This window comes from Micromonospora echinospora (assembly GCF_900091495.1).
Lineage (GTDB): Bacteria > Actinomycetota > Actinomycetes > Mycobacteriales > Micromonosporaceae > Micromonospora > Micromonospora echinospora.
In genome coordinates this window covers 4,251,014-4,308,393 of record NZ_LT607413.1, presented here as the reverse complement: position 1 = coordinate 4,308,393, position 57,380 = coordinate 4,251,014, and the positions used below count along the sequence as shown (strand labels likewise).

General features: G+C 73.8%; 51 protein-coding genes and 1 pseudogene (2 of these 52 running past the window's edge). 26 read left to right on the top strand and 26 right to left on the bottom strand.

Going from position 1 to position 57,380, the window contains the following annotated elements:
• The 8 genes from GA0070618_RS19425 to mraZ form a co-directional block, all read right to left on the bottom strand.
• Window positions 1-908, bottom strand: the 5' portion of a protein-coding gene (locus GA0070618_RS19425; RefSeq protein WP_088985673.1) for an FtsW/RodA/SpoVE family cell cycle protein. The gene continues 502 nt to the left of window position 1, outside the view; only the first 908 of its 1,410 coding nucleotides appear in the window; the start codon lies at window positions 906-908; its stop codon lies off the left edge, out of view.
• 262 nt (window positions 909-1,170) lie between these two features.
• Entirely contained in the window at window positions 1,171-2,295 is a 1,125-nt protein-coding gene (gene mraY, locus GA0070618_RS19420) for a phospho-N-acetylmuramoyl-pentapeptide-transferase (RefSeq protein ID WP_088982898.1), read from the bottom strand.
• The gene (locus GA0070618_RS19415; RefSeq protein ID WP_088982897.1) at window positions 2,292-3,689 is read right to left on the bottom strand and encodes a UDP-N-acetylmuramoyl-tripeptide--D-alanyl-D-alanine ligase; all 1,398 of its coding nucleotides are present in this window, start codon (window positions 3,687-3,689) and stop codon (window positions 2,292-2,294) included. Before GA0070618_RS19415 ends, mraY begins: the two co-directional genes overlap by 4 nt.
• A complete protein-coding gene (locus tag GA0070618_RS19410) occupies window positions 3,686-5,269 on the bottom strand; it encodes a UDP-N-acetylmuramoyl-L-alanyl-D-glutamate--2,6-diaminopimelate ligase (protein WP_088982896.1) in 1,584 nt (527 codons plus the stop codon). Before GA0070618_RS19410 ends, GA0070618_RS19415 begins: the two co-directional genes overlap by 4 nt.
• 79 nt (window positions 5,270-5,348) lie before the next feature.
• Entirely contained in the window at window positions 5,349-7,631 is a 2,283-nt protein-coding gene (locus tag GA0070618_RS19405; RefSeq protein ID WP_088982895.1) for a peptidoglycan D,D-transpeptidase FtsI family protein, read from the bottom strand.
• A 3-nt stretch (window positions 7,632-7,634) separates the two neighbouring features.
• The gene (gene ftsL, locus GA0070618_RS19400; protein ID WP_088982894.1) at window positions 7,635-8,243 is read right to left on the bottom strand and encodes a cell division protein FtsL; all 609 of its coding nucleotides are present in this window, start codon (window positions 8,241-8,243) and stop codon (window positions 7,635-7,637) included.
• Window positions 8,240-9,352: a 16S rRNA (cytosine(1402)-N(4))-methyltransferase RsmH gene (gene rsmH, locus GA0070618_RS19395; protein ID WP_088985672.1), complete on the bottom strand. Its 1,113-nt coding sequence runs from the start codon at window positions 9,350-9,352 to the stop codon at window positions 8,240-8,242. The genes ftsL and rsmH overlap by 4 nt, the downstream gene beginning before the upstream one ends.
• A 207-nt stretch (window positions 9,353-9,559) precedes the next feature.
• The gene (gene mraZ, locus GA0070618_RS19390; protein ID WP_088982893.1) at window positions 9,560-9,991 is read right to left on the bottom strand and encodes a division/cell wall cluster transcriptional repressor MraZ; all 432 of its coding nucleotides are present in this window, start codon (window positions 9,989-9,991) and stop codon (window positions 9,560-9,562) included.
• Window positions 9,992-10,410: 419 nt separating this feature from the next.
• Between mraZ and GA0070618_RS19385 the strand changes: the two genes are divergently transcribed.
• The 3 genes from GA0070618_RS19385 to GA0070618_RS19375 are packed head-to-tail and all read left to right on the top strand — an operon-like array spanning window position 10,411 to window position 13,068.
• Entirely contained in the window at window positions 10,411-11,658 is a 1,248-nt protein-coding gene (locus GA0070618_RS19385) for a MurT ligase domain-containing protein (protein ID WP_088985671.1), read from the top strand.
• Window positions 11,648-12,367 carry a type 1 glutamine amidotransferase gene (locus GA0070618_RS19380; RefSeq protein WP_088982892.1) on the top strand — a complete coding sequence of 240 codons (720 nt, stop codon included), beginning with the start codon at window positions 11,648-11,650 and terminating at the stop codon, window positions 12,365-12,367. The genes GA0070618_RS19385 and GA0070618_RS19380 overlap by 11 nt, the downstream gene beginning before the upstream one ends.
• On the top strand, window positions 12,364-13,068 hold the full coding sequence (locus GA0070618_RS19375) for a TVP38/TMEM64 family protein (protein ID WP_088982891.1): 705 nt from the start codon (window positions 12,364-12,366) through the stop codon (window positions 13,066-13,068). Before GA0070618_RS19380 ends, GA0070618_RS19375 begins: the two co-directional genes overlap by 4 nt.
• Before the next feature lie 116 nt (window positions 13,069-13,184).
• On the opposite strand, the gene GA0070618_RS19370 is transcribed toward GA0070618_RS19375, so the two are convergent.
• A complete protein-coding gene (locus tag GA0070618_RS19370; RefSeq protein WP_088982890.1) occupies window positions 13,185-13,946 on the bottom strand; it encodes a FadR/GntR family transcriptional regulator in 762 nt (253 codons plus the stop codon).
• A 167-nt stretch (window positions 13,947-14,113) separates the two neighbouring features.
• Between GA0070618_RS19370 and GA0070618_RS19365 the strand changes: the two genes are divergently transcribed.
• The 8 genes from GA0070618_RS19365 (at window position 14,114) to GA0070618_RS19330 (ending at window position 21,803) form a co-directional block, all read left to right on the top strand.
• A complete protein-coding gene (locus GA0070618_RS19365) occupies window positions 14,114-15,400 on the top strand; it encodes an ABC transporter substrate-binding protein (RefSeq protein WP_231931373.1) in 1,287 nt (428 codons plus the stop codon).
• Between the two features lie 78 nt (window positions 15,401-15,478).
• Window positions 15,479-16,429, top strand: a complete 951-nt coding sequence (locus GA0070618_RS19360) for a carbohydrate ABC transporter permease (protein WP_170107777.1) — start codon at window positions 15,479-15,481, stop codon at window positions 16,427-16,429.
• Window positions 16,426-17,241 carry a carbohydrate ABC transporter permease gene (locus tag GA0070618_RS19355; protein ID WP_088982887.1) on the top strand — a complete coding sequence of 272 codons (816 nt, stop codon included), beginning with the start codon at window positions 16,426-16,428 and terminating at the stop codon, window positions 17,239-17,241. The genes GA0070618_RS19360 and GA0070618_RS19355 overlap by 4 nt, the downstream gene beginning before the upstream one ends.
• Window positions 17,242-17,248: 7 nt before the next feature.
• Entirely contained in the window at window positions 17,249-18,397 is a 1,149-nt protein-coding gene (gene dgoD, locus GA0070618_RS19350; RefSeq protein WP_088982886.1) for a galactonate dehydratase, read from the top strand.
• Between the two features lie 4 nt (window positions 18,398-18,401).
• Window positions 18,402-19,040, top strand: coding sequence for a bifunctional 4-hydroxy-2-oxoglutarate aldolase/2-dehydro-3-deoxy-phosphogluconate aldolase (locus GA0070618_RS19345; protein WP_088982885.1), 639 nt, complete (start codon window positions 18,402-18,404; stop codon window positions 19,038-19,040).
• Complete coding sequence (locus GA0070618_RS19340; protein WP_088982884.1) at window positions 19,037-19,990, top strand: sugar kinase; 954 nt, start codon at window positions 19,037-19,039, stop codon at window positions 19,988-19,990. The genes GA0070618_RS19345 and GA0070618_RS19340 overlap by 4 nt, the downstream gene beginning before the upstream one ends.
• A gap of 36 nt (window positions 19,991-20,026) precedes the next feature.
• Window positions 20,027-21,256: a D-mannonate dehydratase ManD gene (gene manD / locus GA0070618_RS19335; protein WP_088982883.1), complete on the top strand. Its 1,230-nt coding sequence runs from the start codon at window positions 20,027-20,029 to the stop codon at window positions 21,254-21,256.
• Complete coding sequence (locus tag GA0070618_RS19330) at window positions 21,246-21,803, top strand: gluconokinase (RefSeq protein WP_088982882.1); 558 nt, start codon at window positions 21,246-21,248, stop codon at window positions 21,801-21,803. The genes manD and GA0070618_RS19330 overlap by 11 nt, the downstream gene beginning before the upstream one ends.
• Before the next feature lie 60 nt (window positions 21,804-21,863).
• On the opposite strand, the gene GA0070618_RS33545 is transcribed toward GA0070618_RS19330, so the two are convergent.
• Entirely contained in the window at window positions 21,864-22,178 is a 315-nt protein-coding gene (locus tag GA0070618_RS33545; protein WP_143740194.1) for a hypothetical protein, read from the bottom strand.
• Window positions 22,179-22,351: 173 nt separating this feature from the next.
• Window positions 22,352-25,201 (bottom strand): leucine--tRNA ligase, encoded by a 2,850-nt coding sequence (leuS, locus tag GA0070618_RS19320; RefSeq protein ID WP_088982880.1) that lies wholly within the window; start codon window positions 25,199-25,201, stop codon window positions 22,352-22,354.
• A 645-nt stretch (window positions 25,202-25,846) separates the two neighbouring features.
• On the opposite strand from leuS, the gene GA0070618_RS19315 reads away from it, so the two are divergent.
• From GA0070618_RS19315 to GA0070618_RS19305, 3 genes are read left to right on the top strand one after another with little or no spacing between them, the layout of a single operon-like run.
• Entirely contained in the window at window positions 25,847-26,803 is a 957-nt protein-coding gene (locus GA0070618_RS19315; RefSeq protein WP_231931921.1) for an AAA family ATPase, read from the top strand.
• Window positions 26,804-26,805: 2 nt separating this feature from the next.
• Entirely contained in the window at window positions 26,806-28,104 is a 1,299-nt protein-coding gene (locus GA0070618_RS19310; RefSeq protein WP_088985670.1) for a DUF58 domain-containing protein, read from the top strand.
• Window positions 28,105-28,114: 10 nt separating this feature from the next.
• Window positions 28,115-30,595: a transglutaminase TgpA family protein gene (locus GA0070618_RS19305; RefSeq protein ID WP_088982879.1), complete on the top strand. Its 2,481-nt coding sequence runs from the start codon at window positions 28,115-28,117 to the stop codon at window positions 30,593-30,595.
• A gap of 467 nt (window positions 30,596-31,062) precedes the next feature.
• On the opposite strand, the gene GA0070618_RS19300 is transcribed toward GA0070618_RS19305, so the two are convergent.
• The 5 genes from GA0070618_RS19300 to GA0070618_RS19280 all read right to left on the bottom strand — a co-directional run bounded on the left by GA0070618_RS19300 (window position 31,063) and on the right by GA0070618_RS19280 (window position 35,205).
• Complete coding sequence (locus GA0070618_RS19300; RefSeq protein WP_088982878.1) at window positions 31,063-31,461, bottom strand: DUF3040 domain-containing protein; 399 nt, start codon at window positions 31,459-31,461, stop codon at window positions 31,063-31,065.
• A gap of 115 nt (window positions 31,462-31,576) precedes the next feature.
• Window positions 31,577-32,836 (bottom strand): DNA polymerase IV, encoded by a 1,260-nt coding sequence (locus tag GA0070618_RS19295; RefSeq protein WP_088982877.1) that lies wholly within the window; start codon window positions 32,834-32,836, stop codon window positions 31,577-31,579.
• A 30-nt stretch (window positions 32,837-32,866) separates the two neighbouring features.
• Complete coding sequence (locus tag GA0070618_RS19290; RefSeq protein ID WP_088982876.1) at window positions 32,867-34,042, bottom strand: alkaline phosphatase family protein; 1,176 nt, start codon at window positions 34,040-34,042, stop codon at window positions 32,867-32,869.
• On the bottom strand, window positions 34,039-34,821 hold the full coding sequence (locus GA0070618_RS19285; protein ID WP_172900309.1) for a methyltransferase domain-containing protein: 783 nt from the start codon (window positions 34,819-34,821) through the stop codon (window positions 34,039-34,041). Before GA0070618_RS19285 ends, GA0070618_RS19290 begins: the two co-directional genes overlap by 4 nt.
• Before the next feature lie 204 nt (window positions 34,822-35,025).
• Complete coding sequence (locus GA0070618_RS19280; protein WP_088982875.1) at window positions 35,026-35,205, bottom strand: hypothetical protein; 180 nt, start codon at window positions 35,203-35,205, stop codon at window positions 35,026-35,028.
• Between the two features lie 171 nt (window positions 35,206-35,376).
• Between GA0070618_RS19280 and GA0070618_RS19275 the strand changes: the two genes are divergently transcribed.
• Window positions 35,377-36,096 (top strand): sulfite exporter TauE/SafE family protein, encoded by a 720-nt coding sequence (locus GA0070618_RS19275; RefSeq protein WP_157748963.1) that lies wholly within the window; start codon window positions 35,377-35,379, stop codon window positions 36,094-36,096.
• A gap of 20 nt (window positions 36,097-36,116) precedes the next feature.
• Here the strand turns inward: GA0070618_RS19275 and GA0070618_RS19270 are convergent, their stop codons facing one another.
• Entirely contained in the window at window positions 36,117-36,332 is a 216-nt protein-coding gene (locus GA0070618_RS19270; RefSeq protein WP_231931372.1) for a helix-turn-helix transcriptional regulator, read from the bottom strand.
• A gap of 479 nt (window positions 36,333-36,811) precedes the next feature.
• Between GA0070618_RS19270 and GA0070618_RS19255 the strand changes: the two genes are divergently transcribed.
• A complete protein-coding gene (locus tag GA0070618_RS19255) occupies window positions 36,812-37,093 on the top strand; it encodes a hypothetical protein (RefSeq protein ID WP_170107776.1) in 282 nt (93 codons plus the stop codon).
• 36 nt (window positions 37,094-37,129) lie between these two features.
• Here GA0070618_RS19255 and GA0070618_RS19250 read toward each other — a convergent pair whose 3' ends face one another.
• From GA0070618_RS19250 to GA0070618_RS19235, 4 genes are all read right to left on the bottom strand, one after another.
• Window positions 37,130-40,492 (bottom strand): error-prone DNA polymerase, encoded by a 3,363-nt coding sequence (locus GA0070618_RS19250; RefSeq protein WP_088985666.1) that lies wholly within the window; start codon window positions 40,490-40,492, stop codon window positions 37,130-37,132.
• Between the two features lie 105 nt (window positions 40,493-40,597).
• Window positions 40,598-42,400, bottom strand: a complete 1,803-nt coding sequence (locus tag GA0070618_RS19245; protein WP_088982871.1) for a DNA polymerase Y family protein — start codon at window positions 42,398-42,400, stop codon at window positions 40,598-40,600.
• 26 nt (window positions 42,401-42,426) lie between these two features.
• A complete protein-coding gene (locus tag GA0070618_RS19240; RefSeq protein WP_088982870.1) occupies window positions 42,427-43,167 on the bottom strand; it encodes a hypothetical protein in 741 nt (246 codons plus the stop codon).
• 90 nt (window positions 43,168-43,257) lie between these two features.
• The gene (locus GA0070618_RS19235; protein WP_088985665.1) at window positions 43,258-43,701 is read right to left on the bottom strand and encodes an SAV_6107 family HEPN domain-containing protein; all 444 of its coding nucleotides are present in this window, start codon (window positions 43,699-43,701) and stop codon (window positions 43,258-43,260) included.
• Window positions 43,702-44,124: 423 nt separating this feature from the next.
• On the opposite strand from GA0070618_RS19235, the gene GA0070618_RS19230 reads away from it, so the two are divergent.
• The 7 genes and pseudogenes from GA0070618_RS19230 (at window position 44,125) to GA0070618_RS19200 (ending at window position 50,439) form a co-directional block, all read left to right on the top strand.
• The gene (locus GA0070618_RS19230) at window positions 44,125-45,141 is read left to right on the top strand and encodes an EamA family transporter (protein WP_088982869.1); all 1,017 of its coding nucleotides are present in this window, start codon (window positions 44,125-44,127) and stop codon (window positions 45,139-45,141) included.
• Window positions 45,142-45,329: 188 nt separating this feature from the next.
• Window positions 45,330-45,518, top strand: a complete 189-nt coding sequence (locus GA0070618_RS19225) for a YbaK/EbsC family protein (protein WP_414467526.1) — start codon at window positions 45,330-45,332, stop codon at window positions 45,516-45,518.
• A complete protein-coding gene (locus tag GA0070618_RS19220) occupies window positions 45,515-46,255 on the top strand; it encodes a monooxygenase (RefSeq protein WP_088982868.1) in 741 nt (246 codons plus the stop codon). Before GA0070618_RS19225 ends, GA0070618_RS19220 begins: the two co-directional genes overlap by 4 nt.
• A pseudogene (locus GA0070618_RS19215) lies at window positions 46,252-46,812 on the top strand (GNAT family N-acetyltransferase); the annotation flags it as partial. The gene GA0070618_RS19220 and the pseudogene GA0070618_RS19215, both read left to right, overlap by 4 nt.
• Window positions 46,813-46,999: 187 nt before the next feature.
• Complete coding sequence (locus tag GA0070618_RS19210; protein ID WP_231931920.1) at window positions 47,000-47,785, top strand: carotenoid biosynthesis protein; 786 nt, start codon at window positions 47,000-47,002, stop codon at window positions 47,783-47,785.
• Window positions 47,782-48,921 carry a glycosyltransferase family 2 protein gene (locus GA0070618_RS19205; RefSeq protein WP_088982865.1) on the top strand — a complete coding sequence of 380 codons (1,140 nt, stop codon included), beginning with the start codon at window positions 47,782-47,784 and terminating at the stop codon, window positions 48,919-48,921. The genes GA0070618_RS19210 and GA0070618_RS19205 overlap by 4 nt, the downstream gene beginning before the upstream one ends.
• 9 nt (window positions 48,922-48,930) lie before the next feature.
• The gene (locus tag GA0070618_RS19200) at window positions 48,931-50,439 is read left to right on the top strand and encodes a phytoene desaturase family protein (RefSeq protein WP_088982864.1); all 1,509 of its coding nucleotides are present in this window, start codon (window positions 48,931-48,933) and stop codon (window positions 50,437-50,439) included.
• A 38-nt stretch (window positions 50,440-50,477) separates the two neighbouring features.
• Here GA0070618_RS19200 and GA0070618_RS19195 read toward each other — a convergent pair whose 3' ends face one another.
• A complete protein-coding gene (locus GA0070618_RS19195; protein WP_088982863.1) occupies window positions 50,478-51,191 on the bottom strand; it encodes a CDP-alcohol phosphatidyltransferase family protein in 714 nt (237 codons plus the stop codon).
• 173 nt (window positions 51,192-51,364) lie between these two features.
• Window positions 51,365-52,282 carry a methylenetetrahydrofolate reductase [NAD(P)H] gene (gene metF / locus GA0070618_RS19190; RefSeq protein WP_088982862.1) on the bottom strand — a complete coding sequence of 306 codons (918 nt, stop codon included), beginning with the start codon at window positions 52,280-52,282 and terminating at the stop codon, window positions 51,365-51,367.
• A gap of 303 nt (window positions 52,283-52,585) precedes the next feature.
• On the opposite strand from metF, the gene GA0070618_RS19185 reads away from it, so the two are divergent.
• Both GA0070618_RS19185 and GA0070618_RS19180 read left to right on the top strand, forming a co-directional pair.
• The gene (locus tag GA0070618_RS19185) at window positions 52,586-53,953 is read left to right on the top strand and encodes a helix-turn-helix domain-containing protein (protein ID WP_231931371.1); all 1,368 of its coding nucleotides are present in this window, start codon (window positions 52,586-52,588) and stop codon (window positions 53,951-53,953) included.
• On the top strand, window positions 53,950-55,032 hold the full coding sequence (locus GA0070618_RS19180) for a polyprenyl synthetase family protein (protein ID WP_088982861.1): 1,083 nt from the start codon (window positions 53,950-53,952) through the stop codon (window positions 55,030-55,032). Before GA0070618_RS19185 ends, GA0070618_RS19180 begins: the two co-directional genes overlap by 4 nt.
• Window positions 55,033-55,080: 48 nt before the next feature.
• Here the strand turns inward: GA0070618_RS19180 and GA0070618_RS19175 are convergent, their stop codons facing one another.
• Genes GA0070618_RS19175 through GA0070618_RS19165 form a run of 3 tightly spaced genes read right to left on the bottom strand, consistent with a single transcriptional unit; the run spans window position 55,081 to window position 56,253 of the window.
• Window positions 55,081-55,443, bottom strand: a complete 363-nt coding sequence (locus tag GA0070618_RS19175) for a lycopene cyclase domain-containing protein (protein WP_088982860.1) — start codon at window positions 55,441-55,443, stop codon at window positions 55,081-55,083.
• Entirely contained in the window at window positions 55,440-55,871 is a 432-nt protein-coding gene (locus GA0070618_RS19170) for a lycopene cyclase domain-containing protein (protein WP_088982859.1), read from the bottom strand. The genes GA0070618_RS19175 and GA0070618_RS19170 overlap by 4 nt, the downstream gene beginning before the upstream one ends.
• A gap of 1 nt (window position 55,872) precedes the next feature.
• The gene (locus GA0070618_RS19165; RefSeq protein WP_088985664.1) at window positions 55,873-56,253 is read right to left on the bottom strand and encodes an Rv2175c family DNA-binding protein; all 381 of its coding nucleotides are present in this window, start codon (window positions 56,251-56,253) and stop codon (window positions 55,873-55,875) included.
• Window positions 56,254-56,406: 153 nt separating this feature from the next.
• Between GA0070618_RS19165 and pknB the strand changes: the two genes are divergently transcribed.
• Window positions 56,407-57,380 carry the 5' portion of a Stk1 family PASTA domain-containing Ser/Thr kinase gene (gene pknB / locus GA0070618_RS19160; protein ID WP_088982858.1) on the top strand. It continues 1,033 nt past the right edge of the window, so only the first 974 of its 2,007 coding nucleotides appear in the window; the start codon lies at window positions 56,407-56,409; the stop codon falls past the right edge of the window.

The following is a 57,380-nucleotide window of genomic DNA, read 5'->3' as shown; positions in this document are numbered from 1 at the left end:
CCGAGCTCCTCGGCGATGACCGCGAAGATGAAGTCGTTGTTGGCGGCGGGCAGCCAGTCCCACTTGGTCCGGCTCTGGCCGAGCCCGGTTCCGAACCAGCCGCCCAGGTCGATCGCGTAGCGGGCCTGGTCGGCCTGATAGCAAGGGTCGCCGCACTCGTCTGGGGGAGGCCGGTTGATGAAGTAGGTGAGCCGGGCGAGGCGGTAGTTCGCCTCGCCCCTGGCGCCGGAACCGGCGCCGAGCGAGGCGACCGCCACCAGCAGGCCCACCCCGACCAGGCCGACCACGGAGAGCACGGCGAAGACCCGCTTGCGCACCCCGGCCGCCCAGAGCAGGCCGATCACCAGGGCCAGCAGGCAGAGCATGGTGCCCAGGTCGTTGTAGCCGACCAGCACGAAGAGCAGCCCGACCACCGGGAAGAGCGGGGTCGCCAACTCCTTCCACCAGCCCAGCTTGACGCCCTTGCGTGCGACGACGTCGGCGCCCCAGAGCACCATGGCGAACTTGGCCAGCTCGGAGGGTTGCAACCCGATCGGTCCCAGGTAGAGCCAGAGCAGCTCCGCCTCGAACGGGCCGATCTTCGGGTCGGTCTTGAACAGCCGGCCGTACACCAGCAGCAGGTTGAGCAGCACCAGCAACGCCACCGACAGCCCGAGCACCGGCCCGCCGAGCACCCGGAAGGTGCGGGCCGGCAGCCGTTGGCAGGCCCAGAAGGCGACGATGCCGATCACCGCGAAGATCGCCTGCTTGGTGAGCGCGGCGAAGGCGTTCCCCTCCTCGGCGTACGCCTTCACGCTGGTCGCGGAGAAGACCATGGTCAACCCGATGACCAGCAGCAGGCCGGCGCTGGAGATCAGCAGGTAGTAGGAGGCCAGCGGCCGGGCGAGCAGGCCGCGCAACGCCGCCAGCCCACCGGCGGCGTCCAGGCCGCGCAGCGGCGCGGGCGGGTCGGCGGTACGCCCTGCGGCGGCTCCCCGCGGCTGCCCGTCGACCGTCCTGGTGTTCCCTCGGTCCTCCCCCACCCGCCCATCATCGCCGCTGCCACCGCCCGCTTCGCGCGGAACCCCCGACTCTCGGCGTGTCGGCTTGCCGCCCGAGGTGGTAGCAGGGGTCCCCTGTTACCGCTTTTTGCGTAACAGGGGACCCCTGCTACCAACCACCCGACGGGCGTCAGCCGACGTTGGCGAGGAACTCGCTGTAGAAGAGGCCGAGCGCGATGGCCACCCCGATCCCGGCGATGATCCAGAAACGGACCACGATGTTGACCTCGCTCCAGCCGGCCAACTCGAAGTGGTGCTGGAGCGGGGACATCCGGAACACCCGCTTGCCGGTGGTCTTGAAGGAGATGATCTGGATGACCACCGACATGGTGATGATCACGAACAGCCCACCGATGATCGGCAGCAGCAGCACGGTACGGGTGGACATCGCCATGCCGGCGATCAGCCCGCCCAGGCCGAGCGCCCCGGTGTCACCCATGAAGATCCGGGCCGGTGAGGTGTTCCACCAGAGGAAGCCGACACAGGCGCCGGCCGCCGCGCCCGCGATCAGCGCGATCTCCAGCGGGTCCCGGACGGTGTAGCAGTAGTCCTCGGTGTAGTTCGGGTCGGCGCACCAGTGCCGGTACTGCCAGAACGCGATCAGCGCGTACGCGGCGAGCACCATCACCGACGCGCCGGTGGCCAGACCGTCCAGACCGTCGGTGAGGTTGACGCCGTTGGTCGCCGCCATCACCACGAAGATGAAGATGACCACCGAGGCGACCTTGCCGACCTCCAGCGCCGGGATGTCCCGGATGAAGCTCAGGGTGGTGCTGCCGACGGTCTCGACGTTGGTGATCGCGCCGCTCGCGTCGGTCATGCTGCTGGGGAAGTAGAGCGCCACCACCCCGAAGACCGCGCCCACCAGGATCTGGCCGATCAGCTTTGCCCGCGCGCTGATGCCGCCGCTGTTGCGCTTGCGGACCTTGACGAAGTCGTCGACGAAGCCGACCGCGCCGGAGAAGACCATCAGCCCCAGCAGCACCAGCGCGGTGATGGTCGGTTCGACCTGGGCGATCTGCTGGTCCGGCAGGGTGGTCAGGGCGAGGTGCCCGGCGACGTACGCAATGACCGTGGCGATGATGAACACCACCCCGCCCATGGTGGGGGTGCCCTTCTTGCCCTGGTTGCTGGCGAGCCCGATGGATCGGATCGGCTGTCCCGCCTTGAGCCGGGTGAACACCTTGATCGCGATCGGGGTGGTGAGGAGCGAGACGAGGAAGGCCACCCCGATGGCCACGATGACGGCCCTCATGCGGCGTCCCCACCCCCGGTGTCGACGCGCAGCGCGTCGGCCACCTCCCAGGTGCGGTACCGGGAGCCCTTGACCAGGACCACGTCCCCTGGCCGTAGCTCACTGCGCAGCACCTCGACGGCCGCTGCCTGATCGGTGAGCAGCACCGATTCTCCTCCCCAGTTTCCTACCGCTGTCGCGCCTGCTTGGATCGGTGCCGCCGCCGCGTCCACCACGAGCAGCCGGTCGACACCCAGTTCGGCCGCGAGCCGGCCGACCTCCCGGTGCCCGTCGACCTCGAACGGGCCCAGTTCGGCCATGTAGCCGAGCACCGCGATCGTCCGCCCGTCCCGCCGCATGCCGGCCAGCGCGCGCAGCGCGACCGCCATCGACGCCGGGTTGGCGTTGTACGAGTCGTCGATCACCGTCACCCCGTCGGGGCGGTCGAAAACGTCCATCCGCCGGGTCGACACCAGCCCCAGCCCGCCGAGCGCCTCGGCCAGGTCGGTCAGGGGCATGCCCAGTTCCCGGGCCACCGCGGCGGCGGCCAGCGAGTTGGAGACCTGGTGGCGGCCGGTCAGCCCGAGCCGCACCGGCACACTGCCCTCCGGCGTGACCAGGGTGTACGAGGGGCGCCCGCGCTCGTCCAGCGTCACGTCGGTGGCCCGTACGTCGGCGTCGACCGCCTCGCCGTAGCGGACCACCCGCGCCCGGGTGCGGTCGGCCATCGCCGCGACCAACGGGTCGTCGGCGTTGAGCACGGCGAGCCCGTCGACCGGCAGCGCCTCGACCAGTTCCCCCTTGGCCAGGGCGATGGTCTCCCGGGAGCCGAACTCCCCGATGTGCGCCACCCCGACGTTGAGCACCACCGAGATCCGGGGCGGCACCACGTCGCAGAGGTAGCGGACATGTCCCAGGCCTCGCGCGCCCTTCTCCAGCACCAGGAACCGGGTCTCCGGTCCGGCCTGCAACGCCGTGTACGGGTGGCCCAGCTCGTTGTTGAACGACCCGGGCGGGGCCACCGTCGGGCCGAGCCGGACGGTGAGCTGGGCGATCAGGTCCTTGGTGGTGGTCTTGCCGGAGGAACCGGTGATGCCGATGACGGTCAGCCCCGGCAGCCGGTCCACCACGGCACGGGCGAGCCGGCCCATCGCGGCGAGCGCGTCGGCGACCAGCACCATCGGCACGCCGGGCACCTCCCGGGTGCCGAGGACGGCGACCGCGCCGCCGGCCACCGCGCGGGCCGCGTAGTCGTGCCCGTCGACCTTCTCCCCGTCGAAGGCGACGAAGAGTCCGCCGGGGCGGACCTTGCGGGAGTCGAACTCGACCGGGCCGCGCACCCTGGCGGTCGGGTCGGCGCCGACCAGCCGTCCGTCGACGGCGGTGGCGAGTTCGGCCAGCGTCAGCGCTATCACGACTGCTCCACCCGGTTTCCGAAGCGGGCGCGCAGCGCGTCCGCCAGTTCCGTCCGGTCGTCGAACGGCAACACCTCGTCGCCGATTTCCTGGCCGCGTTCGTGGCCCTTGCCGAGCACGGCCACCACGTCGCCCGGACCGGCTGTCCGGACCGCCTCGTCGATGGCGGCACGGCGGCCGGCCACGTCGCGAACGGTCACCGGCCGGGCGTCGGGCGCGGCGGCCGCAGTCTCGGCACCGGCCCGGACCTCGGCCCGGATCGCCGCCGGGTCCTCGGTGCGGGGGTTGTCGTCGGTCACCAGGACCACGTCGGCCCCCTGCGCGGCGGCTGCCCCCATCACCGGGCGCTTGCCCCGGTCCCGGTCCCCGCCGGCCCCGATGACGCAGATCAGCCGGCCGCCGTCGACGGTCAGCTCCCGCAGGGCGGCCAGGGCCGCGACGATCGCGTCCGGCTTGTGCGCGTAGTCGACCACGCCCTTAACCGGGCCGGGCGCCCGGACCAGCTCCAGCCGCCCCGGCACACCCGGGCAGTCGGCCACCCCGGCGGCGGCGGTACGCGGGTCCACCCCGACCGCCACCAGGCTGGCGATGGCGAGCAGGGCGTTGGCGACGTTGTGCCGGCCGGGCAGCGCCACCCCGGCGGCGACGATCAGCCCGTCCGGGCCGTGGGCGGTGAACCGCTGGGCGTAGCCGGCGTCGTCGACGTCCGAGGCCCACCAGGTGGCGGTCGGGTCGCCGGCGGCCGAGTAGCTGACCGTCGCCGGCGTGAACAGTGGACGCAGCGCCGGGTCGTCGAGGTTGAGCACCTCGGTCGCGCAGCGGCCGTCGAAGAGGCGGGCCTTCGCGGCGAAGTAGTCGGCGGTGTCGGTGTGGAAGTCCAGGTGGTCGGAGCCGAAGTTGGTGTACCCGCCGACGGCGAACCGGACGCCGCCGACCCGCCCCATGGCCAGCGCGTGGCTGGACACCTCCATGACCACCGCGGTCACCCCCCGTTCCCGGGCGGCGGCGAGCATGGCGTGCAGGTCGGTGGCTTCCGGGGTGGTCCGCACGCTGTCCACCACCAGGTCGCCGAGGCGGGTCTCGACGGTGCCGATCAGGCCGGTGGTGTGCCCGGCGGCGCGCAGCCCGGACTCGACCAGGTAGGCGGTGGAGGTCTTGCCGGCGGTGCCGGTCACCCCGATGACGGTGAGCCCCTCGGTCGGGTCGCCGTAGACGGCGGAGGCGAGCGGGCCGAGCGCGTCCCGTGGATCGGCGACGACCAACGCCGGCAGCCCGGCAGCGGCCACCGCCGCCCGCCCGGCCTCGTCGGTCAGCGCGGCCACCGCGCCGGCCGCCGCCGCGGCGGCGGCGAACTCCGCGCCGTGCCGGCGGGCACCGGGCAGTGCGGCGTACAGGTCGCCGGGGCGAACCTCCTGGCTGGCGTGGGTCACCCCGGTCACCGGCACGTCCGCGGCCTGCGCCGGCGGCTCGACACCGAGTCGCGCGGCGAGCGCGCCGAGCCGGATTCCGATCACGGTACGGGGGCGTGGATTGCCGGGCACGGCGTCAGACCCTACCCGGTCGGTCGGCGGGGGCCGCACAGCCGCCCCGGTGGTTCGTCCCCACTCACCGATGATGTCCCGGTCTGCCTGGTCAGCGCGGATAGACGGTGAACTCCGGTCACTTCTCCCCGGTCGGCGGCACCTTGTAGTGACGCAGGGTGAACCCCATCATGTCGCGGAAGGCGGGACCGGCGATCGCGCCGCCCCCACCGCCCGGGGTGTGCGCGAAGACCGCGATCACGTAGCGCGGGTTCTCCGCCGGGGCCATCCCGATGAACGAGGCCACCTCGCCGGGCTGCTTCTTCCCGTCCACCAGCCGCCAGCCGGTGCCAGTCTTGCCGGCGACCCGGTAGCCGGGAACGGCCGCGGTGACGCCGGTGGCGCCCTCCTCGGTGGTCACCGCCTCCAGGATGGCGCGCAGGGCCTTGGCGTTCTCCGGGCTGAGCACCGACCGGGTGACCGGCGGTTTGGTGGGGGTGCGCTTCCCGTTCGGGTCGATGGTCTCCTTGACCAGGCGGGGCTGGACCCAGGTGCCGTTGTTGGCGATCGCCGCGTACACGGCGGCCATCTGCAACGGGGTGGCGTCCACGCTGTGCCCGATCGGCACCGAGCCGGCCGACGAGCCGCTCCACTCCGACGGTGGCAGCAGCTGGCCGGGTGCCTCGCCGGGCATACCCACCCCCGTCGGCTTCCCCAGCCCGAACCGCTGCTGGTACTCGTACAGCTTCTCCTTGCCGAGCTGGTCGGCGATCTTGATCGTGCCGACGTTCGAGGAGTACGCCATCATCTCGGGCAGGCTCATCGTCCGGCCGTTCGCCTTGTGCGTGTCGGAGAACCAGGTGTCGCCCTTGAGGATCGAGTTCTCCACCGGGAAGGTCGTGTCGGGCGTGATCACCCCCTCCTGGAGCGCCGCGCCGAAGGTGATCGCCTTGTGCACCGAGCCGGGGTCGACCACGAAGCTGGTGGCGGCGTCCTCCCGGTCGGTGGGCTTGCTCTTGTCCGGGTCGGCGGCGTTGTAGGTGGGGTGGCTGGCCTGGGCCAGGATCTCGCCGGACGGGATCTCGATGACGACCGCCGCGCCGGTGCTGCCGTTGACCTTCGCCATCCGGTCGCTGAGGATCTCCTGGTAGCGGTACTGGAGGTCCCGGTCGACGGTGAGCGCGAGGGAGCTGCCCGGCTTCGCCTCGGTGGTCTCGCTGTAGCCACCGGGGATCGGCGCGCTCAGGTCGCCCGCGCCGGTCTCGAAGACCCGCTTGCCGTCCTCACCGGCGAGCAGGTCGTCGTAGCGGGCCTCCAGCCCCTCCAGCCCGACCATGTCCTGGCTGGTGAAACCGATCAGGTTCGCCGCCAGGTCGTCCCCGGGCACCTCGCGGCGCTCGTCCCGGTGCGCGCCGATACCGTGAAGCTTCAGCTCCAGGATCTTCCTGGCGGTGTCGATCTCGACGCCCCGCGCGAGGTACTCGAACTCGGACTCCCGGCCGTCCTCGCGCACGCGCGGGGCCATCCGCTCGGCCAGGTCGGAGACCGGGATGCCGAGCAGCGGGGAGAGCGCCTTGGCGGTGGCCGGGATGTCCTTCACCCGTGTCGGGTCGGCGAAGACGTACCGGGCCTCGACGCTGTGCGCCAGCGGGTTGCCGTCCCGGTCGTAGATCGCCCCGCGCGCGGCCGGCAGTTCCACCGTGCTCAGCCGGTCGGCGACGCCGCCGCCGGCGTATGCCGGAGCCTCCACGGCCTGGAGCGCGACCAGGCGGATGCCGATGACGGCGAAGAGGGTGAGGGTGAGGACGGTGCCGAGCCGCAGCCGGCGGCGCGGGTCGGCGAGCAACGGCGGACGGCGCGGCTTGCGCACGGGCCGCCGCCCGGCGGTCGCCGGTCGCGGAGAACGACGACGGGGCGGCGTGGGCTCATCGTCCTGCGCGCCCCCGCCTCGCGCCGCCCCCCGCGAGCCGGCCCGGGTGCCGGAAGGGTCGACGGTGCGGATCACGGTGGCCCGGGTGGCCGGCGCGGCCCGACGGCCGGTACGCCCGGCCCCGGTCCGGCCCCCGTCGAGCACCTGGAGGGCCGGGCGGAACGGGTCGGCGGAACGGGTGCCACGCGGGTCGCGACGCTGGTCGCCGCCGGTGGTGCGACGGGCGGCGGCGGTGCGTTCCTCGCGCTCGCTGCGGCCCGGCAGCCCCGACTGGCGGCTGGCGCGGTCGTCCCGGCCGGTCCCCCGCGCGGTGCCGGTGCGCTCGTCGTGGCTCTCCCGGACGGTACGGCCCCGAGGCGTGTACGACCGCGCGCCGGAGATCCCGCCCACGCCCGGCTCACGCGGCTCGCCACCCCGGTCACCGGCGGCACGCGACGAACCGCGCCGGGAGCCTGTGGCGTCCCGGCGCGGTTCCTCTGGTCTGGGGGCCACAGGTCAGTCTCCCGTGCCCTGCTGGCTCGTGATGGCCGGCCGGCCGCCCGCCGGGCGGGGCACGCCGATCACTTCCCCGTCCGGCAGCTGGATGAAGGCCGGGTCGTCCGACTCGACCAGGCCCAGCTTCCGGGCGTTGGCGGTCAGGTTGCCCGGCGCCTCGTGCTCGGCGATCTGCTTCTCCAGCTGCTGCTGGTCGACGTCGAGCTTGGCCTGCTGCTGCTGGAGCTTCTCCAGCCGGAAGGCGTTCTCGTTGATCTTGGTGTTGACCAGCAGGATGCCGAGCACCCCGCCGACCACCAGGACCAGGACCAGGGCGACGAACGGCGCCCGCGGCACGGAGACCGGCGGCGGCGGCGCGACCCGCAGGCGCGGCGCGGTCGGCCGGGTGGCGCTGCTGCTCCGCGGCGCCGGTTGCAGCGCGGCGCTGCCCTGGGTCGGGAACTCGCGCGCCCCCCGGGCGCGGTTCTCGCCCTGGCGCCGGGCACGGTCCGGTCCGGTCACGCCGGTGCCCACCGACGCGGTGCGCGCCGCCACGGTCCGGCCCCCCGACCGCGGTGTACGCTGCCCCGCGCCGGAAGAGTCCCGGCGGTCGCGCTTGTTGACGTTCATGATCCCTCCCCCTCTTCGTCGTCCGTCGTCGTGCCGTCGTCCGGGGCCACCCGCAGGTCCACTGTGGAACCCTTGGGCAACCCCACCCCCTGGTGCATCGCCCTGACCCGCCGGCGGTACCGTTCGCGTTCGGCACCGCCTGGGCGTTCCGCGTCGGGGTCGATCCGCTCCGCGGCACGCAGTCGCACCGACGCGGCCCGTGGGTTCGCCGTGACCTCCGTCTCCCCGGGCAGCTCGGCGCCCCGGCTGAGCAGCCGGAACGTCGGGCCGGTGCCGGGCAGTTCGACCGGGAGGTCGACCGGACCCTGACGTCGGGTCCGCTCGGCGAGCGCCGCCTTGGTGAGCCGGTCCTCCAGTGACTGGTAGGACAGGACCACCATGCGGCCACCCACGGTCAGTGCGTCGAGCGCGGCCGGCAGCGCCGTCTCCAGCGCTGCCAGTTCCTTGTTTACCTCGATCCGTAAAGCCTGAAACGTTCTCTTTGCCGGGTGACCGCCGGTTCGTCGGGCCGGTGCCGGGATGGCCTCCTGGACCAGTTCCGCCAGCCGGGCCGTCGAGGTGATCCGCGCCCGCTGCCGTTCCCGGATGATCGCCGAGGCGATCCGGCCGGCGAAGCGCTCCTCGCCGTAGGTCCGCAGGACGCGGGCCAGGTCCGGATGGGAGTAGGTGTTGACCACCTCCTCCGCCGTCGTCCCCCGGGTCTGGTCCATCCGCATGTCCAGCGGGGCGTCCCGCGCGTAGGCGAACCCACGGTCGGGTTCGTCCAGTTGCAGCGAGGAGACCCCGAGGTCGAAGAGGATGCCGTCGACGGCCGGGACACCCAGCCGGTCGAGCACCTCGGGCAGTTCGTCGTAGACGGCGTGCACCAGGTGGACCCGGTCGGCGAACCGGGCCAACCGGGCCCGGGCGTGCGCCAGGGCCTCGGTGTCCCGGTCCAGACCGATCAGGGTGGTCCGGGGATGCGCCTCGAGTACCGCCTCGGCGTGCCCGGCCAGCCCCAGGGTGGCATCGACGTGGACCGTCGACCCGGGCCGGTCCAGCGCGGGGGCCAGTAGCTCGAGACACCGCTCGAGCAGTACCGGCACGTGCGTGCCGCGTAGCTCCCCCATGTCGACCCCCACTGGTACCGGACCTTCTCTCTCGTGTTGTCTGCGTCGTCGTCACGACACCCCGTCGTACCGCCAGATCCCCATCCGCTCCCGCCCGCTCCCCGACCGCGGCTCGAGGAGACCGGATCGTGCCCCTGGCACCGGGGAAGGGGTGCCAGGAACGCGAAGCGGCTGGAGATCTCGCAGTACGTCGGGCGTCGTCACGCCCTACAGACCGCCGGGCAACACCCCCTCGGAGATGTCGGAGAAGCCCTCCTCGCTCTCCGCGAGGTAGGTTTCCCAGGCGGCCCGGTCCCAGATCTCCACCCGGGTGTGCGCGCCGATCACCGCGAGGTCGCGGTCGAGACCGGCGTACTCCCTCAGGTGGGCGGGGACGGTGACCCGGCCCTGCTTGTCGGGAACCTCGTCGTGTGCGCTGGCGAAGAAGACCCGGCTGTACGCCCGCGCGGCCTTGTGCGTCATCGGTTGCTGACGCAACTGGTCGGCGATGCGCTGGAACTCGGGCGTCGGGAAGACGTAGAGACAGCGTTCCTGCCCTTTGGTGATCACGACACCCCCCGCCAGCCCGTCCCGGAACCTCGCCGGGAGAATCAACCGGCCTTTGTCGTCCAGGCGTGGAGTGTGGGTGCCGAGGAACACGGCCCAACCCCCTCGCCCTTCGGCGGCGTTCGCGGCGCCGCTGACCCCCCGGGCCGGTGGGCCCTCCCGGCCTCACCATTGCGCTCCACTCTACTCCACTTCCCTCCACCTGCAACCGGAAACGACCCTTCGGCGCGCCGCGCCGAAAGACAAAACCGCACGTCAGAAGGGGTGGAGCGGAGTGGAGGGCCGGAACGTCTTCCAGCCGGCGTCCGTTTTCCGACATAGATCGACTCCATCCGGCGGACCAAGATCCACCCGGCCGGCGCACCGACCGCCCCCGGCCGGCGGGTGCCGCGCGTCCGCCCGGCTGCCCGGTCGCCCCGGCGGGTGGAACCCCCCGCCCGAACGGTTCGCCGTCGGCGGCGATCTGACGGAGCGAGCGGTCCGGTAACCTCGCTGCCGTGACGGACGCGAAGATGCCCCTGCGGGCAAAGGTGGCCAGCTCCGTGTCGCGTACGGCCGCGGCACTGTCGCGGGCCGCCGGCCGTGGGGACGGCTCGGTGATCGGCGGTTGGATCGGCCTGAAGATCGACCCGGACCTGCTGGCCCACCTCTCGGCGGGCCGGGCGATCGCCCTGATCTCCGGCACCAACGGCAAGACCACCACCACCCGGCTCACCACCGCGGCGGTCGGCGTGCTCGGCACCGTCGCCACCAACTCCTTCGGGGCGAACATGCCCACCGGCCACACCTCCGCGCTGGCCAAGGCCGGCAGCACCCCCTACGCGGTGCTCGAGGTGGACGAGCACTACCTGGCCCAGGTCATGGAGGCCACCGAGCCACACGTGGTGGCTTTGCTCAACCTCTCCCGCGACCAGCTCGACCGGGCCAAGGAGGTCGCCATGATGGCGCAGCTCTGGCGGGCCGCGCTGGTCCGCCACCCGGAGCTGCGCGTGGTGGCGAACGCCGACGACCCGATGGTGGTCTGGGCGGCCACCCCGCCGGCCAGCCACGACCAGCGGCTCACCCCGCCCAGCGTGGTCTGGTTCAGCGCCGGCCAGCGGTGGCACGACGACTCCTGGGTCTGCCCCGAGTGCGGCTCGTCCATCCAGCGCTCCGGCGAGCAGTGGTGGTGCACCGGCTGCCCGCTGCGCCGCCCCCAGCCGCACTGGGTGGTCGAGGACGACGGCGTGGTCGACCCGACCGGCGCGTGGCACAAGGTCTTCCTCCAACTGCCCGGCCGGGTCAACCTGGGCAACGCGGCCACCGCGCTCGCCGTCGCCGCCGAGTTCGGCGTCCGTCCGGTCGACGCGGTCTCCCGGCTCTCCGGGGTCGCCTCGGTCGCCGGCCGGTACGCGCAGGTCGACCGGGACGGGCGCAACATCCGGTTGCTGCTGGCGAAGAACCCGGCGAGCTGGCTGGAGGCCTTCGACATGGCCGACCACGCCCCGACACTGCTCTCCATCAACGCCCGCGACCCCGACGGCCTGGACACCTCCTGGCTCTTCGACGTCGACTTCGCCCCGCTGCGCGGCCGGCAGGTGCTGATCACCGGCGACCGGGCCTTCGACCTGGCCGTCCGGCTCGACGTCAACGACGTGCCGTTCCAGCACGTCCGGTCGTTCGACGAGGCGGTCCGCGGCGTCCCGCCGGGCCGCCTGGAGGTCATCGCCAATTACACCGCGTTCCAGGACATCCGAGCGGAGTTGGACCGTGTCAACTGAGAGCCTGCGCATCGTCTGGGTCTATCCCGACCTGCTCTCCACCTACGGCGACCGGGGGAACGTGCTGATCCTGGCCCGCCGCGCGCAGCAGCGCGGGATGCCGGTCGAGGTGCTGGAGGTCCGCTCCGACCAGCGGCTGCCCACCGCCGCCGACATCTACCTTATCGGCGGTGGCGAGGACGGCCCGCAGGCGCTCGGCGCGCAGCGGCTGCTCGCCGACGGCGGGCTGCACCAGGCGGTCGCCCAGGGTTCGGTGGTCTTCGGCGTCTGCGCCGGCTACCAGTTGCTCGGCACCTCGTTCTTCGCCAAGGGCACCCGCTGCCAGGGGCTCGGCCTGCTCGACCTGGAGTCCGACCGGGGTCCGTCGCGGGCCGTCGGCGAGCTCGCCGGGGACATCGACCCCCGGCTGGGCCTGCCTCCGCTCAGCGGCTTCGAGAACCACGGCGGACGTACCCACCTGGGGCCGGGCGTCGCGCCGCTGGCCCGGGTCACCGCCGGGGTGGGCAACGACGGCCAGACCGAGGGGGCCTGGCGGGGCAAACTGCTCGGCACCTACTCCCACGGTCCGGCGCTGGCCCGCAACCCGGCCCTGGCCGACCTGTTGCTGCGGTGGGCCACCGGGGCGCACCAGCTTCCCCCGCTCAACGACACCTGGCCCGACCGGTTGCGCGCCGAGCGCCAGGCCGCGGTGGCCGCCGCCCGGCCATGATCCCGGCGGCCCGGCGGCTGCTCGCGCAGCGGTCGGCCGTCCGTTTCGCGGCCCTGCTGCTCCTGCTGGGGTGCCTCGCGCTGCTGCTGGTGCTGGTGCCCCGGCCGGCGCTGGCCGAACTGCCGGCGCAGGCCGACCGCCTCGGCCGGGCCGCCCCGGTGGCCGCCGTCGTCGGCGGCGCGTTGCTGCTGGTCGCGCTGGTGCCCCGCACCTTCGTCACGCTGGCCTCGGGGGCGCTCTTCGGCGCCCTCGAAGGGGCCGTCTACGCCCTCGGCGCCGCGCTGCTCGCGGCGGCGCTCGGCTTCGCGGTCGGCCGGGCCCTCGGGCGGGAGTTCGTCGCCGAACGGGTGCGGGGCCGGCTCGCCCGGTTGGACCGCTGGTTCGCCCGGCAGAGCGTGCTCGGCGTGATGACCGTACGGCTGCTGCCGATCTCCGGGTTCGGACTGGTCAGCTACGGCTACGGCACCACCGGCGCGCGGCTGCTGCCGTTCCTGGTCGGCAGCGTGCTCGCCTCGACCCCCACCGCCTTCGGCTACGCGGCGCTCGGCGCGGCGGTCAGCACCCCCGACGAGGTGAACTGGCTGACCGTCGCGCCCGCCGGACTGGGCCTGGTCGCCACCGTCGTACTCGGTCACACGTGGTGGCGGGCGGAACGACGCCGCCGTCGCGCCACCAGCGGGACGGTCGACCCGTCGGGGTGAGTGGCTCCGGCGTCACGATGGTCGGCTGGCCGGCTCCCGGTCTTCCGGACGGGTCAGCCCGCGAGCCCTGACCGGCCGGGCCGGGTCAGACGACGTGCGCAGTGGACCGGCGGCGGTCAGCGGCCTCCGGGCTCGGCGGTCCGCTCCCAGATCGAACTCATCTCGCCGAAGGCCTGCTCCGTCAGCTGCACCATGGCCCGGCGGGCACGGTCGCCGTCGCGTCGCTGGATCGCCTGGGCCACCTCCGCGTGCAGCTGGAGGGCCTGCTCGTGCGGGTGGTGCGGCATGAGGTGATGCTGGTGGCGGCCGGTCAGCACCTCCGCGACCAGGTCCTGTAACCGGACGAACATCTCGTTGCCGGAGGCCACCAGGAGCCGCCGGTGGAAGTCGATGTCCAGTTCGAGGAAGCGTTCCTCGTCCCCGGCCTTGCCGGCGGCCCACATCTTGGCCGCGAGCCCGACGAGGTCGCTCGCCTCGTCGTGTCCGACGCGTTGCGCGGCGAGCCAGGCGGCGTGCGGCTCGACGGCGGTGCGCAGCTCGGTGATCGAGCGGAGCTGGGCGATGCGCCCAGACGAGGCGAGCCGCCAGCGGATCACCTGCGGATCGAAGACGTTCCAGGCCTCGCTCGGCCGGATCATGACCCCGACGCGACGTCGGGTCTCGATGAACCCGATCGAGGCGAGCACCCGCAGCACCTCGCGGACGACCGATCGGGACACGGCGTACCGGTCGACCAGGTCGTCGATGTTGAGGACCATCCCGGGGCGCAGCTCGCCACCGCAGATGGCCGTGCCGAGGTTGTCGAGGACCCGGGCGTGCAGACCAGCCTCGACCGGGGCGACGGGGGCGAGTGCGACCCCTGGGGCGGGCTGTTCCACGCTCGGAGCATATCAGTTAGATCTACCCCTTGAATAAATCTGCTTTTTCGGCCTAGCATCCCGATGTTAAGCGGACGTAAAACGCCAGGTGGCGACCGTCGAGACGACGGACACGTCCCCCGGCAGGCGGCCGGCCCCCAACGGCCACGGCATAAGGAGAGATGGACGTGAGACGTCGAGCAGTCATCGGCACCACCCTGGCGGCGGCCGTCACCCTCGGCCTGACCGCCTGCGGCGGCGGGGACGACGCCGCAGCGTCGGACACCGTGCGCGTGACGCTGGTGAACCATGTGTGGAGCGAGAACATCAAGCAGGCCCTGCCCGAGTTCGAGAAGCAGTCGGGCCTGAAGGTGGAGGTCACCCAACTCGGTGAGGACCAGCTCTCCGACCAGTACAACGTCAAGCTGAACGCCGGGTCCAGCGACCTCGACGTGATGATGTACCGGCCGTTGCAGGAGGGGAAGCTGTTCGCCTCGAACAAGTACCTCGCCGACCTGACCGACAAGGCCAAGTCGGACGGCGCGTTCGAGTTCGGCGACTTCCAGGCCGGACCGGTGCAGGCCACCACGCACGAGGACAAGGTGGTCGGCGTACCGATCATCACCGAGCAGGAGGTCCTCTACTACCGCAAGGACCTGCTGGAGAAGTCGGGCTTCACCGCCCCGCCGAAGACCCTCGACGAGCTCAAGGCGCAGGCGGCGAAGGTCGAGGCGGACAACCCGGGCGTGGCCGGCTTCGTCTCCCGCACCGGCAAGGCCGCCGCCGTGACGCAGTTCTCCAGCTTCCTCTACAGCTTCGGCGGCGACTTCGTCGACGGCAGCGGCAAGGCCTCGGTCAACTCCGAGCAGGCCAAGCAGGCGTACGCCTACTACGGCGGGCTGCTGCGGGAGCACGGCCCGGAGAACATCAGCACCGACATGAGCTGGTCCGAGGCGATGGCGATCTTCACCCAGGGCAAGGCGGCGTTCTACACCGAGGCCAACTCGCTCTACAAGAACGCCACCGACCCGGCCAAGTCGAAGGTCTCCGACACGGTCGGCTTCGCGGCCTTCCCGGCCGGTCCGGCCGGCTCCAAGCCGTACAACATCCCCTCCTGGGCGCTCGGCGTCAACGACGCCTCCAAGAACCAGGACAACGCCTGGAAGTTCATCCAGTGGGCGGCCGGCAAGGAGCAGGCGCTGGCGCAGCAGAAGGCCGGCGTGCCCAGCGCCCGCACCTCGGTGTGGGCGAACCCGGAGGGCACCGCGACCTACCCGAAGGACCTCGCCGAGGCCACCACGGTCAGCACCGCCAACGGCGTCGGACACGACCGTCCGTTGGTGGTGAAGGTCGCCCAGGCGCGGGAGATCGTCGGTCAGCCGATCGTCGACGCGATCACCGGCAAGGACGTGGCCGCCTCGGCGGACTCGGCCAACGAGGCGTTCCAGAAGTTCCTCGACGACGAGGCGAAGTAGCCCGAAGCGCAGGTGGCGGGGCCGTCCGGCTCCGCCACCCCAGCGCCGGGACCTGGCCCTGACCAACCGGGAGACCTCATGTCAGCCGTCACCACACCCGCCACCAGACCGTCCGCGAGCCCTCCGGCGTCCCCGGAGACGTCGGCCTGGTCGCGCTGGGCCAACGAGCACCGCAAGTGGCTCTTCGCGGCACCCGCGATGGCGTTCGTCGCCGTTCTGATCATCTTCCCGGTGGCGTGGACCGGGTATCTCAGCCTGACCGACGCCGAGGGTTCGGTCCGCGCCGAGAGCGAGTTCATCGGCTTCCAGAACTACCTCGACGTACTCGGTGACACCGACCGGTTCTGGCCGGCGGTGTGGCGTACCGCCGCCTTCACCGGGGTCGTCCTCTTCTTCGAGGTCGTGCTCGGCATGGCGATCGCCCTGCTGCTGTGGCGACCGTTCCGGGGCGAGAAGTGGGTCCGGGTCGCGATCCTCCTGCCGCTGGTGGCCACCCCGGTCGCGGTCGGCATGATGTGGCGGTTGATCTTCGATCCCAACATCGGCATGGCGAACCAGGTGCTCGGCTGGTTCGGGATCGGCCCCCAGCCCTGGCTGGCCGGTCAGGGCTCGGCCCTGCCGACGACGATGTTCATCGACATCTGGCAGTGGACCCCGATGGTGGTGCTGATCCTGCTCGCCGGCCTGACGTCGCTCTCCGACGAGCCACAGGAGGCGGCGCTCATCGACGGCGCGAGCACCTGGCAGCGGTTCCGGCACGTCACCCTGCCGCTGCTGATGCCCACCGTGATCGTCGCGATCCTGCTGCGCGGCATCGACGCGCTGAAGACCTTCGACATCCTCTACGCCACCAAGGGACGCGGAGGCGGTTCCTTCCACGAGGTGGAAACCCTCAACGTGTACGCCTACGGCCTGAGCTTCGACTACAACGAGTACGGCGTCTCATCGACAGTCCTCATCATCTTCTTCCTGATCATCATCGGGGTGATGTGGGCCCTGACCTACCGCAAGAAGGGGCTGGACCGATGAAGCTGCGCAGGCCGTACAAGATCTTCCGGACGGTGGCGCTCACCCTGGTGGTGCTGTCGCTGATGGCGCCGCTGATCTGGATGATCGCCGCGTCGTTCAAGACCAACGTCGACATCTACGACACCGACAAGGCGTTCGTCTTCTCCCCCACGCTGGACAACTACACCAACGTGCTCCAGCAGGCGAACTACGTCCAGTTCATCGGCAACAGCCTCTGGGTGGCGTTCGCCGCCACCGTGCTCTCGCTCCTGCTCGGGGTGCCCGCCGCGTACTCGATGAGCCGGTTCAACATGAAGAAGTCCGCGCTCGTCGTGCTCATGGCGCGGGTCATCCCCGGCGTCTCGCTGCTGGTGCCCTGGTACTACGTCTTCTCGAACCTGCAGATGGTCGGCGGGTTCACCGTGCTGGTCCTCAGTCACATGTTCGTGTCGCTGCCGTTGATCGTCTACATCATGATGGGCTACTTCGACGGCCTGCCGACCGAACTCGAGGAGGCGGCGCTCGTCGACGGGCTGACCCACATCGGCGCGTTCCGACAGATCACCCTGCCGCTGTCGGTGCCCGGCATCGCCACCGCGGGCATCCTGTCCTTCATCTTCTCCTGGAACAACTTCATGTTCGCCCTGGTGCTCTCCGGCGCCGACACCAAGACGCTCCCGGTGGCGATCTTCGACTTCGTCGGCTACGCCAGCATCGACTGGGGCGGCCTGATGGCGGCGGCCACCGTGGTCACCCTGCCGATCATGCTGATCGCGCTGTTCGTGCAGAAATACGTCGTCTCCGGCCTCACCGCCGGCGCCACGAAGGGCTGAGGACAGCATGACGAAGATCGCACGGGTGGAGACCTTCCTGGTCGCGCCACGGTGGCTGTTCGTCCGGGTCGAGACGGAGTCCGGCATCGTCGGCTGGGGCGAGGCGACCTGCGAGGGCCGGTCCGAAACCGTCCGCACCGCCGTCGCGCAGCTCAGCGAACTGCTGGTCGGCCGGGACGCGCTGCGCATCGAGGACCACTGGCAGGTGATGACCAAGGGCTCGTTCTACCGGGGCGGGCCGATCCTGGCCAGCGCCGTGGCCGGGCTCGACCAGGCGCTGTGGGACATCGCCGGCAAGCGGTACGGGGCACCGGTGCACCAGTTGCTCGGCGGCCCGGTCCGGGACCGGATCCGGGTCTACGGCTGGGTCGGCGGCGACGAGCCGAACGAGGTCCGCGACCAGATCGGCGCCGCGATCGAGACGGGCCTGACCGCGGTGAAGATGAACGCGTCCGGCCGGATGAGCGCGGTCGCCTCGGTCGCCGAACTCGACGGGGTGGTCCAGCGGGTCGCCGCCGCCCGCGAGGTGCTCGGCGACGAGCGGGACGTCGCGGTCGACTTCCACGGCCGGTTCACCCTCGCCACCGCCCGCCGGGTCGCCCCGCTGCTCGAACCGTACCGGCCGTTCTTCCTGGAGGAACCGGTGGTGCCGGAGAACTCGCACCTCATCGGCGAGTTCGTCCGGTCCACCACCACGCCGGTGTCGACGGGTGAGCGGCTCTACAACCGGCAGGAGTTCCTGCCCGTGCTCCAGGCCGGCATCGCGGTCGCCCAGCCGGACCTCTCGCACGCCGGTGGCATCACCGAGGTACGCAAGATCGCCGCGCTGGCCGAGGTGTACGACGTACAGCTCGCCCCGCACTGCCCGCTCGGACCGATCGCGCTCGCGGCCTGCCTCCAGGTCGGTTTCGCCACGCCGAACTACCTGATCCAGGAACAGAGCATCGGCATCCACTACAACCTCGGCGCCGAGGTGCTCGACTACTGCCTCGACAAGACCCCGCTGACGTTCGTCGACGGGTACGTCGAGCGGCTCACCGGGCCCGGCCTCGGCATCGAGATCGACGAACACGCCGTCCGGACGGCCGACAAGCGTGGGCACGCCTGGCGCAGCCCCACCTGGCGGCACGCCGACGGCTCCTACGCGGAATGGTGACCAGATGACCGTCAACCTCGGCGCCGAACTCGCCGCCGCTCGTATCCTCGCGGTGATCCGGGGCACCGACACCGCCGGCGCGATCGCCGCGGGCACCGCCCTGCTGGAGGAGGGCGTACGCCTCGTCGAGGTCGCCCTCACCACACCGGACGCGGTCCGGGCCGTCGAGGCGCTGCGCGCGGTCGCCCCCGCCGGCTCCCTGGTCGGCGCGGGCACCGTGCTCACCGCCGCCGACGTGGCCGCCGTGGCCGCCGCGGGAGCACAGTTCGTGGTGACGCCGGCCGTGGTCGAGTCGATCGCCGAGGCGGCGCGCCGGGGCCTCCCGGTCGCCGCCGGGGCGCTCACCCCGACCGAGGCGTACACCGCGATGCGGATGGGGGCGTCGGCGGTCAAGCTGTTCCCGGCGTCGGTCGGCGGGGCGGCGTACCTGCGGGCGGTGCGCGACCCGTTCCCCGACATCCCGTTCGTCGCGGTCGGCGGCGTCGGCCTGGCCGACGTGCCCGGCTACCTCAAGGCCGGCGCGATCGCGGTCGGCGTCGGCGGGCCGCTGGTCGGCGACGCCGCCTCCGGCGGCGACCTGGCCGCCCTGCGGGTACGGGCCCGCACCTACCTCGCCGCCGTCCGGGAATCGGCCGGATCGTGAGCGCGCCGGATCTGCTCACCCTCGGCGAGGCCCTGGTGTCGCTGCGCTCGACCGGACCACTCGCCGTCGGCGGGTCGCTGACCACCCACCTGGCCGGCGCGGAGTCCAACGTGGCGGTGGGAGTGGCCCGGCTGGGTCACCGGGCCGCCTGGGTCGGCCGGGTCGGCACCGACGAGTTCGGCGAGTACGTGCTGCGGCAGATGCGCGCCGAGGGCGTCGGTGTCGACGGGGTGACCCGGGACCCCGACCGGCCGACCGGCCTGATGATCCTGGAGCGACGCACCGCCGACCTGACCCGGGCGCAGTACCACCGGGCCGGATCGGCGGGGTCCGCGCTGTGCGTCGACGACCTGCGCGCGGCGCTGGCCACCGGAGCGCGGCTGTTGCACCTGACCGGGATCACCCCGGCGCTCTCCGACACCGCCCGGGCGGCGACCCGGTGGGCGGCCGAGACCGCGGCGAACTCGGGAATCCCGGTGTGCCTCGACGTCAACCACCGCGCCCGGCTCTGGTCCCGCGACACCGCCCGTGCGGTGCTCACCCCGCTGACCGACCACGTCTCGATCGTCGTCGCCTCCGCCGACGAGCTGGACCTCCTCGGTGAGCCGGGGGCCGACGAGTCCACCGTCGTGGCGGACCTGTTCCGGCGGGGCGTGCACACGGTGCTGGTCAAGCTGGGCGCCGACGGCGCCCGCGCGCACACCCCGGACGGCGTCCGGCACGCCGGGGCGCTCTCCGTGACCGCCGTCGACACCGTCGGCGCCGGGGACGCGTTCACCGCCGGTTACCTCTCCGGCTGGTTCGACGGGCTCGACCTGGCCGGTCGCCTGCGCCGCGCGGCCACTCTCGGCGCCTTCGCGGTCTCCGGTCCGGGCGACTGGGAGGGGCTGCCGCGTCGCGCCGAACTGTCCCTCCTGGACGGCCACGAGGCGGGAAGCGTCATCCGTTAGCCGCCCCTTGCACCCCTCAAGGAAGAAAGGCATCCCGTGAAGATCGTCGCAGCTGACGTCATCGTCTCCAGCCCCGACCGCAACTTCGTCACCCTGAAGATCACCACCGACGACGGCGTCACCGGTCTGGGCGACGGCACCCTCAACGGACGGGAACTCTCCGTCGCCTCGTACCTGCGCGACCACGTCGTCCCGCTGCTGATCGGGCGCGACCCGCACCGCATCGAGGACACCTGGCAGTTCCTGTACCGCTCGGCCTACTGGCGGCGGGGGCCGGTCACCATGGCCGCCATCGCCGCGGTGGACGTCGCCCTGTGGGACATCAAGGCCAAGGCCGCCGGCATGCCGCTGTACCAACTGCTGGGCGGGGCGTCCCGGAACGGCATCATGGCCTACGGGCACGCCTCCGGCCGGGACCTGCCGGAGCTGTTCGACTCGATCCGTCACCACCTCGAACTCGGCTTCCGGTCGATCCGCGTGCAGACCTCCGTGCCCGGCATCAACGCCGTGTACGGCGTCGCCGCGCAGCCCAGCACCGGTGGCACCCGGTACGACTACGAACCGGCCCAGCGCACCCCGCTGCCCGCCGAGGAGGACTGGGACACCCGCTCGTACATGCGTCACCTGCCCGGCGTCTTCGAGGCGGTCCGCAACGAGTTCGGCCCGGAACTGCCGTTGCTGCACGACGGTCACCACCGGATGACCCCGATCCAGGCCGCGAAACTGGGCAAGGCCCTCGAACCGTACGACCTGTTCTGGTTGGAGGACTGCACCCCGGCGGAGAACCAGGAGGCGCTGCGGCTGGTCCGGCAGCACACCACCACCCCGCTGGCCATCGGCGAGGTCTTCAACACGGTGTGGGACTACCAGACCCTCATCCGCGAGCAGCTGATCGACTACGTCCGGTCCGCCGTCACCCACACCGGCGGCATCACGGCCATGCGCAAGCTGCTCGACTTCGCCGCCCAGTACCAGATCAAGTCCGGTATCCACGGTCCGACCGACATCTCACCCGTCGGCATGGCCGCCGCGCTGCACCTGGACCTCGCCATCCACAACTTCGGCATCCAGGAGTACATGCAGCACGGGCCGCTCACCAACGAGGTGTTCCGGCAGTCGTTCACCTTCACCGACGGCTACCTGCACCCGGGCGAGCAGCCCGGAATCGGGGTGGAGATCGACGAGGCCACCGCCGCGAAGTTCCCGTACGTGCCGGCCTACCTGCCGTTCAACCGGCTCAAGGACGGGACCGTCCATGACTGGTGACGGTCCTCCGGGAGGCCCGCCCCGGACCCGGCACGTGGTCGTGATGGGGGTGTCCGGGGCCGGCAAGACGACCGTCGCCCGGGGGATCAGCGCCCATGCCGGTTTCGCCTTCGCCGAGGCCGACGACTTCCACCCGCCGGCCAACGTGGACCGGATGCGGGCAGGCGTGCCGCTCGACGACGCGGCACGCCTGCCCTGGCTGCGCGAGCTGGCCGGATGGATGGCCGACCGCGCCGCCGCCGGCGTGTCGACCGTGCTGGCCTGCTCGGCGCTGAAACGGTCCTACCGTGACGTGCTCCGCCAGGGGCCGCCGCACGTCGAGTTCGTCCACCTCGACGGGTCGGCCGAGGTGATCCGGGAGCGGATGTCCCGGCGGGCCGGGCACTACATGCCGACGAGCCTGCTCGAATCCCAGCTGGCCACCCTGGAACGGCATCATCCGGACGAGTGCGTGCTGGTGCTCGACGTGTCGCTGACCCCGGACGAACTCGTCTCGGCGGCGCTCGCCGGGCTCGGGCTGTCGACCGACGTCGTCGTCGACGGGTAGCGGTGGCCCGGTCGCGGTGCCGCCGTACGGTCGGCCACCGCGCCGGCCACCCCGGCCGGTTCAGCGACTCGCGCGGGGCGACCGCCGGCTGCCGAACGACTCCATGGTGGTCGCCCCACGGGCCGGCGTCCTCGTGGTCGTGGCAGCAGGGGCGGCCTTCTTCGCCGCCGCCTTCCGGGGCGCCTTCTTCGCCGGCGCGATCGTGGCCGGCGCCTTCTGGCTGCGGGCGGGCGCCGCCGTGGCGGAGGTGGCCTTCTTCCGGGCGACGCGGGGCGTCGTCGGCGTGGGCTTCCCACCCGGGGACTTGGCCGCGGTCACCCCGGCGGCGCGCTTCGTGGCCGTGGCCACCTTCTTCGCCGCCGTCGCCCGTTTCATCGGGGCCTTGGATGCCCCGGTTGCCTTCCTGGCCCGTCCTGCGTCCGCCATCGTCGCTCCTCGGGAAGCTGCCCTGAGCGCACGGTCTTCCCCCGCCCCCGGCGGTCAAACGCCGACTGGACGGGGGCGTCGGACGGGAGGGGCGGCGGGCCCGCCGCCCCTCCCGCACCGGGTCAGGCGACCACGCTCACCATCCGGCCCTTGACCACGATGACCTTGCGCGGCTCCTTGCCGGCCAGGGAGCCGGCCACCGCCTCCAGGGCCGCCGCCCGGACCGCGTCCTCGGAGGCGTCGGCGGGCACCTCGACGCGACCCCGGACCTTGCCGTTGACCTGCACCGGGTAGGTGACCGTCTCGGCCACCAGCAGGGCCGGGTCGGCGGTCGGGAAGTCCACGTACGCAAGCGTTCCGCGGTGTCCCAGCCGCTGCCACAGTTCCTCGGCGACGTGCGGGGCGAACGGGGCCAGCATCAACACCAGCGGCTCGGCCACCTCGCGCGGCGTGGCGGACAGCCGGGTCAGCCCGTTGGTCAGCTCGATCAGCTTGGCGATCGCGGTGTTGAACCGGATCCCCTCCATGTCGGCGCGGACCCCGTCGATCACCTTGTGCAGCAGTCGGCGGGTGGCCTCGTCGGCCGGGTCGTCGGTGACCCGCAGCACGCCGGTGGACTCGTCGACCACGGTGCGCCAGACCCGCTGCAGGAAGCGGTACGAGCCGACCACCGCCCGGGTCTCCCAGGGCCGGGAGACCTCCAGCGGGCCCATCGACATCTCGTACACCCGGAAGGTGTCCGCGCCGTACACCGCGCACATCTCGTCCGGGGTGACCACGTTCCTCAGCGACTTGCCCATCTTGCCGTACTCCCGGCGCACCTCCGTCTCGCCGTGGACGTACCGGCCGTCGACCTCGACGACCTCCTCGGCGGGCACGTACACGCCCCGGGCGTCGGTGTAGGCGTACGCCTGGATCATGCCCTGGTTGAACAGCTTGCGGTACGGCTCGAACGACGACACGTGGCCCAGGTCGTGCAGCACCTTGTGCCAGAAGCGGGCGTACAGCAGGTGCAGCACGGCGTGCTCCTGGCCGCCCACGTACAGGTCGGTGCCGCCGCAGTCGCCCGCGCCGCGCGGCCCCATCCAGTACCGCTCGTTCTCCGCGTCGACGAACCGCTCCGAGTTGGTCGGGTCCACGTAGCGCAGCTCGTACCAGCAGGAGCCGGCCCACTGCGGCATCACGTTGGTCTCCCGGGTGTACCGCTTCGGCCCGTCCCCCAGGTCCAGCTCCACCTCGACCCAGTCGCGGCGGCGCGACAGCGGGGTCTCCGGGTTCGAGTCGGCGTCGTCCGGCGCGAACGTCTTCGGGGCGAAGTCGTCCACCTCGGGCAGCTCGACCGGCAGCATCGACTCGGGCAGCGCGACGGCGGCCCCGGTCTCGTCGTAGACGATCGGGAAGGGCTCGCCCCAGTAGCGCTGCCGGCTGAACAGCCAGTCGCGCAGCCGGTAGGTGACCGCCCCGGTGCCGTGCCCGTTCGCCTCCAGCCACTCGACGATCCGGGCCTTGGCGTCGGCGACCCCCAGGCCGTCCAGGTCCGGGCCACCGTCGGCGGCGCTGTTGATCGCCGGCCCGTCCCCGGTGTACGCCTTGCCGTCGAAGCCCTCCGGCGGCTGCACGGTCCGGACGATCGGCAGGTCGAAGGCCTCGGCGAAGTCCCAGTCCCGCTCGTCCTGCGCCGGCACCGCCATGATCGCGCCGGTGCCGTAGCCGGCCAGCACGTAGTCGGCGATGAAGATCGGGATCTGCCCGCCGGTGACCGGGTTGGTGGCGTACGCGCCGACGAAGACGCCGGTCTTCTCCTTCGTCTCGGCCTGCCGCTCCACGTCGGTCCGGGCCGCCGCCGCCTTCCGGTACGCCTCGACCGCCGCCCGCGGGCTGGCGTGCCCACCGGTCCAGACTTCCTTCGTCCCCGCCGGCCAGGCCGCCGGCACCAGCGCGTCGACCAGCTCGTGTTCGGGGGCCAGCACCATGTAGGTGGCCCCGAAGACGGTGTCCGGGCGGGTGGTGAACACCTGGATGCGGGCCGCGCCCGCGTCAGCGGGGTCGCCGGTCGGGAAGAAGATGTGCGCGCCGGTGGAGCGGCCGATCCAGTTGCGCTGCATCAGCTTGATCGGCTCCGGCCAGTCCAGCGCGTCCAGGTCGTCGACCAGCCGGTCGGCGTACGCGGTGATCCGCATCATCCACTGCTTCAGGTTGCGCTTGAAGACCGGGAAGTTGCCCCGCTCCGAGCGGCCGTCGGCGGTGACCTCCTCGTTGGCCAGCACGGTGCCCAGCCCCGGGCACCAGTTGACCGGCGCCTCGGAGACGTACGCCAGCCGGTGGTCGTCGACGATCTTCCGCTGCTCGGCGGCGGTCAGCTCGGTCCAGGGGCGGCCGTCCGGGGTGGGCCGGGTGCCGGCGGCGAACTCGGCGACCAGCTCGGTGACCGGACGGGCCTTGCGCGCCTCGGTGTCGTACCAGGAGTTGAAGACCTGCAGGAAGATCCACTGGGTCCAGCGGTAGAAGTCGGTGTCGGTGGTGGCCACCGAACGCCGGTCGTCGTGGGCCAGACCCAGCCGGCGCAGCTGCGCCCGGTACCGCTCGATGTTGGCCTCGGTGGTGGTACGCGGGTGGGTGCCGGTCTGCACCGCGTACTGCTCGGCGGGCAGGCCGAACGCGTCGAAGCCCATCGTGTGCAGCACGTTGCGCCCGGCCATCCGCTGGTAGCGGGCGTAGCAGTCGGTGCCGATGTAGCCCAGCGGGTGCCCGACGTGCAGGCCCGAGCCGGACGGGTAGGGGAACATGTCCAGCACGTAGAGCTTCTCCGCGCCGGCCCGGGGGTGCCCGGGGTCGGCCAGCGGGCCGGTCGGGTTCGGGGCGTGGAACGTCCCCTCCCGCTCCCAGGTGTCCTGCCAGCGCTGCTCGATCTCACCGGCCAGCGCCGCGGTGTACCGGAACGGGGGGATGTCGCTCGCGGCTGCCTCAGTCATCGCGTGTCCTCGCTTCGCTCGTGGCCGCCGGGGCCGACGCCTCGGCCGTGCTGGTGACGCCCCGGTGGGGACGTCGTCCTCGTCGGCGTCCGGTGAGGACGCCGTGGTGGTGACGCTCCGTCGCGGGGACGGGCGCCGGGTCGGTGTTCGCGGTGGTCGGCCCGGGGGCACAAAAAAGCCCCTCGCGCAGGAGGGGCAGCCGTGCCGTCGCGCGTTCAGCGCATCAGCACGGCCCGGTAAGGAGCAGCACGAAACCGGCCATGACCGGGAGTGTACCGCCTGGCGGCCGGAGCGTGTCGGGGGCTTCCACCCGGCGGGACGGCCAGGTGCCCGCGCGGGCGGTTCGTCCGGCACCGGCACAGATCCCCCGTCGGACGGTTATTCGGTACGTAACCGACCGTCTACCTGCGGCGTTCGGCGCAGGCGGGAAACATGGTTAGCCTGAGATATCAGTGATTCCTGCGGCATCAGAGGCTCGACGCGCGAACCCCACGGCGGGTCCAGGTGCTCTATACAGAGCTGCCGTCCAGGCGACGAGAGGGAGGCCCGTTGACACAACAGACCTGGGACGAGGTGGGCGGCGTCCTGCCGCACGACGAGTTCCGCGCCGCCAGTGAAGCCATCGTCGCCAACATCGAGTAGGTCATCGAGGGCAAGACGGCCACCGTGCGGCTCGCGCTCGCGGTGCTGCTCGCCGAGGGGCACCTGCTCATCGAGGATGTCCCCGGGGTCGGCAAGACCAAGCTCGCCAAGGCGATGGCCCGGTCCATCGACTGCTCGGTACGACGTATCCAGTTCACCCCCGACCTGCTCCCCAGCGACGTCACCGGGGTGAGCGTCTACAACCAGGAGACCCACGACTTCGAGTTCCGCCCGGGTGCCGTCTTCGCCAACCTGGTCGTCGGCGACGAGATCAACCGGGCCTCGCCGAAAACCCAGTCGGCGCTGCTGGAGTGCATGGAGGAGCGGCAGGTCACCGTCGACGGCGTCACCTACCAGCTCCAGACGCCGTTCATGGTGATCGCGACGCAGAACCCGATCGAGATGGAGGGGACGTACCCGCTCCCCGAGGCGCAGCGCGACCGGTTCACCGCGCGGATCGCCATGGGCTACCCCGGCCCGGAGGCCGAGCTGGCCATGCTCGACGGACACGGCGCGGTCGACCCGCTGCACGACCTGCGGGCGGTCTCCGACGCGGCGACCGTGCGGCAGCTCATCGCCACGGTCCGCGAGGTGCACGTCGCGGACGCGGTCAAGCAGTACGCCATCGACCTGGTCACCGCCACCCGGGAGGCCCCCGAGCTGCGGCTCGGCGCGTCCCCCCGGGCCACCCTGCAACTGCTGCGCACCGCCCGCGCGGTCGCCGCGCTGGAGGGGCGCGACTACGTCCTCCCGGACGACCTCCAGGCTCTCGCGGTGCCGGTGCTGGCACACCGGATCATCCCGACCGCCGACGCGCAGCTCGCCCGGCGCACCACCGACGCGATCGTCTCCGACCTGGTGCACCGGCTCACCGTGCCGCAGGACCGCAAGCGCTCGCCGTACGACACCCGGCCGGCGGGCGGGAACGGTCGCTCCACGTACGAGCCGCGGAGGCGGTGACCGTGCGCGACGGGCTGCGCGGGCTCACCACCCGCGGCCGGTCCTTCCTGGCCGCCGCCGTGGCCGCCGCCATCTCGGCGCTGCTGCTCGGGGAGCGGGACCTGCTCCGGGTGGCGGTGCTGCTGACCGTGCTGCCGCTGCTCGCCGCCGCGTACGTCGGGCGCAGCCGCTACAAGCTCGCCTGTGTCCGGTCGCTGGACCCGCACCGGGCACCGGTCGGGGCCAGTTCCCGGGTGGTGCTGCGGTTGCAGAACATGTCCCGCCTGCCCACCGGCACGCTGCTGATCGAGGACCGGCTGCCGTACGCGCTGGGCAGCCGTCCCCGGGTGGTGCTGGAGCGACTCGGCGCGTTCCAGGCCAGTTCGGTGGCGTACACCGTCCGCGCCGACGTGCGTGGCCGGTACGCGGTGGGGCCGCTCGGGATCCGGATGACCGACCCGTTCGGGCTCTGCGAGCTGAGCCGGGCCTTTCCCAGCACCGACCGACTCACGGTGATCCCGCAGGTCACGCCGCTGCCGTCGATCCGGCTCCCCGGTGAGTACGCCGGCAGCGGCGACAGCCGGGCCCGTTCGGTGGCGGTGCACGGCGAGGACGACGCGGCGACCCGCGAGTACCGGAGGGGCGACGACCTGCGCCGGGTGCACTGGAAGTCGACCGCGCGCACCGGGGAGCTGATGGTGCGGCGCGAGGAGCAGCCGTGGGAGAGCCGGGCGACGGTGGTGCTGGACACCCGCGCGTACGGGCACCGGGGCGACGGGCCCACCGCGAGCTTCGAGTGGGCGGTGTCGGCCGCCGCGAGCATCGCCGTGCACCTGCGCCAGGCCGGCTACAAGCTGCGCCTGGTGACCGGTTCCGGAGCCGACGTCGACGCGGCCGAGGCCACCGGTGACGGCGTGCTCCTCGACCATCTCGCCGAGGTCCGGCTGGAGCAGCGGGGCGAACTCACCACCCTGGTGGAGCGGGTCCGCCAACGCGCCGACGGGGGGCTGATCATCGCCCTGCTCGGCTCGCTCAGCACCGCCGAGGCGCAGTTGCTGGCCGCGTTGCGCGGCAACGGCGCCACCTGCGTGGCCTTCCTGCTGGACAGCGCCGGTTGGCTCAACCTGCCGGAGCGGGCCCGGGCCGAGGCGCAGCAGGCCCACGCCGCCGCCGCGCTCGCCCTGTTGCAGAGCGGGTGGCGGGTGATCGGGGTGGAGCACGGCAGCCAGCTTGCCGCGCTCTGGCCGCAGGCGGCCCGTGGCTCGCAGGGGTTCGCGGTACGCGCCGCGCTGGCCGAGACCGTGGCCGGTGGCGTGAAGTGAGGGGGGACGAGTGATCGCGAACCGTGGACTCGGCCTGGTGGCGGCAGCCGCGACGCTGCTCGCCGCCGCGCCGCTGTCGGCGATCTTCCAACGCTGGACGTGGCTGGTGCAGGCGGCCATCGCGGTGGCGGTGGTCGCCGGGGCCGCCGCGCTGCTGCGGCTGGTCCGGGCGCCGCTGTGGGGTCAGGCGCTCGGCATGGTGGCCGGGCTGCTGATCGCGCTGACCTGGATGTTCCCCAGCGGCAGCGAGCTGGCCGCCGTGCTGCCCACGCCGGGCACCATCGCCCACTTCGGCGAGCTGGTCGGCGGCTCGGTGCAGGACATGCGCTCGTACGGCGTGAAGGTGCCCGACACCGACCCGCTGCTCTTCATCACCGTGCTCGGGGTGGGCGGGGTGGCCGTGGTGGTCGACCTGCTCGCCGTGGGTCTGCGCCGGCCCGCCCTGGCCGGTCTGCCGATGCTCGCCATCTACTCGGTGCCGGTCGCGGTCTACGTCGAGAGCGTCCCGCCGGTGCCGTTCGTGATCGGCGCGGCCGGCTACCTCTGGCTGCTGGTCAGCGACAACATCGACCGGGTACGCCGGTTCGGCCGCCGGTTCACCGGCGACGGCCGGGACGTCGACGTCTGGGAGTCCTCCCCGCTGGCCAGCGCCGGGCGTCGGCTGGCCGTGGTCGGGGTGGTGGTCGCGGTGCTCGCGCCGCTGGCGGTGCCCGGGATGACCGGCGGACTGCTGGACAGCCTCCAGTCGGGCAACGGCGACGGCAACGGACGGGCCGGGGTCGGCGGCAGCCCCGGCCGGGTGGACCTGTTCGCCTCGCTCAGCGGCCAGCTCAACCAGTCCGAGGTGGCCGACCTGGTGAAGGTGACCACCACCGAGGAAAATCCGTTCTACCTGCGGTTCGGGGTCGCCGACGAGCTGCGCCCGAACGGCTTCCACGTGCGCAACCCGTCCGGGCGGCCGGTCACCCGCAACCTGCCGGACCCCACCGAGGACGTGGCGCCCCAGGTCCGGCAGGAGCGGTACCGGGCCACCGTCGAGGTCACCCGGGACCTGAACATGCCGCTGATGCCGGTCTACGCCGAACCGGTCCGCACCGACGGGCTCAACGGCAACTGGCAGTACGACCCGAACCTCCAGATCGTCTACTCCAACCGAGAGAACTCGCGCGGCAAGCGGTACGAGTTCGACTACGTCCGCTCCCTCTACACCCCCGAGCTGCTGCGCCAGGCCCCGTCGTTGCCCGCGTCGGACCCGATGGTGCAGCAGCAGTTGACCGACACGCCGCCGGCGCCCGAGGTGGACGCGCTGGTCGAGGAGCTGGTCGAGGGGCGCGAGACGGACTACGACCGGGTCCGGGCGATCTACGACCACTTCTCCGCCCGGAACGGGTTCCGCTACTCGCTGAGCACCGAGGGGGGCACCAGCGGCCGGGAAATCGTCGACTTCCTGAACAACAAGGCCGGCTTCTGCCAGCAGTACGCCGCCGCGATGGCCTGGCTGGTCCGGGCGGCCGGCATCCCGGCCCGGGTCGCGTTCGGGTTCACCAACGGCACCAGCAAGGACGGGAACACCTACGTCCTGACCAACCGGAACCTGCACGCCTGGACCGAGGTCTACTTCGGTGAGGGCATCGGCTGGGTGCCGTTCGACGCCACCCCGGCGTACGGCGTGCCGGGCAACGCCCGCTCGGACTGGGCGCCGGACAACGACGCGCCCGACCCGGTCACCCCGTCGGCCGGTGCTCCGGCCGCCCCGGGCGAGACCGACCCGTCGGCCGGACCGGCCGGGCCGGACGAGGCCGACCGGAACATCGAGGAGGGGCTCGTCCCGACCACGGGTACCCCGACGGAGCAGGCCACGGTCTGGCCGTGGTGGCTGGCCGCCGCCCTGGCGGTGCTGGTGCTGCTGGCCGTGCCGGCGATGCGTCGGTCGGCGCTGCGCCGCCGGCGCGGAGCCGCCCCGGCCGACCCGCCGGTCGCCACGGCGGTCGACGCGGCCGGTGGACCGGCCGGCGGGACCGGTCCGCTCGTGGTGGTCGAGGCGGATGCCGACAGCGCCCGCGCCCGGGCGCACGCCGCCTGGGACGAACTGCTCGACACGCTGGTGGACTACCGGGTCCGGGTGGACCGGACGGAGACCCCCCGGGCCACCGCCGACCGGCTGGTCCGGGAGGCCCTCGCCGAGGACGAGCCGGCGGCCACGGCGGTCCGCCTCCTCGGCCGGGCCGAGGAGCGGGCCCGCTACGCGCGGGACCCGTTGGCCGGCGGCGAGCTGCACCCGGCGCTCGGGACGGTCCGCAACGCGCTCGGCGCACGGGCCGACCGGCGCACCCGGGTCGTCGCGGCGATCCTGCCGCCGTCGGTGCTGCTGCGCTGGCGCGCCGCCGTCACCGACACCTCGTCCCGGCTGGTGGCGGCGACCGGTCGGACCCGGACCCGGCTGCTGCGGTGGAACCCCCGGCGGCTCCTGGCGGGCCGACCGGCCCGCTGACCCGGCTACCGCAACCGACGCCCGGTCGGCCCGCTCACGGGCCGACCGGGCGTTCCCGATCCGCCCCGCGTCGCCCTCTCCCCGTCGCCCCCGTCGTCTCTGTCGTCCCTCGTCCCCGGACACCCCGACTTCCCGCATGTCGCCCTCTCCGCACGCCCGGACACCCCGACATCCCGCATGTCGCGGTGACGGCTCAGGTGGCCGGCGCTGCGGGTAGTGGGCGGGGTGGCGGGCGACGAGGGCGGTTCAGGGACGGCGGTCAAGAGGGCCGCCAGGTGCGGAAGGTAGATCCGCGAGGTGCGGAAGCAGGGCAGGGCAGGGCCGCAGGGCGCAGGAGGCAGGGCCGCAACAGGGGGCGCGGCCATCAACGAAGAGCCCAGGGGCCCCGGCAGGACGCCGCCGGACTCTGGGCACGGTGATGCGACGCAGGGCGGGACGGCGCTGGCCCCACCCCCGTCAGCCGATGGTCAGCGGTGCCCCTCCGGGCGCTGCCGCCACCGGTCCTCCAGCCGGTCGAGGAGCGACGACCGGCGGCCGGCGCGCGCCGCCCGGGGACGCCGCCGACTGGTGGTGCCGCCGACCACGTGCAGGTCGGGCGACTGTGCCCGGCGGTGCGACTGCACCGCGAACGCCGCTGACGCCAGCATCACGACGAAACCCGCCACCGCGAGCGGCGGGGTCTTGATCACCGCGCCGTAGACCACGAGGGCCAGGCCAGCGATGATCACGCCGGCAGCGACGAGCAGACGACGCCGCGTGTGGAAACGCGGGTCGCTGGCGCGCACGGCCGAGGCGAATTTGGGGTCCTCGGCAAGCGACCGCTCGATCTGCTCGAACAGCCGCTGCTCGTGCTCCGAGAGCGGCACGGCACTCCTCCCCGGTCACGTTGGTCGGCCCGTTCGGACCGACAGACCGTGGCAGCCAACCGGCTGCTTACCCGCAAGTCTACGAGGGCCCTCGCGCGTCGGAAAGCGGGACGACCTATGGGTGGGGCGGATTTTCCCGCCGACGCCGATCACGGGTCTCCAGAAGACTGGCCGGACCTATGACGGACCGCCCGAAACGGGCAGCCGCGGCGTCCGCCGCCGCTTCCGCCTCACGCCATCCGTGTTCGGGAGCACCCAACGCGAGTTGTTGCGGGGTGGCCTCGGCGGCACTGAGCCCCTCGATCCGTACGCCCACCAACCGGACGAGCTGCCCCGGGTCGAAAGCGGCGTACAACGCCCAGACCGTGTCGAAGATCTCCCGGGTGACGTCCGTCGGCGCACCCAGGGTGCGGGACCGGCTCACCAGGGAGAAATCGGCCAGCCGGACCTTGAGGGACACCGTCCGCCCCACCTGACCGGCCCGGCGCAGCCGGACGCCCGCCTTCTCGGCGAGGGCGAGCAGGGCCCGGCGGATCTGCCGGGGATCGTCGACGTCGGTGTCGAAGGTGGTCTCCGCGCCGATCGACTTCTCCACCTGCTCGGGGCTGACCCGGCGCGGGTCCCGCCCGTGCGCCAGCTCGCGCAGGTGCGCCGCGGCGGCCTCCCCCACCGCCCGGCGCAGCATGCCCGCCGGCGCCTCGGCGAGGTCGCCGATCGTGGCCAGGCCGAGCCGGCGCAGGGTCGCGGCGGAACGCTCGCCGACGCCCCACAGCGCGTCCACCGGCAGCGGGTGGAGGAACTCCAGCACCCGGGCGGCCGGGACGACGAGCATCCCGTCCGGTTTGGCCCGGGTGGAACCCAGCTTGGCCACGAACTTCGTCGACGCCACCCCGACCGAGCAGGTGAGCCCCTGCTCCTGTTCCACCCGGGCGCGGATCAGCCGGGCGATCTCGGCGGGACGGCCGAAGAGGCGTCGCGCGCCGGCCACGTCGAGGAACGCCTCGTCCAGGGAGAGCGGCTCGACCAGCGGGGTGACGTCCCGGAAGACCTGCATCACCGCCCGGGAGGCCGCCGAGTAGGCCGGGAAGTCCGGCGGGAGGAAGACCGCGTTCGGGCAGAGCGACCGGGCCCGCGCGGTGGGCATGGCGCTGCGGACGCCGTACCGCCGGGCGGGGTAGCTGGCGGAGCTGACCACCCCGCGCGGGCCGATGCCACCGACCACCACCGGCCGACCGCGCAGCTCGGGACGGCGACGGACCTCCACCGAGGCGAAGAAGGCGTCCATGTCGACGTGCAGGATCGGGCAGCCGGCGTCGTCGGCGTCCGGGCCGAAACGCGGATCACCGCCGCGCGGCAACGACTGGCTACGCCCCATCCCCGCAGGCTAACCGGCGGGTACGACGCCTCAGCCGCGGACCACCAGCAGGGGGATGGTCATCTCGGTGGCGGTGTCCGCGCCGTGGTAGCCGACCAGCCGCGACTCCATCGGGTGCTCCGAGCGGGTGGCCACGACCACCCAGGTGTCCCGGCAGACCACCACCACGTCACCGATCCGCTGGAGGTGGGACTCCGGCACCGGCCCGAACCAGCCGGTCGCCACCGCCTCGTCGCGGGTCAGCACCCGGGCGGCGTCGCCGAGCACCGCCGACCAGGTGTCCACCACGTCGGGGACCGCGCCGGGCGCCACGTGCAGGTAGCGGACCCTCGGCTCGCCGGCCACCACCCGCACCCCGGCCAGCAGCCGGGGATCGGCGTCCAGGTCGACGCGGCGGTCCTCGGGGACGTTCAACTGCCCGTGGTCGGCGGTGACCAGCAGGGCGGCGTCACCGGGCAGACCGTCGACCAGGCGGGCCAGCAGCCGGTCGACCTCGGCGGCGGCGATCCGCCAGGGCGGCGAGTCCACCCCGTGCAGGTGGCCCTGCCGGTCCAGGTCGGGGTGGTAGCCGGAGACCAGGGTGGGCCCGTCCCCGGCGGTGAGCGCGGCCAGCATCTCGGTGGCGACCGCATCTGCCCCGGCCGCGCCCCGGTAGTCGCCGCCCCGGTTCGCGGCCACGGTCAGGCCGCTGCCGTCGTACTCGGGACGGCTGACGACGGTCACCGACACCCCGGCCGCGCGGGCCCGTTCGAGCTGGGTGGGGACGGGCTGCCAGTGCCGCGGCTCCGGCTCCCGGCCCCACTCGATGTGGCTGAGCAGCCGGTCGGTCTCCGGCAGCCGGACCCGGAAGCCGAGCACCCCGTGCGCGCCGGGAGCCGCCCCGGTGCCCAGACTCACCAGGCTGACCGGGGTGGTCGACGGGAAGCCGGCGGTGAGCCGCCGGCCGAGCAGGGCGTGGAGCCCGAACAGGGTCGGGGCGTACGGGCGCGCGGTGGGGATCTGATACCAGCCGAGACCGTCGACGAGCAGCACGGCCACCCGGCGGATCCCGTCGAGGTCGGCGGTGAGGCCCAGCGGGTCGGGGCTGCCGGGCACGCCGAGCACGGCCAACGCGCTGGGCAACACGTCGGCGAGGCTGCCCGAACCGTACCGGGGGGCGACCGGGTCCAGCGGTCCGGTGACGTCCGGACTCGACGCTCCGGTCATGCCGGGGGCCGGACGGACCGGTCGGACGGGCCCGCCGGCCGACGGGCGAAGAGGTGCAGCTGGGCGGCGAGGTCACGGTAGGGCGGCTGCGCCGCCAGGGCCCGTTCCAGCTCCAGCAGGGCGGCCGGCTGACCGTCCGCGACCGCCGCCGGAAGCAGGTCGGCGAGGACGCGTACCCCGTGGATCTCCTCGACGGCGAGCCCGGCGGCGCGCAGCAGCGCGGCGGCGGTGTCGGCGTCGTAGCGTCGGCGCAGGGTGTCCCGGGAGCCGGTGCTGCCGCAGGGATCGGCGGCGAGGGTCGCCGCGGCCGTCAGGTGGCCGTTCATCGCCCGGCCGAGCACCGCGGCGGCCCGCCCGGCGACCAGCACGCTCGCCGCGCCGCCCGGACGCAGCGCGGTGGCCAGCGACGCCACCACCGGTGCCGGGTCGTCCACCACCTCCAGGACGGCGTGGCAGAGCACCAGGTCGACGCTGGCCGGCTCGACCAGGCCGGCGAGCGCGTCGCCGTCGCCCTGCACCGCGTGCACCCGGTCGCCGACCCCGGCGTCGGCGGCCCGCCGGGTCAGCGCGGCGAGCGCGTCCGGGCTGGCGTCGACCACGGTCACCCGGTGCCCGGCGTGGGCCAGCGGCACGGCGAACCCGCCGGTGCCGCCGCCGACGTCGAGCACGGTCAACTCCTCGTCGCCGCGACGATCCAGTTCGGCTCGGAGCACCGACCAGATGACGGCGGTACGGGGGGTCAGCGGCGGCCCGGTGAACCGGCCTCGTGTCTGCTCCACCCGGTCGAGCCTAGTGCCGCCGGACGGTGTACGCAGGAACCCCCTCCGCCGCTCTTTACCGCCGCGTCGGGCGTGTGCAGAGCCGCCGTCCGCCACCGCTGCTGTGTGCAGAGCCGCCGTCCACCGCCGCTGACTGTGTGCAGGGGTCCCCTGTTCGACAGAAAACGTGAACAGGGGACCCCTCCTACCACCCGGGCGGGTGGGTCAGCAGGACTCCGTCGCCCCGATCTCGTCGTCGACGACCTGCGCCCGCCGGTCGTTGGCGACCGGGCCGGCGGTGACCGGGTACTCGCGCGGTTCGGCGTGGTGGCTGGGCACCCAGCCCGCGCCGAGGCGGGTCCGGCGGGCGTTCGCCACGGCCTGTGCCGACTGGCGAATCATCATTGATCCCCCTGTGGTAGACGAAGGTTGCTGATCCAGCATGATCACAAAGAACGCTGGGGATGTTCTCCACCGGGTAGGCCCCGAAACGTCCACCAGGTGTGTTCTTCGCCGCTGAGCTGCCCTCGAGCCGCGCCCGTTGCTCGCCGTATCTCGATGCGTCACGCTCTGCGGGTGCTTCTCCTGATCGTCGCCTTCGGCATCGTGCTCCTCGGCGCCTTCGCCCAGTCGGTGAGCGGCTTCGGGTTCGCCCTGGTGGCCGTGCCCCTGCTGGCCACGGTCATCGACCCGCGTACCGCGGTGGTGGTGACCGCGCTGACCAACATCTGGCTGACCGTGGTCGCCGCCACCCGGGACCACCGGCATGTGCGCTGGCGGATGACCGGCGTGCTGACCGCTGCCGCCCTGGTCGGTGTGCCGATCGGCCTGCTGGTCCTGGTGACCCTCCCGGAGCGGCTGCTCAGCGCGCTGATCGCGGTCGTCGTGCTCGGCTGCGTCGTGCTGGTCTGGTCGGGCGCACGGCTGCGCACCGGGGCGGTCGGCATCGGCGCGGTCGGCGTCCTGGTCGGGGTGCTCACCGCCGCCACCGGCACGAACGGGCCGCCGCTGGTCGCCGCCTTCCACTCCCTCGGCTACGACCCGCGCACCTTCCGGGCCACCCTGGCGGCGGTCTTCTCCAGTGCCGGGCTGATGGCGCTGGCCGGGTTCGCCCTGGCCGGCCGGATCGACGCCGAGGTGCTGCGGCTGAGCCTGGCGGCGCTACCCGCCGTGCCGCTCGGCTGGTGGCTGGGAAACTTGGTGTTCGACCGGATCGCCCCGGCGGTGTTCCGCCGGATCGTCCTGGTCGGACTGCTCGGCAGTGCGGGCGCGGCCCTCGCCGCCGTCGCCGCCTGAGCCGACCCGCCCAGCCGGGTTCAGCCCGGAGTGTCGTCCTCGGTCGGACGGGGTTGGCGGTACTTACTGATCCACTGCTCGATGTCCTCGGCCAGCCACACCTTCATGCCACGAAGCTCCTGGTAAGGCTTCGGGAAGGTGGGATACCTGGCGAGCTGCTGGAACCGCTGCCGCGAGACACCCAGGCGCTGAGCGATCTCGTACGGCCCCATCAGGAGGCCGGGCCCACGGTCCATGTCCCGAACGTAGGCACGCAGGGTATATCCTTTTGACAATTGCCACTTGACTAGACCAATGGTGGTGGCCGATCGTGGATGTATGCCGCGATCCGTCTCATACAGGGAGTATTTGACCGCCGTCGCCATGACCCTGGCTCGCAAGCACCGGCCGGTGTGGTCGTGGACCCGCTGGCGGCGCATGTGCCGGTGCGGAGCCGACCTGCCGTGCCGGGTCCGCCACCGCGTTCCGATCAACCGTGGGCACTGGCCGGGTGAGACCCGGTGACCACCCACGGCCCCGTGCTGCCCACCTGGACCTGCGGCGGGTGTGCGCTCCCGTGGCCCTGTCGCACCCGACGCCGCGAACTTCAGGCCGAATTCGACCGCGCTCCGGTGTCCCTCGCGCTCTATATGGGCTCGTGCTTTCTCGCCGCGAGTCAGGACATGGCCTGGGCTCCGGCGGGGATGCTCCACCGGCGGTTCCTCGGTTGGCTTCCGTGACCGCTCTGCGCGCCGGGGACCTGCTGCACGTCACGCAGGCGGCCAGCGTGCAGTTCCACAAGCCGATCGTGCTCCGACTCATCCGGGTGCTCGACTGGCCAACGTTCGACGGATGGGTGTGGCTGGATGGCTACCAGCTCGACACCAAGGGTGATGCCGTCGCCCGGCGGTCGATCTTCGTACAGCCGGTGGGGCTGCGGAAGCTGACCAGCGCACCAGCACCCCGCCGCCGCGCCGGAAGCCGACCGAGGACAACCAGCGCCGTCTCCCGCGCGTAATTCCCGTGGCCCACAGCGGACCGCTCGCCCAGGTTGTCAGCGGAAGTCGCGGGAGGCGGGCGTGACCGGGGCGTCGATCGGGTCGAGGCGGTCGGCGGTGAGGCTGGTGACCCCCTCGTGCCGGTGCAGGATGCCCCGGACCACCAGGGCGTTGCTCGTCTTCGCCACCCGCCGGTAGCGCTGCCAGAGCCCCGGTGAGCAACTGACGTTGAGCATGGCGGTCTCGTCCTCCAGGTTGAGGAAGGTCACCCCGCCGGCCGTGGCGGGGCGCTGCCGGTGGGTGACGATGCCGCCGACCCGGATCCGCCGACCCGGTTCGACCCGGCCGAGCCGGGCGATCGGCACCGCGCCGAGCGCGTCCAGCCGGTCCCGGAGGAAGCGGGCCGGGTGGCTCTCCGGGGAGAGGCCGGTCGCCCAGACGTCGGCGACCAGGCGGTCCACCGCGTCCATGCCGGGCAGGGTGGGCGCGGTCACGCCGGTCACCGTGCCGGGCAGCCGGTCGGGCCGCTCCTGGGCCGCCGCGCCGGCCGCCCAGAGCGCCTCCCGCCGGGTCAGCCCGAAACCGGCGAAGGCGTCCGCGGTGGCCAGGGCCTCCAACTGGGCGGCGGTGAGACCGACCCGCCGGGCCAGATCCGGCATGTCCCGGTACGGTCCGTGCGCGCGTTCGGCCTCGATCCGCTCGGCCACCCCGTCGCCGAGGGTACGTACGCTCGACAGGCCCAGCCGGACGGCCGGGCCGCCCAGCCCCCAGGCGTGCGGGGGCTCCCCCGGCCCGCTCCCCCACCGGGTCTCCGGCGTGGACTCCAGGGTGGCCTTCGCCCCGCTGGCGTTGACGTCCGGACGGCGTACCTCGACGCCGTGCCGGCGGGCGTCCTCGACCAGGGTCTGCGGCGAGTAGAAGCCCATCGGCTGGGCGTTGAGCAGGGCCGCCAGGAACGGGGCCGGGTGGTAGCGCTTGAGCCAGGAGCTGGCGTACACCAGGTAGGCGAAGCTCATCGCATGGCTCTCCGGGAAGCCGTAGCTGGCGAAGGCGGAGAGCTTGCGGTAGACGTCGTCGGCCAGCTCGCCGGTGATGCCGCGTTCGGCCATGCCGGCGTAGAGCCGCTCGGCGATCCGGGCCATCCGTTCCGCCGAGCGTTTCGCCCCCATCGCCCGGCGCAGCTGGTCGGCCCCGGCCGCGTCGAAGCCGGCCAGGTCGATGGCGAGCTGCATGAGCTGCTCCTGGAACAGCGGCACGCCGAGGGTCTTCTCCAGCGCGTTGCGCATCAGCGGGTGCGGGTAGGTCACCGGCTCCTGGCCGTTCTTGCGCCGGATGTACGGGTGCACCGAGCCGCCCTGGATTGGGCCGGGCCGGATCAGCGCCACCTCGACCACCAGGTCGTAGAAGCAGCGGGGTTTCAGCCTCGGCAGGGTGGCCATCTGGGCGCGGCTCTCCACCTGGAACACGCCGACCGAGTCGGCCCGGCAGAGCATGTCGTAGACCTCGGGGTCGTCCAGCGACATGTCACCCAGGTCCAGGCTCATGCCGATCATGTCGTACCCGTAGTGCAGGGCCGACAGCATGCCGAGGCCGAGCAGGTCGAACTTGACCAGGCCGACCGCCGCGCAGTCGTCCTTGTCCCACTGGAGGACGCTGCGGCCGGGCATCCGCCCCCACTCCACCGGGCAGACCTCGATCACCGGACGGTCGCAGATCACCATGCCGCCGGAGTGGATGCCCAGGTGCCTCGGGAAGGTCTGGAGTTCGTTGGCGTACGCCACCACCTGCTCGGGGATGCCCTCGACGTCGACGGCGGCGACCGACCCCCAACGGTCGATCTGCTTGCTCCAGGCGTCCTGCTGACCGGGGGAGAAACCGAACGCCTTCGCCACGTCCCGCACCGCCGAGCGGGGCCGGTACGAGATGACGTTGGCGACCTGGGCGGTGTGCTCCCGGCCGTACCGGGCGTAGACGTGCTGGATGACCTCCTCCCGGCGGTCGGACTCGATGTCCACGTCGATGTCGGGTGGGCCGTCGCGCTCGGGGGCGAGGAAACGTTCGAAGAGCAGCCGGTGCCGGACGGCGTCCACGTTGGTGATCCGCAGCGCGTAGCAGACCGCCGAGTTGGCCGCCGAGCCCCGCCCCTGGCAGTAGATGTCCTGCTCCCGGCAGAACGCGACGATGTCGTAGACCACCAGGAAGTAGCCGGGGAAGCCGAGCTTCTCGATCATGTTCAGTTCGTGGTCGAGCTGCGCGTACGCCTCAGGGTGTGCCGCGCGCGGCCCGTAGCGTTCCCGCGCGCCCTGCTCGGTGAGGTGGCGCAGCCAGCTCATCTCGGTGTGCCCGGCCGGCACCGGGTACGCCGGTAGCTGCGGCGCGACGAGCTGGAGGTCGAAGGCGAGTTCCCGGCCGAACTCGGCGGCCCGCGCCACCGCCCCCGGGTAGGCGGTGAACCGGGCGGCCATCTCGGCCCCGCTGCGCAGGTGCGCGGTGCCGGCGGCGGGCAGCCACCCGTCGATCTCGTCCAGGCTGCGCCGCGCCCGTACGGCGGCGAGCGCGGTGGCCAGCCGACGCCGCCCCGGCGTCGCGTAGTGCACGTTGTTGGTGGCGACCGTGGGCAGGCCGGCGACGGCGGCCAGCTCGGCGAGGGCGTCGTTGCGGTCGGCGTCGACCGGGTGCCCGTGGTCGGTCAGCTCCACCGCGACCGTGTCCGGGCCGAACAGGGCGGCCAGCCGGTCCAGCTCCCGGGCGGCGGCGTCGACCCCGGCGGTGAGCAGGGCCGCCGGCACGTGCCCCTTGCGGCAGCCGGTGAGCACCAGGACGTGGTCACGCAGCCCTTCGGCGACCTCTTCCAGCGGGCCGTAGACCGGGCGGCCCTTCTCGCCGCCGCGCAGTTGGGCCCGGGAGATGGTGGCGGCGAGCCGGGCGTACCCCTCGGGGCCGTGCGCGAGCAGCAGCAGGTGACGGCCGAGCGGGTCCGGTTCGCCGTTCTGCGGGCCGGGCAGGTCGAGGGAGAGTTCCGCGCCGACGACAGTGGGCAGCGCCAGGGCGCGGGCCGCCTCGGCGAAGCGGACCACTCCGTAGAAGCCGTCGTGGTCGGTGACGGCTAGCGCGGTGAGCCCGAGCCGGGCGGCTTCCTCGGCCAGTTCCTCCGGGTGACTGGCCCCGTCGAGGAAGCTGAAGTTGGTGTGCGCGTGCAGCTCCGCGTAGGGCACCACGCCGTCGGGACGGGTCAGCTCGGGCGGCTCGTAGTGCGGGCGGTTCCGGGTCCAGGCGGGGGCGTCCCCGCCGTCGCCGTTGACGGCGAGGGGATCCACCACGTGCAGGTGCCGTTCCCCGGGGCGGCCGTCGCCGCCGGACCGCCCGGAGAGCACCCGCTCCAGCTCCGACCAGGGCAGCTTCGGATTGTGGAAACTCACCGTGCCCCGTTCCCCGTCGGAAGGTGCGGGCGGCACCGCTCGCCACCGATCGTGGTGGGTTCCGGCCCCTCCCGGGGCCCGAACCTGCCACGATCCACTCCCCGCTCAGTCATAGATCGCCTCCACCAGCCACTGGCCGGCCTCGACCGCCAGCAGGAGGGCGCCGCCGTCGGCGAGGAGCACCTGGAAGCGGGCCGCGCGCCGCGCCTCGGTCGGGGCCCACCACCGTTCGTCGACCGGCCACGGCCCGGCCCAGCCGACGACCTCCACGGGTGGGGCCGAGCCGACGGCCACCCGGGCGGGTGCGGCGGTGAGCTGGAGCCGGGCGCTGACCCCGACCGGCTCGCCGGTGGCGCCGTGCACGGTCGCGGCGAGCGGGGCGGGCAGCACCACGGCCGGCGCGGGTGGCGGCAGTCGCCCCGGCCACGGCGGCAGTTCGGGACGCGTCGGGGTCGCGCTTCCCGGGCCCGCCCGGCGGCCCTTCGACCGGCTGCCCGAATCCGACCGCCGTCCCACCTGACCAGCAGGAACGGGAACCGGCACGCCGACCGGGCTGGCCGACCCGCCGGAACCGGGAACCGCCGCACCGGCCGGTCCGGAACCTGTCGACCCGGCGGAGCCCGTCGGCCGGTCGGCGGCCGGCCAGCCCGGTTCACCGGGACGCGCGGGGAGCCGCTCGTCGCCCCACGGCACCAGACGGACCTGGTCGGCCGGGGAACGTCCGCCACCGAGCACCGCGGTCACCACCGACTCCGGGCCGAGCAGACCCTGCACCCGGCTCAGCGCCCGGTGCGCCTGCTCGCGTTCCTCGCCGGTGGCGCCCCACAGGCCGGGCTGCAACCCGACCTGGGCGAGCACCCCGTCCGGCACCAGCCGGAGCCGGATGATCCCGGCGGTCGGACCGCCCGGACGACCGGGGCCGCCGGAGAGCCACCCGTCGAGTTGCCAGCGGAGCCGGTCGGCGATGGCCGTGGCGGTGAGCAGGCCGTCGTGCCGCCAGACCCGGTGCAGTTCCTGGCCGTGCGCGGTGACCGCCTCGACCCCGAGCCGGGTGCAGGCCAGGCCGTGCGCGGCCAGCCGGTCGTGCAACCGCTCGGCCAGCGCCCGGGCGGCGAACGCGGCGGCGTCCACCCGGTCGAGCGGCTCGTCGTAGTCGGCGCTGACGGTCAGCTCGGCCGGGGGCACCCGGACGGCGATCGGGCGGTGGTCCCGCCCGGCGGCGAGGCGGTGGGCCAGCGCCGCGTCGAAGCCGAAGCGGGCCAGCACGTCCCCGGCGGGCAGCGCCGCGAAGTCGCCCAGCGTCCGGATGCCGAGCCGGCGCAGCAGGTCGGCCAGGGCCGGACGGCCGAGCGCCTCGACCGGCAGCGCGGCCAGGAACCCCGGCGTGCCGTCGGGCGGCACGACCTGCCCGGTACGGGCGGCCAGCCCGGCGGCGAACACCCCGTCGGCGATGCCGACCTGGCTCTCCACCGCACACGTCTGGGCGACGTGTTCGATGATCCGCTCGGCCGCCGCCTCCTCGCCGCCGAAATACCGGGTGGGCCCCCGGGCGGCCACCGCGCAGGCCCCGGGCCGGACCACCTCCACCCCGGCGACCAGGTCCTCGACGGCGGCGACCACCGGCTCGAACGCACGGGTGTCCCGGGCCGGGTCGTAGTCGACCACGGTCAGCCCGGGGCAGCGCCCCTGCGCCTCCCGTTTACGCAGACCGCGCCGGATCCCGTCGGCGCGGGCGCGTTCCGAGCAGGCGACCACCCGGTTGGCGTGCAGGACGACGACCGGCCCGGTGGCGGGCACCCCCTCGACGATCTCGGCGGCGACCACCGGCCAGTCCGGGCACCAGAGCAGCAGGGTCCGGGTGGCGCGGGACGGGTCGGTGGCCGGCTGGCCGGCGGCTCCGGCCGCCACTCGGGCGGGGTGACGGGACGCCGGGGTCACGCCGACCCGACCAGGGTCAACGGGCCCCGCCGGGGCACCGTGGCGGACGTGGCCGGACGGGAGGCGGCGGACCGGGGCACGATCCGGGTACGGCCGTCGCCGGGCAACCAGACGGTGATCTCCTTCGGTCGGGCCGCAGCGCCCCGGCCCCGCGCCGAGACGGTCACCTCCCGCCGGCGGAGCCGGCCCCGCCCCGGCCCGATCCCCTCCCAGACCCCCCGGACCACCTGCAACGTGACGTCGGCCCCCGCCCATCGGCCGTACGGGACGAGGACGCTGCCCCGCTGCCGCGCCCGGGCGGCCAGCCGACCGGCGACCGAGGCGGAGACCGTGGCGGGGACTGCGGTGACCACGACGTCGACCCCGTCGATCAGGGCGGCGACGACGGTGGCCCACTCCGGACCGGGGTGCGGCACCAGGGCCAGCCGGTCCAGGGCGATGCCCGCCTCGGCCGCCGCCACCGCACCGAAGGTCGGCACCCCGACCACGGCGCACCACGAGCCGGCCCGGGACGCCTCGGCGAGCAGCGCCAGCATCAGGGACGTCCCACCGCTGCGCCGGGGCTGCCCGGTGGCGACCGAGACCGTGCTGCCCCGGCGCAGGCCCCGGTTGGGCAGCAGCCCGGTGAGTTCGGGCAGGACCGGCAGCACCCGCTGGGCGTCCGCCGGGTCGGGCGCGCTGGCCGGTCGGACCAGCCCGGCCAGCGCGGCGGAACCGAGCACCATCCGGCCCGCCATGGACAAGCCCCCCGTCGTGTCGTACTGGATCAGTGGTGTGTGGCCGGCGGACCGGGTCGGATGGCGGACCGGGTCGGGACGCCGGGGCGGTCAGGCGGCGAGGCCGTCCAGGGCCGGCTGGTGGGTCAGGCCGAGCGCCGTCTCCACCACCAAGACGAACTGTTCGGCGGCACGGAGCAGGTCGTCGGCCTCGCGGGCGGTCACCACCCGGGGGATGCCGGCCTCGGCGGCGGCCCGCTTGCCGGCACCGGCGGCGAAGAAGGTGGCCCACTCGCTCAGCTCCGGGGCGACCCCGGCGAGCAGGACCCAGACGCTGGTGATCCGGTTACGTCGGGCGGGTGCGGGACGGGCCCGGGCGGCCAGCAGGGCCGCCGCCGCGCGCAGCGCGGCCAGGTGGGCGGCGGCGTAGCGCAGGCCGTCGGGGCGGGTCTGCGCGGCCTCGGCCAGGCCGCCACGGGCCACGGCGAGAAGCTGGGCCGGGGTGCGGTGCGGCAGCACGTGCGTGGGCACCGTGGGTGCCGGATGGGACGGCATGACTGTCTCCTCCGCGTCGCCGAGACGGCCGCGCCACCGGCGGAGGCGGATCCGTCCGGCGGCGGGGCCCGGTTCTGGGATGGTGCGGAGGAAGACGCACCCGGTGCGGCCGGCCGGGTGTGGACGCTTCCCCACACCACACCCGGCCGGCTTGACCGGCGGGTTCGCCGTCCGCCGCCCGGGGGTCGTGGGCGGCGGACGGCGATCCTGCCTTGACGGGACCGGGCGCGCGACTGCCCGGTGCCCGGTGCGGTCCGCGTCACCGCACCATCCCGGGAGCAGCGCCGCGAAACACCCCTCCCGGGCAGTGGGAACCGGTGCCCGACTCAATCGAACACCCGTTCTAACCACTGCTGACAGTACACCCTGCCGCCGGGGAAAACGCAACGTGTGGCACGACCCGGACTCGGTAACCTCCCAGTCGTGATCAGCCCCCGCCCCGCCCTGGGTGTCGTGATGGTGCTCGCCTCGGGCATCCTCTTCGCCGTCAACGGCACCGTCTCCAAGCTGGTGCTCCGCACCGGCATCGACGCGCCCCAACTCACCCTGCTCCGCGCGGCCGGCGCGTTCACCGTCCTGCTGGCGCTGAGCGTGCTGGTCCGCCCCGGCGTCCGGCGGCTACGGGTCACCGCCCGGCAGGTCCCGCTGCTGGTCGGGTACGGGCTGACCGGCTTCTTCCTGGTGCCGATGCTCTACTTCGTCGCCATCTCCCGGCTGCCGGTCGGCATCGGGCTGCTCTTCGAGTACTCCGCCCCGCTACTGGTCGCCCTCTGGGCCCGGTTCGGCCAGCGGCACCCGGTCCGGCCCCGGCTCTGGTCCGGCCTGGCCCTGAGCCTGGTCGGGCTGGCCTGCGTCGCCGAGATCTGGGGCGAGTTCACCCTGGACGGCCTCGGGGTGCTGGCCGGTCTCGGGGCCGCGCTCTTCCTCGCCATCTACTACGTGCTCGGCGCACGCGGTGTCGAGGGACGGGACACCGTCTCGCTCTGCACCTGGGCGTTCGGCGCGGCCGCCGTGGCCGGCCTGCTCACCCGGGCGGTCACCGGTGTCGGCGACTGGACGCCGCTGGCCGGCACCAGCCGGGGCGTACCGGTCGCGCTGCTGCTCGGATACGTGGTGGTGCTCGGTTCGGTGGTGCCGTACCTGCTGGTCGCCGGGGCGATGCGGCACCTGCCGGCGACCAGCGTCGGGATCATCGGCATGGTCGAGCCGGTGATCGCCTCGGCGGTCGCCTGGGTGACCCTCGGCGCGACCGAGGCGCTCAACGCCGCCCAGCTCGGCGGGGGCCTGCTGGTGCTGGTCGGGGTCGCGCTGGCCGAGACGGCCCGGGTCGCCCCGGGTGGGCCGCCCCCACCGGCGGAGACCGACCAGCCTGGTCCACCGGACGTGGTCGCCGTGGTCACCACCGGTCCGGCCGGTCCCGGGCCCGGAAACCGCGCCTGACCCGCCCCGACTCCCCAGGCCGGGCACGCAGCCCGGAGCAGGCACGCTGCCCCGACTCCCAGGCCGGCCGGGCCACCCAGAGCGGGGCACGCCAACCGGGACGGCCACGCCACCCGGGACGGGCACGCCCGCCCCGGCCTGGCGTGGCCGATGCGACGGGCGGCGGCGTACCGGGGAGAATGGCCGGCATGCAGCCACACCCCAGCGTGCGGGTCGCCCCACCGGGGCACCCCGTCCCGCTGCGCGCTCCGGTCGGCCCCGCGCTGGCCGGATACGCCGAGGTCCGGGCCGCCGATGGCGTGCCCCGGGCGGTCTTCCCCCGCGCGTACGCCGAACTGCTGCGGATCGCCGCCGGCGTTCCGGCCGGGGTGGCGTGAGCCGGCCGGGGCCCGTCCCCGAACTGGTCACCCTGCACGTCTGGCGGGTGGGTCGGGCCGACCTGCCCCGGGTGCTGCCCCGGATGGCGTTCGGCCCGCGCCGGCTCCGCGCCACCGAGGGGGTGCGCTTCGCCAAGCTGCTCGGCACCGGAACGGGCACCGGCTTCGGCCCCGGTGACGTCGAGCCGACCCGCTGGGCCGCGCTGACCGTCTGGGCGTCGGCGGAGGCGGCAACCCGGTTCGACGACTCCCCGGTCGGCCGGTCCTGGGCCCGGATCGCCCGCGCGGCCGTCCGGCTCGACCTGCGTCCGGTGACCAGCCGGGGCGAGTGGTCCGGGCGGCAGCCGTTCGGCGACCCGTCCGGCGGTCGGGTGACCGGACCGGTGCTGGCGCTGACCCGCGCCCGACTGCGCCCCCGGCGGGCCGCCACCTTCTGGCGGGCGGTCCCCCCGGTGGCCGCCGCGCTGCGCCACGCGCCCGGCCTGCTCGCCCGGTTCGGCGTCGGGGAGGCGCCGCTGGGCTGGCAGGGCACGGTCAGCGTGTGGCGGGACCCGGCGAGCCTGGTCGAGTTCGCGTACCGTCACCCGCAGCACCGGGCCGCGATCACCCGCACCCCCACCGAGGGCTGGTACGCGGAGGAACTGTTCGCCCGGTTCGAGGTGCGTGCCGTGGTGGGTGACCGGGCGGTGCTGGACTGGACCGGTGACGACGACACGGAGACGGTGGAGGGCGCATGAGGTTGGTGCGGTGGACCCCGGACGATCTCGTCCGGCGGCTGGACGACGTGGTCGCCGTCTACGGCGAGGCGATGGGGTACCGGCCGGACCTGCTGGAGTCCCGGCGCGGCTACATCGCCACCCACGTCCGCCGGCCGGGCTTCCGCGCGGTGGCCAGTCTCACCACCGAGGGCCACCTGGCCGGCTTCGGGTACGGCTACCTCGGCACCCCCGGGCAGTGGTGGCACGACCAGGTCAGCCGGGCGCTGGACCCGACCCGGCGCGGGATCTGGCTGAGCCACTGCTTCGAGGTCGTCGAGCTGCACGTCCGGCCCCCGGCACAGGGGCACGGCCTCGGCGCGGGGCAGTTGCGGGCGCTGCTCGCCATGGCCGAGGGGAGCAGCACGCTGCTGTCCACCCCGGAGGCCGACGAGGAACGCTCCCGCGCCTGGCGGCTCTACCGCCGGTTCGGCTTCGTCGACGTCCTGCGGAACTTCCACTTCCCCGGCGACGAACGCGCGTTCGGCGTGCTCGGCCGGTCCCTCCCCCTTCCACCGCCGGCCCCCTCCGGTCCGGCGGCGTCCGCCGGCCCGGCCGTCTCCGGCCCGCACCCGGTGACCGGCCCCGTCCGCCATGAGCGGTGACCGGCCCCCACCCGTCGTGACCGGCCGTTCCGCACCCGTCGCGCCCGATGACCGGCCCGCCGCCGCGCGCCGGCCGGAACGGGGTGCGGGCGGGGACACCCGGCCGCCCCGACCGACCTGGGTGCTGCTCGGCGTTCTCGTCCTCGCCCAGATCGGCTACCCGCTCACCGGCGGGAGCACCCGGGCGGCGCTGACCGTGGCCACGGTCGTCCTCGGATACCTCCTCTCGGTCGGCCACGCGCTGCTCACCCGGGGCCCCCGGACGGCGGCGGCACTGGTCACGGTCGCCACCGGCGGCGGGTTCGCCATCGAGGCGCTCGGCGTGGCCACCGGCTTCCCGTTCGGCAGCTACGACTACTCCGGTGAACTCGGGCCGAAACTCGCCGGGGTGCCCCTGATCATCCCGCTGGCCTGGACCTGGATGGCCTGGCCGGCGTGGCTCGCCGCGACACGCCTCGTCCGGTCCGGCGTACGGCGGGTCGCGCTGGCCGCCGTCGGCCTGGCCGCCTGGGATCTCTTCCTCGACCCGCAGATGGTCGCCGAGGGGTACTGGCGCTGGCGGGACGCCACCCCGGCCCTGCCCGGCCTGCCCGGCATCCCGGTCAGCAACTACCTCGGCTGGCTGCTGTTCGGGGTGCTGATGATGACGCTGCTACGGCCGCTGGCCGGATCGTCGGCCGACCGGACCGGCCCGGCGGACCACCCGATGTACGCGCTGTACCTGTGGACGTACTTCTCCAGCGTGCTGGCCCACGCGGTCTTCCTCGGCCTGCCCGCCTCGGCGCTGTGGGGTGCCGCCGGCATGGCGGTGGCGGCGGTGCCGCTGGCGGTCACGCTCGTCCGGGGCCACCGGCGACAGCGGCCACCGGCAGGGTCCGGACACCGGCGGCTGGACGCCACCGCATGACCGGTCCGGTCGTCGCCGTGCTGGTCCTGCTGGTCGTGCTCGCCGCGTTGACCGGGCACACCCTGGTCAACGCCACCCGTTGGCTGCGTCGCCCCGCCGACCGACCAGCCGTGGTCGACGAGCCGGTGGCGGTGCTGCTGCCGCTGCGCGACGAGGCCGACCGGGTCACCCCGTGCCTGCGGGCGCTGCTCGCCCAGCGGGGCGTGCCGGGGCTGCGGATCGTGGTGCTCGATGACGGCTCGACCGACGGCACCGCCGAGGTGGTGCGCGCCGTGGTCGGCGACGACCGGCGGGTCACCCTGCTGACCGGGGTCACGCCGCCGCCGGGCTGGCTGGGCAAGCCGCACGCCTGCCACCAGCTCGCGCAGCACGCCGATCCGGCGGCCACCGCGCTGGTCTTCGTCGACGCCGACGTCGTGCTCGCCCCGGACGCGGTGGCGGCGGCCGTCACCGAACTGCGCGCCGCGCGGGTGACGCTGCTGTCGCCGTACCCGAGGATCCTGGTGGCGACGGCGGGCGACCGCCTGGTCCAGCCGCTGTTGCAGTGGCTGTGGCTGACCTTCCTGCCGCTGCGCGCGATGGAACGCTCGTCCCGGCCGTCGCTGGCGGCGGCGGGCGGGCAGTTTCTGGTGGTGGACCGGGCCGGCTACCACCGGGCCGGCGGGCACGCGGCGGTACGCGACCGGGTGCTGGAGGACATCGAGCTGGCCCGCGTGGTGAAACGGGCCGGCGGCCGGATCGCCCTCGCCGACGGCTCCCGGCTGGCCGACTGCCGGATGTACGACACCTGGCCGCAGCTACGCGACGGCTACACCAAGTCGCTCTGGGCCTCGTTCGGTCACCCGGGCGCGGCGGCCGTCGTGGTGGCCCTACTCGGTCTGCTCTACGTGGCGCCGCCGCTGCTGGTCGCCGCCGCGCTGCTGGTCGGCGCGCCGACGGTCGCCGCGCTGGCCGCAGCCGGCTACCTGCTCGGCGTCGCCGGACGGGTGGTCAGCGCCCGGGCCACCGGGGGCCGGTGGTGGCCCGACGCGCTCGCCCACCCCGTGTCGGTCGTGGTCCTGGGTTGGCTGACCGTCCGGTCGTACCATCTGCGGAAGCGACGCCGTCTCTCCTGGCGGGGTCGTCCGGTCGGCTAGGAGGGCGACATGGCTCGGGTTGTGGTCGTCGGCGCCGGGGTGGGTGGGCTGGCCGCCGCCGCCCGGCTGGCCGCCGCGGAGCACGAGGTGACCGTCTTCGAGCGCGCCGACACGGTCGGTGGGAAGCTCGGCCGGTACACGCACGACACGCCCGCCGGGTCGTTCCACTTCGACACCGGTCCGAGCCTGCTCACCCTCCCCGAGGTCTTCACCGAACTGTTCGAGGCGACCGGGGCGAAACTCGACGAGTACCTGGACCTCGTCCCGCTGGATCCGATCGTGCGGCACGTCTTCCCCGACGGCGGGCCCGGCGCGGCGTCCGGCGGCGGAACCACCCTGGACTCCTGCGCCGACCCGGTGGAGTTCACCGAACGGATCGGCGCGACGTTCGGGGACCGCGCGGCGGCCGACTGGCGGGGACTGTGGCGGCGCGCCGGCCGGGTCTGGGAGGCGTCCTGGCGGGACGTCCTGCGCCGGCCGATCGACTCGCCCCGGGACCTGGCGGCGCTGGCCTGGCGGCTGGGCGACCTGGCCGCGATCGCACCCGGCCGCACCCTGCGCGGGCTGGGCCGTCGTCACCTGAGCGACCCCCGGCTGCGGATGCTGCTCGACCGGTACGCCACCTACACCGGCGCGGACCCGCGCCGCGCGCCGGCCGCGCTGGTCGCCGTTCCCTACGCCGAGCTGGCCTTCGGCGGCTGGTATCTGCGCGGCGGCCTGGGCACGCTCGCCGACGCGCTGCTGTCGCGCTGCCTGGACCTCGGCGTGGTCGTGCAGACCGGCGTCACGGTCACCCGGATCGACGCGGCCGGCGGCCGGGTCCACGGGGTACGCCTGCGCGGCGCGGCCACACCGGTCCCCGCCGACGTGGTGGTGGCCAACGTCGACGCGCTGACCGTCTACCGCGACCTGCTGCCCAGCCCCGGCCGGCTGGCCGGGCTCGCCGACCGCAGCCTGGCCGGGTTCGTGTTGCTGCTCGGGGTACGCGGGCCGACCGGCCTGGCGCACCACAACGTGTTCTTCCCCCGCGACACCGACGCCGAGTTCGACGCGGTCTTCGGCGACCCGGGGCGGGGCCGGCGTGCCCGGCCAGCGGTCGACCCGACGGTCTTCGTCACCGTGGCCGACGACGCGATGGTCCGCCCGACCGACCACGAGGCGTGGTTCGTGCTGGTCAACGCGGCCCGGCACGGCACCGCCGCGTCGGCCGTCGACTGGCGTCGTCCGGGGCTCGCCGAGGCGTACGCGGACCGGATCCTGGACGTGCTCGCCGAGCGGGGCGTCGACGTACGGGACCGGCTGCTGTTCCGCGAGATCCGCACCCCGGCCGACCTGGACAGCGCCACCGGGGCACCGGGCGGCGCGATCTACGGCACGGCCGGGAGGCTGCTGCGGCCGGCCAACCGTGCCCCGGCGCACGGCGTGCACCTGGTCGGCGGCTCCACCCATCCGGGCGGCGGCCTGCCCATGGTGACCCTCTCCGCCCGCATCGTCGCCGACCGGATCGGCCCCGCCTGAGGTGCTGGCGCTCCGCTTCCTCCGGCGGGCGGACGACCTCAACGGGTTCGGGCCGGCGTGGGGGCGTCGGCGGCGAGCAGGGCGCGGCGGACGGCGGAGAGCAACTGCCCCAGCCCGAAACCGGCGAGCAGCACCCAGACGGCGGTGGCCAGGGTGATCGTGCCGGCGGCCAGCTCGGGCCGGACCAGTCCGGCCAGCCCGGCCACCAGCAACCCGACCAACGCGACGCTGACCCGGGTCGGCCGCTCCCCCACCGTCACCGCGCCGATCTCGCGCATGCCGGCGGCGACGGCGCGGGCGCGCACGTACTCGTGCAGCCAGGAGAGCGCGCCACCGGCCACCACCAGCGCGCCCGGCGCTCCCACCAGCCAGAACGCCAGCAACCAGGCGATCTCGCCGAGCCGGTCGGCCAGCGAGTCGTAGACGTATCCGAGTCGGGTGCTACGGCCGGTCACCACCGCCACCGCGCCGTCCACGCTGTCGGCCACCGCGGCGAGCAGGACGAAGAGCGCGGCGAGGAACGGGCCGTCGGAGGGGCGTACGGCGAGCAGCGGCACGCAGAAGCAGAGCAGCACCCCGGCGGCGGTGACCGCCGTCGGGGTGACCCGCAGCCGGCCCAGCAGGTAGCCGACGTGGTACGCGAAACGCAGCCAGCCGCGGACCACCGGGGCGGCGGCCCGGGGATCGAAGCCCCCGTGCAGCCGGGCCCAGGCGGTCGCGTAGTCGTCCCATCTCAGCGGAGTGCCCACCACGGATCAACCGTAGGAGGACCCGTCGGGTGTCGCGGCGGCGGCACCCGGTCGTGGTCCGTGCCGGAACAGCCGGGGGCCGGCACACCGGAGCGACGACGTCCACCACCCGCTCGCCCATCCGCACGCTGGCCCGGACGACCGGCACGGTGACGACGCGGCGGGGGATCCTCCCGTCACACCCGCGCGCCGACCTGGAGGTTGCGCCAGACCTCCCGGGTGGCGGTGGAGCGGTTCAGGGTGATGAAGTGGATTCCCGGCACGCCCTCGTCGAGCAGCCGTCGACACATCTCGCTGGCCTGCTCGATGCCGAGCCGGCGGACCGCCTCCGGGTCGTCACCGACCCGCTCGAACCGCTCGGCGAGCGCGGACGGGAAGGGCGCGCCGGAGAGCTGCTCGGACCGGGCGATGGTGGCGAGCTGGGTGACCGGCATCACCCCGGGCAGGATCGGAGTGTCGCAACCCGCGGCCGCCACCCGGTCGCGCAGCCGGAGATAGTCGTCGGCGTCGAAGAACATCTGCGTGATCGCGAAGTCGGCCCCCGCCCGGCACTTGCGGACGAAGTGCTCGGTGTCGGAGACGACGTCCGGCGAACGGGGATGCCGGTAGGGGAAGGCGGCGACCCCGACGCTGAAGTCACCGGAGTCGCGGACCAGCCGCACCAGGTCCTCGGCGTAGTGCACCCCCTCGGGGTGCGGGATCCACTCGCCGGTGGGGTCGCCGGGCGGGTCGCCTCGCACCGCCAGCACGTTGCGCACTCCCACTCCGGCCAGCCGCCCGATCACGTGCCGCAGCTCGGCGACGGAGTGGTTGACCGCGGTCAGGTGCGCCATCGGCAGCAGGGTGGTCTCGGTGGCGATCCGTTCGGTGACCGCCACGGTGGTGTCCCGCGTCGAGCCGCCCGCGCCGTAGGTGATCGAGACGAACGAGGGGCGCAGCGACTCCAGCTCGCGGATCGCTTGCCAGAGCAGGGTCTCCCCCGCCGCGGTCTTGGGCGGGAAGAACTCGAACGAGAAGGTCGGCTGGCCGTCGCGGATCAGCTCCCCGATCGACGGCTGGGAGTTGGGAAGGACCGAGGGAAGACCGAGCGCCACTCCACGACTCTACCGGGCGGGGACGTTCCCGGCGGTCCGCCGATGTGCGGCCCGGTCGAGAGACGTCGGACTCCCGGTCGAAAGACGCCGGACTCCCGGTCGGGGAACGCTGGACTCCCGGTCGAGCGACGCGGCGGTACTCCGGTCGAGGAAGCGGATCCTCCCGCTGCGGAGTCGTCGTACCCCTCGGGTATGCAGGAGGCAGCGCGGTGAGCGGGTGGGGGTCGGCCGCCCGCCGTGCGGGGGTCCGCAGTCCGATCGACGGCGCACCGGTCCGGGTCTCCCCGGCCGCCGGGAGTCGCCGTGACCTTCCCGGAGGCCCCCATGATCCCGCCCCCGCCGCACGGCCCGGAGCTGTCCGGGCCCCTGCTCGCCCGGTTCCGGCTGGCCCGTGGCTGGAGTCAGGCCCAGCTCGCCGCCCGGCTCTGCGCCGCCGCCGGGGTCGCCACGCTCAGCCGGCACGAGGTCTCCCGCTGGGAGCGGCAGGTACGCGTGCCCGGGGAGTTCTGGCTCGGCTGGCTCGCCGTCGTGCTGGAGGTCCCCCGAGAACGGCTGTCCGGGGCCGCGGCGGCGAGCCGCCGCACCGACGCGTACCCGGTGCCGGACGGATCCCGGGCACGACGGGCCCTGCTGGCCCTGGCCCAGCGGTGGCTGGCCGACCCGGACGGGTCGCTCCTGCTGCCCGGCGCCGAGGCCGCCCGGGTCTCCGGTCCGCTGCTCGGCGACCGCCCGACTCCGGACGACCCGGCGGGATGGCTGGCCGGGTTGCGTCGGCTCGACGACCTGTCCAGCGGCGCGGACCTGACCGGGCTCGGCGCGTCCCGGTTGGGGCGGGTGGCCCGGGCCGTCCGACTGGCCGGCCCGTCCGGGCGGCGCCGGCTGCTGCCGGTGCTGGCCGAGGCGGCGCAGCTCGCCGGCTGGCTCGCCGCCGACGCCGGTGACCCGGCCGGTGGCCTGACCGCGTACCGGCTGGGGTTGCGGGCCGCCACGGCGGCCGGTGACCGGATGCTGGCCGGACACGTGCTCGGCTCGGCGAGCCACCTGCTCGCCGGGGTCGGTGACCCGTCCGGCGCGCTGTCGCTGGCCCGCGCCGCGTACACCGGGGCCGGTCCGGGCGCCCCGGCCGGACTGCGGGCGGTGCTGTTGCACCGGGTCGCGCTGGCCGCCGCGCTCGACGGCCGGCACGCCACCGCCGGGCAGGCGCTCGCCGCCGCCCGGCGCGTCGCCGACCGGCACGACCCGCGCCGGGAGCCGCCCTGGCTCTACTGGCTCGACCCGACGGAGCTGGCCGCGATGACCGGCCGGACGCTGACCGTGCTCGGCCGACCGCTGCGCGCCGAGCCGCTGCTGCGCGCCGGCTGCCGTCCCGGGCAGCCACGTGCCACCGCCGTCTACGGGGGCTGGCTGGCCCGCGCGTACCTCGATCTCGGCGAGGTCGAGCAGGCCTGCGCGGTGGCCGGGGAGGCCCTGCTCGCCGCCGTCCGGTCCGGATCGGTCCGGGCTGCGGGTCATCTCGCCGAGGTGGGGCGGCGGTTGGCCGCGCAGCGGGCGGAACCTGCCGTACGCCGGCACGCGGCGCTGGTCACGGCGGCCCGCCCGTACCTTCCCCGGCGCGTCACACCCCCGGTGGTGCGCGGTCGCCGACGGCGACCGGCTAGCGTCGTCACGTGACCCACGCAGCTCCCGTATCCCCTGTCGACCGCGCCGGCCTGCGGCAACGCGTCGACAAGGCCCTGACCGGATTCCTGGCCAACCAGCGCGGCTGGCTGACCAGGGTCGACGAGGCACTGGTGCCAGTCGCCGAGGCGGTCGAGGCGTTCGTGCTGCGGGGCGGCAAGCGGTTGCGGCCGGCGTTCGCCTACTGGGGTTACCGGGGCGCCGGAGGGGTGGATTCCGAGCAGGTGGTCGCCACCCTCTCCGCACTGGAGTTCGTCCAGGCCAGCGCGCTGATCCACGACGACCTGATGGACCGGTCGGACACCCGGCGGGGCGAGCCGGCGGTGCACCGGCGGTTCGCCCTCCGGCACCGCGACGCCGGGTGGACCGGGGACGCGGAGGGCTTCGGCGACGCCGCCGCGATCCTCCTGGGCGACCTCTGCCTGGTCTGGTCCGACGAGATGCTGCACGGCGCCGGCCTGGACGCGCGGACCCTGGCCCGGGCCCGGCCGGTCTTCGACGAGATGCGCACCGAGGTCACCGTCGGGCAGTACCTCGACGTGCTGACCCAGGCCACCGGGGACACCTCGCTGGAGCGGGCCGGGAAGGTGGCCCGCTACAAGTCGGCCAAGTACACCGTCGAGCGGCCGTTGCTGCTCGGCGCGGCTCTCGCCGGCGCGACCACGGAGGTCGAGGCGGCCTACTCGGCGTACGGGCTGCCGCTGGGCGAGGCGTTCCAACTCCGTGACGACGTGCTCGGGGTGTTCGGTGATCCGGCGCAGACCGGCAAACCGGCCGGCGACGACCTGCGCGAGGGGAAGCGGACCTACCTGGTGGCGGCGGCCGTCGCGGGAACCGACGACGCGGGACGGACGCTGGTCGAGCAGCATCTCGGCGATCCCGAGCTGGACGAGGCCGGGGTGGCCCGGCTCCGCGAGGTGATCACCGTCAGCGGGGCGTTGGCGCGTACCGAGGAGCGGATCGCCGCCCTCACCGAGACCGCGCTGGCCGCGCTCGCCACCGTCGACCTGGAGACCGAGGCCCGCCAGGCCCTGGTCGACCTCGCCATCGCCGCCACCCGCCGCGCCGACTGACCGCAGCCGACCGGCCCGGACACGGGCCGCGGGCTGCCGGCCCCGAGGTCAGGGGCGGTTACGACGGCGCAGGAGGTCGAGCAGCCGGCTGCCCTCGCCGGCGGTCGGGGTGCGCTGCACGCCGCGGCGACCGAGCCAGACCCACACCGACAGGGTCAGCAGGACCAGCGCGAAGCCGAAGACCAGGTCCTCCACCGGCGCGTACGCGAGCCGGACGCCGGTGATCGCCTCGGGGTCGTACCGGACGATGTTCCGGCCGGTCAGGATGCCGTTGGAGACGAGCTGGAAGAACACGATGATCGGGTAGGTGGCCCAGAAGACCGGCCGCAGCAGCAGCCGGGTGCGCAGCACGTACAGGTCGACCACGGCCACGCAGACCGCGCCGGTCAGGGCGGCGATGGTGTACGTCATGCCGGTTCCCCGGCTCCCGGCGGCACCCGGTCGGACGGCCGCCCGGTCGACGGCCCCGCGCCGTCCGCCGCCGCCCCGGCGGGTCGGACCGTCGGGCCGGCGGGTTCGTCCCCCGCCGGCCAGCGGTTGACCGCGCGTACCGCCTCGAAGCCGAGGATCGTGCAGACCGGTACGACGACGAAGAAGAGCAGTTCGTCCACGGGCAGTTCGCCGGGGAGGAGCACGCCGGTGGTCTGCTCCGGGTCGAAGGTCCAGTGCCCGGCGGCGATCGCCGCGAGGTCCCAGAGCACGAAGACCAGCACCACCGGCACCAGGGTCAGCAGCAGCCGACGCCAGCGGCGCAGCACGTTGACCCGGAACACCGGCTCCAGCCAGAGCGCGCAGACCAGGCACCCGGCCAGCACCCCGAGGTAGGCGAACTGCCGCACCTCAGAAACCGAGCGCCTGGGCCCGGCGCTTGACCTCGCGGGCCAGGTCACCGCCGAGGGCCACGGCGGGGGTGCCCGGCAGGGTGTCGTCCGGCTCGTACAGCCAGCGCAGCGCGGCGTCGTCGTCGTAGCCGGCGTCGGCGAGCAGGTTGAGCACCCCCGGCAGGTGCTTGAGCACGGTCTTGTTGGCGACCAGGTCGACCGGGATCTTCCGGATGCCGTCACGGCGGACCGCGACCAGCTCGCGGTCCCGGATCATCTGGTGGACCTTGCTGATCGACACGTCGAGGCGTTCGGCGACGTCGGGCAGGGTCAGCCAGGCGTCGTCGGCGGCGGGACCGGGGCCCGGAACAGCCCGGTCGGCGGGTACGGATTCGCTCACCCGATCACCCTGCCACGTCGTGCCGTCCACCGGCCAACGGGGCGTCCAGCCGGCCAACGGGGCTGGCGAAAACGGGTGCGTCAAGGTGACGATCCGGCGGCACTGTGGCATCCTGTTCTGCCGTCGCCTCCCGGAGACATAGACTGCCCCCCGATGGACACACAGGTCGCCGACACGTTGCTGGGCTCGCTGATCGAGGGGCGCTACCGCATCCGCGGTCGCGTCGCCCGGGGCGGCATGGCGACCGTGTACACCGCCACGGACGAACGTCTCGAGCGCACGGTCGCCGTCAAGATCATTCACCCCACCCAGGCACCGGACCCCCGGTCCCCCCTGGCGGGCTTCGTCGAGCGGTTCACCGACGAGGCCAAGACCATCGCCCGGCTCACCCACCCCAACGTGGTCGCCGTGTACGACCAGGGCACCCACCGTGGCCTGCCCTACCTGGTCATGGAGTACGTCCGGGGCCGGACCCTGCGGGACGTGCTGGCCGAGCGCCGCCGGCTCAACCCGGACGAGGCGCTGGCCATCACCGAGCAGATGCTCGCGGCGATCGGCGCGGCGCACCGGGCCGGTCTGGTGCACCGGGACGTGAAACCCGAGAACGTGCTGGTCGCCGAGGCGCCCACCGGCGGCGCGGCGAACCTGGTCGACAGCGTGGTGAAGGTGGCCGACTTCGGCCTGGCTCGCGCGGTCGAGGCGAGCGGCAGCGAGGAGCAGGGCAACCAGCTGATGGCGACCGTCGCGTACGTCGCGCCGGAGCTGGTCACCGACGGGCACGCGGACCCGCGCACCGACGTCTACTCGGCCGGCATCGTGCTGTTCGAGATGCTCACCGGTCGGGTGCCGTACGACGGCGACCGCCCGGTCGACGTCGCCTGGCAGCACGTGGACCGGGACGTGCCGGCCCCGTCCACCCTGGTGCCCGGGCTGCCGAAGGCGCTCGACGAACTGGTCGCGCGGGCCACCCGCCGCGAGCCGGGGGCCCGTCCGACGGACGCCGGGGCGTTCCTGGCCGAGGTGCAGATGGCCCGGGAGGACCTCGGCAGCAACGCGCACACCGCCGTGCTGCGCCGGTTCACCGACGACGTCGTCCCGGCCGTCGCCCAGCCCACCATGGCCGTCGC

Coding starts and splice junctions, on each gene's coding strand:
- mraY (WP_088982898.1), bottom strand. CDS start 2,295: ATGAGGGCCGTCATCGTGGCCATCGGGGTGGCCTTCCTCGTCTCGCTC.
- ftsL (WP_088982894.1), bottom strand. CDS start 8,243: ATGAACGTCAACAAGCGCGACCGCCGGGACTCTTCCGGCGCGGGGCAG.
- rsmH (WP_088985672.1), bottom strand. CDS start 9,352: ATGGGGGAGCTACGCGGCACGCACGTGCCGGTACTGCTCGAGCGGTGT.
- GA0070618_RS19385 (WP_088985671.1), top strand. CDS start 10,411: ATGCCCCTGCGGGCAAAGGTGGCCAGCTCCGTGTCGCGTACGGCCGCG.
- GA0070618_RS19375 (WP_088982891.1), top strand. CDS start 12,364: ATGATCCCGGCGGCCCGGCGGCTGCTCGCGCAGCGGTCGGCCGTCCGT.
- GA0070618_RS19360 (WP_170107777.1), top strand. CDS start 15,479: ATGTCAGCCGTCACCACACCCGCCACCAGACCGTCCGCGAGCCCTCCG.
- GA0070618_RS19355 (WP_088982887.1), top strand. CDS start 16,426: ATGAAGCTGCGCAGGCCGTACAAGATCTTCCGGACGGTGGCGCTCACC.
- dgoD (WP_088982886.1), top strand. CDS start 17,249: ATGACGAAGATCGCACGGGTGGAGACCTTCCTGGTCGCGCCACGGTGG.
- GA0070618_RS19345 (WP_088982885.1), top strand. CDS start 18,402: ATGACCGTCAACCTCGGCGCCGAACTCGCCGCCGCTCGTATCCTCGCG.
- GA0070618_RS19330 (WP_088982882.1), top strand. CDS start 21,246: ATGACTGGTGACGGTCCTCCGGGAGGCCCGCCCCGGACCCGGCACGTG.
- GA0070618_RS33545 (WP_143740194.1), bottom strand. CDS start 22,178: ATGAAACGGGCGACGGCGGCGAAGAAGGTGGCCACGGCCACGAAGCGC.
- leuS (WP_088982880.1), bottom strand. CDS start 25,201: ATGACTGAGGCAGCCGCGAGCGACATCCCCCCGTTCCGGTACACCGCG.
- GA0070618_RS19295 (WP_088982877.1), bottom strand. CDS start 32,836: ATGGGGCGTAGCCAGTCGTTGCCGCGCGGCGGTGATCCGCGTTTCGGC.
- GA0070618_RS19290 (WP_088982876.1), bottom strand. CDS start 34,042: ATGACCGGAGCGTCGAGTCCGGACGTCACCGGACCGCTGGACCCGGTC.
- GA0070618_RS19280 (WP_088982875.1), bottom strand. CDS start 35,205: ATGATGATTCGCCAGTCGGCACAGGCCGTGGCGAACGCCCGCCGGACC.
- GA0070618_RS19270 (WP_231931372.1), bottom strand. CDS start 36,332: ATGGACCGTGGGCCCGGCCTCCTGATGGGGCCGTACGAGATCGCTCAG.
- GA0070618_RS19240 (WP_088982870.1), bottom strand. CDS start 43,167: ATGGCGGGCCGGATGGTGCTCGGTTCCGCCGCGCTGGCCGGGCTGGTC.
- GA0070618_RS19235 (WP_088985665.1), bottom strand. CDS start 43,701: ATGCCGTCCCATCCGGCACCCACGGTGCCCACGCACGTGCTGCCGCAC.
- GA0070618_RS19225 (WP_414467526.1), top strand. CDS start 45,330: ATGCAGCCACACCCCAGCGTGCGGGTCGCCCCACCGGGGCACCCCGTC.
- GA0070618_RS19205 (WP_088982865.1), top strand. CDS start 47,782: ATGACCGGTCCGGTCGTCGCCGTGCTGGTCCTGCTGGTCGTGCTCGCC.
- GA0070618_RS19200 (WP_088982864.1), top strand. CDS start 48,931: ATGGCTCGGGTTGTGGTCGTCGGCGCCGGGGTGGGTGGGCTGGCCGCC.
- GA0070618_RS19175 (WP_088982860.1), bottom strand. CDS start 55,443: ATGACGTACACCATCGCCGCCCTGACCGGCGCGGTCTGCGTGGCCGTG.